General features: G+C 71.1%; 55 protein-coding genes and 1 rRNA gene (1 of these 56 only partly in view). 35 read left to right on the forward strand and 21 right to left on the reverse strand.

Annotated features, from left to right (window positions below; genetic code table 11):
• From rrf to ABT041_RS27205, 9 genes are all read left to right on the forward strand, one after another.
• Window positions 1–92 (forward strand): 5S ribosomal RNA (gene rrf / locus ABT041_RS27165); the annotation flags it as partial.
• Window positions 93–159: 67 nt separating this feature from the next.
• Window positions 160–807: an HAD family hydrolase gene (locus tag ABT041_RS27170; protein WP_351188909.1), complete on the forward strand. Its 648-nt coding sequence runs from the start codon at window positions 160–162 to the stop codon at window positions 805–807.
• A 43-nt stretch (window positions 808–850) separates the two neighbouring features.
• Window positions 851–2,047: an MFS transporter gene (locus ABT041_RS27175; RefSeq protein ID WP_351188911.1), complete on the forward strand. Its 1,197-nt coding sequence runs from the start codon at window positions 851–853 to the stop codon at window positions 2,045–2,047.
• Window positions 2,016–3,191, forward strand: coding sequence for an acetoin utilization protein AcuC (locus ABT041_RS27180; protein ID WP_351188914.1), 1,176 nt, complete (start codon window positions 2,016–2,018; stop codon window positions 3,189–3,191). The genes ABT041_RS27175 and ABT041_RS27180 overlap by 32 nt, the downstream gene beginning before the upstream one ends.
• Window positions 3,192–3,285: 94 nt before the next feature.
• Window positions 3,286–4,101, forward strand: a complete 816-nt coding sequence (locus ABT041_RS27185) for a phosphatase (RefSeq protein ID WP_351188916.1) — start codon at window positions 3,286–3,288, stop codon at window positions 4,099–4,101.
• Window positions 4,102–4,228: 127 nt separating this feature from the next.
• Window positions 4,229–4,438, forward strand: a complete 210-nt coding sequence (locus ABT041_RS27190; protein WP_015034391.1) for a helix-turn-helix domain-containing protein — start codon at window positions 4,229–4,231, stop codon at window positions 4,436–4,438.
• Between the two features lie 163 nt (window positions 4,439–4,601).
• The gene (locus ABT041_RS27195; protein WP_003948845.1) at window positions 4,602–4,700 is read left to right on the forward strand and encodes a 30S ribosomal protein bS22; all 99 of its coding nucleotides are present in this window, start codon (window positions 4,602–4,604) and stop codon (window positions 4,698–4,700) included.
• Window positions 4,701–4,838: 138 nt separating this feature from the next.
• Entirely contained in the window at window positions 4,839–5,897 is a 1,059-nt protein-coding gene (locus ABT041_RS27200) for an NAD-dependent epimerase/dehydratase family protein (protein WP_351188919.1), read from the forward strand.
• A 15-nt stretch (window positions 5,898–5,912) separates the two neighbouring features.
• Window positions 5,913–6,947, forward strand: a complete 1,035-nt coding sequence (locus tag ABT041_RS27205) for a lysophospholipid acyltransferase family protein (RefSeq protein ID WP_351188921.1) — start codon at window positions 5,913–5,915, stop codon at window positions 6,945–6,947.
• Window positions 6,948–7,002: 55 nt separating this feature from the next.
• Here ABT041_RS27205 and ABT041_RS27210 read toward each other — a convergent pair whose 3' ends face one another.
• The 3 genes from ABT041_RS27210 to ABT041_RS27220 form a co-directional block, all read right to left on the reverse strand.
• On the reverse strand, window positions 7,003–8,238 hold the full coding sequence (locus ABT041_RS27210; RefSeq protein WP_351188924.1) for a DUF5667 domain-containing protein: 1,236 nt from the start codon (window positions 8,236–8,238) through the stop codon (window positions 7,003–7,005).
• A 298-nt stretch (window positions 8,239–8,536) separates the two neighbouring features.
• Window positions 8,537–9,328: an ECF subfamily RNA polymerase sigma factor, BldN family gene (locus tag ABT041_RS27215; RefSeq protein ID WP_351188926.1), complete on the reverse strand. Its 792-nt coding sequence runs from the start codon at window positions 9,326–9,328 to the stop codon at window positions 8,537–8,539.
• A 438-nt stretch (window positions 9,329–9,766) separates the two neighbouring features.
• Window positions 9,767–10,714 carry an HAD family hydrolase gene (locus ABT041_RS27220; RefSeq protein WP_351188929.1) on the reverse strand — a complete coding sequence of 316 codons (948 nt, stop codon included), beginning with the start codon at window positions 10,712–10,714 and terminating at the stop codon, window positions 9,767–9,769.
• A gap of 94 nt (window positions 10,715–10,808) precedes the next feature.
• Here ABT041_RS27220 and ABT041_RS27225 point away from each other — a divergent pair, with 94 nt between their 5' ends.
• From ABT041_RS27225 to hemB, 6 genes are all read left to right on the forward strand, one after another.
• A complete protein-coding gene (locus tag ABT041_RS27225; protein ID WP_351188932.1) occupies window positions 10,809–11,105 on the forward strand; it encodes a glutaredoxin family protein in 297 nt (98 codons plus the stop codon).
• Window positions 11,106–11,377: 272 nt separating this feature from the next.
• Complete coding sequence (locus ABT041_RS27230) at window positions 11,378–12,190, forward strand: redox-sensing transcriptional repressor Rex (RefSeq protein WP_351188935.1); 813 nt, start codon at window positions 11,378–11,380, stop codon at window positions 12,188–12,190.
• Window positions 12,187–13,545 (forward strand): glutamyl-tRNA reductase, encoded by a 1,359-nt coding sequence (locus tag ABT041_RS27235; RefSeq protein WP_351188937.1) that lies wholly within the window; start codon window positions 12,187–12,189, stop codon window positions 13,543–13,545. Before ABT041_RS27230 ends, ABT041_RS27235 begins: the two co-directional genes overlap by 4 nt.
• Window positions 13,542–14,528: a hydroxymethylbilane synthase gene (gene hemC, locus ABT041_RS27240; RefSeq protein WP_351188940.1), complete on the forward strand. Its 987-nt coding sequence runs from the start codon at window positions 13,542–13,544 to the stop codon at window positions 14,526–14,528. The genes ABT041_RS27235 and hemC overlap by 4 nt, the downstream gene beginning before the upstream one ends.
• Window positions 14,525–16,195, forward strand: coding sequence for a bifunctional uroporphyrinogen-III C-methyltransferase/uroporphyrinogen-III synthase (locus tag ABT041_RS27245; RefSeq protein ID WP_351188942.1), 1,671 nt, complete (start codon window positions 14,525–14,527; stop codon window positions 16,193–16,195). The genes hemC and ABT041_RS27245 overlap by 4 nt, the downstream gene beginning before the upstream one ends.
• A 404-nt stretch (window positions 16,196–16,599) precedes the next feature.
• Window positions 16,600–17,601 (forward strand): porphobilinogen synthase, encoded by a 1,002-nt coding sequence (hemB, locus tag ABT041_RS27250; RefSeq protein WP_351188945.1) that lies wholly within the window; start codon window positions 16,600–16,602, stop codon window positions 17,599–17,601.
• On the opposite strand, the gene ABT041_RS27255 is transcribed toward hemB, so the two are convergent.
• A complete protein-coding gene (locus tag ABT041_RS27255; protein ID WP_351188948.1) occupies window positions 17,598–18,464 on the reverse strand; it encodes a DUF4253 domain-containing protein in 867 nt (288 codons plus the stop codon). The two genes, hemB and ABT041_RS27255, sit on opposite strands and share 4 nt — an antisense overlap.
• A gap of 110 nt (window positions 18,465–18,574) precedes the next feature.
• Here ABT041_RS27255 and ABT041_RS27260 point away from each other — a divergent pair, with 110 nt between their 5' ends.
• On the forward strand, window positions 18,575–18,844 hold the full coding sequence (locus ABT041_RS27260; protein WP_116165466.1) for a DUF1876 domain-containing protein: 270 nt from the start codon (window positions 18,575–18,577) through the stop codon (window positions 18,842–18,844).
• A 76-nt stretch (window positions 18,845–18,920) separates the two neighbouring features.
• Here ABT041_RS27260 and argS read toward each other — a convergent pair whose 3' ends face one another.
• A complete protein-coding gene (argS, locus tag ABT041_RS27265) occupies window positions 18,921–20,690 on the reverse strand; it encodes an arginine--tRNA ligase (protein WP_351188951.1) in 1,770 nt (589 codons plus the stop codon).
• A gap of 193 nt (window positions 20,691–20,883) precedes the next feature.
• On the opposite strand from argS, the gene lysS reads away from it, so the two are divergent.
• The gene (lysS, locus tag ABT041_RS27270; protein ID WP_351188954.1) at window positions 20,884–22,605 is read left to right on the forward strand and encodes a lysine--tRNA ligase; all 1,722 of its coding nucleotides are present in this window, start codon (window positions 20,884–20,886) and stop codon (window positions 22,603–22,605) included.
• A 62-nt stretch (window positions 22,606–22,667) separates the two neighbouring features.
• On the opposite strand, the gene ABT041_RS27275 is transcribed toward lysS, so the two are convergent.
• The 3 genes from ABT041_RS27275 to ABT041_RS27285 form a co-directional block, all read right to left on the reverse strand.
• Entirely contained in the window at window positions 22,668–23,954 is a 1,287-nt protein-coding gene (locus ABT041_RS27275) for a DUF2637 domain-containing protein (RefSeq protein WP_351188957.1), read from the reverse strand.
• 129 nt (window positions 23,955–24,083) lie between these two features.
• On the reverse strand, window positions 24,084–24,827 hold the full coding sequence (locus tag ABT041_RS27280; RefSeq protein ID WP_351188959.1) for a DUF3558 domain-containing protein: 744 nt from the start codon (window positions 24,825–24,827) through the stop codon (window positions 24,084–24,086).
• A gap of 79 nt (window positions 24,828–24,906) precedes the next feature.
• Entirely contained in the window at window positions 24,907–25,767 is an 861-nt protein-coding gene (locus ABT041_RS27285; protein ID WP_351188962.1) for a DUF3558 domain-containing protein, read from the reverse strand.
• 174 nt (window positions 25,768–25,941) lie between these two features.
• Here ABT041_RS27285 and ABT041_RS27290 point away from each other — a divergent pair, with 174 nt between their 5' ends.
• Complete coding sequence (locus tag ABT041_RS27290) at window positions 25,942–27,135, forward strand: RtcB family protein (RefSeq protein ID WP_351188964.1); 1,194 nt, start codon at window positions 25,942–25,944, stop codon at window positions 27,133–27,135.
• Between the two features lie 51 nt (window positions 27,136–27,186).
• On the opposite strand, the gene ABT041_RS27295 is transcribed toward ABT041_RS27290, so the two are convergent.
• The 3 genes from ABT041_RS27295 to ABT041_RS27305 form a co-directional block, all read right to left on the reverse strand.
• A complete protein-coding gene (locus tag ABT041_RS27295) occupies window positions 27,187–28,071 on the reverse strand; it encodes an LAGLIDADG family homing endonuclease (protein ID WP_351188966.1) in 885 nt (294 codons plus the stop codon).
• Between the two features lie 142 nt (window positions 28,072–28,213).
• On the reverse strand, window positions 28,214–28,978 hold the full coding sequence (locus ABT041_RS27300) for an SDR family NAD(P)-dependent oxidoreductase (RefSeq protein WP_351188969.1): 765 nt from the start codon (window positions 28,976–28,978) through the stop codon (window positions 28,214–28,216).
• A gap of 65 nt (window positions 28,979–29,043) precedes the next feature.
• Entirely contained in the window at window positions 29,044–29,379 is a 336-nt protein-coding gene (locus ABT041_RS27305; protein WP_351188972.1) for a YnfA family protein, read from the reverse strand.
• 96 nt (window positions 29,380–29,475) lie between these two features.
• On the opposite strand from ABT041_RS27305, the gene ABT041_RS27310 reads away from it, so the two are divergent.
• Window positions 29,476–29,937, forward strand: a complete 462-nt coding sequence (locus ABT041_RS27310; RefSeq protein ID WP_351188974.1) for a hypothetical protein — start codon at window positions 29,476–29,478, stop codon at window positions 29,935–29,937.
• A gap of 28 nt (window positions 29,938–29,965) precedes the next feature.
• Here ABT041_RS27310 and ABT041_RS27315 read toward each other — a convergent pair whose 3' ends face one another.
• Window positions 29,966–31,387, reverse strand: coding sequence for an FAD-dependent monooxygenase (locus tag ABT041_RS27315; RefSeq protein ID WP_351188977.1), 1,422 nt, complete (start codon window positions 31,385–31,387; stop codon window positions 29,966–29,968).
• Between the two features lie 129 nt (window positions 31,388–31,516).
• Here ABT041_RS27315 and ABT041_RS27320 point away from each other — a divergent pair, with 129 nt between their 5' ends.
• Complete coding sequence (locus ABT041_RS27320; RefSeq protein ID WP_351188979.1) at window positions 31,517–32,077, forward strand: TetR/AcrR family transcriptional regulator; 561 nt, start codon at window positions 31,517–31,519, stop codon at window positions 32,075–32,077.
• A gap of 80 nt (window positions 32,078–32,157) precedes the next feature.
• The gene (locus ABT041_RS27325) at window positions 32,158–32,643 is read left to right on the forward strand and encodes a MarR family winged helix-turn-helix transcriptional regulator (RefSeq protein WP_351188981.1); all 486 of its coding nucleotides are present in this window, start codon (window positions 32,158–32,160) and stop codon (window positions 32,641–32,643) included.
• 48 nt (window positions 32,644–32,691) lie between these two features.
• Here the strand turns inward: ABT041_RS27325 and ABT041_RS27330 are convergent, their stop codons facing one another.
• Window positions 32,692–33,432, reverse strand: coding sequence for a Mut7-C RNAse domain-containing protein (locus ABT041_RS27330; protein ID WP_351188983.1), 741 nt, complete (start codon window positions 33,430–33,432; stop codon window positions 32,692–32,694).
• A 214-nt stretch (window positions 33,433–33,646) separates the two neighbouring features.
• Window positions 33,647–34,573 (reverse strand): NmrA family NAD(P)-binding protein, encoded by a 927-nt coding sequence (locus ABT041_RS27335; RefSeq protein WP_351188986.1) that lies wholly within the window; start codon window positions 34,571–34,573, stop codon window positions 33,647–33,649.
• A gap of 113 nt (window positions 34,574–34,686) precedes the next feature.
• Between ABT041_RS27335 and ABT041_RS27340 the strand changes: the two genes are divergently transcribed.
• A complete protein-coding gene (locus ABT041_RS27340) occupies window positions 34,687–35,133 on the forward strand; it encodes a GNAT family N-acetyltransferase (RefSeq protein ID WP_351188989.1) in 447 nt (148 codons plus the stop codon).
• 85 nt (window positions 35,134–35,218) lie between these two features.
• On the opposite strand, the gene ABT041_RS27345 is transcribed toward ABT041_RS27340, so the two are convergent.
• Together ABT041_RS27345 and ABT041_RS27350 are read right to left on the reverse strand one after the other, a co-directional pair.
• Complete coding sequence (locus tag ABT041_RS27345) at window positions 35,219–35,734, reverse strand: GNAT family N-acetyltransferase (RefSeq protein WP_351188992.1); 516 nt, start codon at window positions 35,732–35,734, stop codon at window positions 35,219–35,221.
• 43 nt (window positions 35,735–35,777) lie between these two features.
• On the reverse strand, window positions 35,778–36,026 hold the full coding sequence (locus tag ABT041_RS27350) for a hypothetical protein (protein WP_351188995.1): 249 nt from the start codon (window positions 36,024–36,026) through the stop codon (window positions 35,778–35,780).
• 254 nt (window positions 36,027–36,280) lie between these two features.
• Here ABT041_RS27350 and ABT041_RS27355 point away from each other — a divergent pair, with 254 nt between their 5' ends.
• Entirely contained in the window at window positions 36,281–37,120 is an 840-nt protein-coding gene (locus tag ABT041_RS27355; RefSeq protein ID WP_351188998.1) for an ABC transporter substrate-binding protein, read from the forward strand.
• Window positions 37,121–37,366: 246 nt separating this feature from the next.
• Here ABT041_RS27355 and ABT041_RS27360 read toward each other — a convergent pair whose 3' ends face one another.
• Window positions 37,367–37,753, reverse strand: coding sequence for a MerR family transcriptional regulator (locus ABT041_RS27360; protein ID WP_351189218.1), 387 nt, complete (start codon window positions 37,751–37,753; stop codon window positions 37,367–37,369).
• A gap of 73 nt (window positions 37,754–37,826) precedes the next feature.
• On the opposite strand from ABT041_RS27360, the gene ABT041_RS39115 reads away from it, so the two are divergent.
• The gene (locus ABT041_RS39115) at window positions 37,827–38,228 is read left to right on the forward strand and encodes a hypothetical protein (RefSeq protein ID WP_502976602.1); all 402 of its coding nucleotides are present in this window, start codon (window positions 37,827–37,829) and stop codon (window positions 38,226–38,228) included.
• 11 nt (window positions 38,229–38,239) lie between these two features.
• On the opposite strand, the gene ABT041_RS27370 is transcribed toward ABT041_RS39115, so the two are convergent.
• Complete coding sequence (locus ABT041_RS27370) at window positions 38,240–38,842, reverse strand: hypothetical protein (protein ID WP_351189003.1); 603 nt, start codon at window positions 38,840–38,842, stop codon at window positions 38,240–38,242.
• A gap of 231 nt (window positions 38,843–39,073) precedes the next feature.
• Between ABT041_RS27370 and hemL the strand changes: the two genes are divergently transcribed.
• From hemL to ABT041_RS27410, 8 genes are all read left to right on the forward strand, one after another.
• Window positions 39,074–40,420, forward strand: coding sequence for a glutamate-1-semialdehyde 2,1-aminomutase (gene hemL / locus ABT041_RS27375; RefSeq protein ID WP_351189220.1), 1,347 nt, complete (start codon window positions 39,074–39,076; stop codon window positions 40,418–40,420).
• Window positions 40,417–41,109 carry a histidine phosphatase family protein gene (locus ABT041_RS27380; RefSeq protein ID WP_351189006.1) on the forward strand — a complete coding sequence of 231 codons (693 nt, stop codon included), beginning with the start codon at window positions 40,417–40,419 and terminating at the stop codon, window positions 41,107–41,109. The genes hemL and ABT041_RS27380 overlap by 4 nt, the downstream gene beginning before the upstream one ends.
• A gap of 308 nt (window positions 41,110–41,417) precedes the next feature.
• Window positions 41,418–42,698 carry a polysaccharide deacetylase family protein gene (locus ABT041_RS27385; RefSeq protein WP_351189223.1) on the forward strand — a complete coding sequence of 427 codons (1,281 nt, stop codon included), beginning with the start codon at window positions 41,418–41,420 and terminating at the stop codon, window positions 42,696–42,698.
• A 77-nt stretch (window positions 42,699–42,775) separates the two neighbouring features.
• Window positions 42,776–43,393 carry a TlpA family protein disulfide reductase gene (locus ABT041_RS27390; RefSeq protein ID WP_351189009.1) on the forward strand — a complete coding sequence of 206 codons (618 nt, stop codon included), beginning with the start codon at window positions 42,776–42,778 and terminating at the stop codon, window positions 43,391–43,393.
• A 4-nt stretch (window positions 43,394–43,397) separates the two neighbouring features.
• Window positions 43,398–44,135, forward strand: coding sequence for a cytochrome c biogenesis CcdA family protein (locus tag ABT041_RS27395; protein WP_351189010.1), 738 nt, complete (start codon window positions 43,398–43,400; stop codon window positions 44,133–44,135).
• Window positions 44,136–44,140: 5 nt separating this feature from the next.
• Complete coding sequence (resB, locus tag ABT041_RS27400; protein ID WP_351189013.1) at window positions 44,141–45,844, forward strand: cytochrome c biogenesis protein ResB; 1,704 nt, start codon at window positions 44,141–44,143, stop codon at window positions 45,842–45,844.
• The gene (gene ccsB / locus ABT041_RS27405; protein ID WP_502976603.1) at window positions 45,841–46,929 is read left to right on the forward strand and encodes a c-type cytochrome biogenesis protein CcsB; all 1,089 of its coding nucleotides are present in this window, start codon (window positions 45,841–45,843) and stop codon (window positions 46,927–46,929) included. The genes resB and ccsB overlap by 4 nt, the downstream gene beginning before the upstream one ends.
• 37 nt (window positions 46,930–46,966) lie before the next feature.
• Window positions 46,967–47,518, forward strand: a complete 552-nt coding sequence (locus ABT041_RS27410; protein ID WP_351189015.1) for an SRPBCC domain-containing protein — start codon at window positions 46,967–46,969, stop codon at window positions 47,516–47,518.
• Window positions 47,519–47,526: 8 nt separating this feature from the next.
• On the opposite strand, the gene ABT041_RS27415 is transcribed toward ABT041_RS27410, so the two are convergent.
• Window positions 47,527–49,074: an ABC transporter substrate-binding protein gene (locus tag ABT041_RS27415; RefSeq protein ID WP_351189018.1), complete on the reverse strand. Its 1,548-nt coding sequence runs from the start codon at window positions 49,072–49,074 to the stop codon at window positions 47,527–47,529.
• 4 nt (window positions 49,075–49,078) lie between these two features.
• Complete coding sequence (locus tag ABT041_RS27420; RefSeq protein WP_351189021.1) at window positions 49,079–51,142, reverse strand: amino acid adenylation domain-containing protein; 2,064 nt, start codon at window positions 51,140–51,142, stop codon at window positions 49,079–49,081.
• A 312-nt stretch (window positions 51,143–51,454) separates the two neighbouring features.
• Between ABT041_RS27420 and ABT041_RS27425 the strand changes: the two genes are divergently transcribed.
• From ABT041_RS27425 to ABT041_RS27435, 3 genes are all read left to right on the forward strand, one after another.
• Entirely contained in the window at window positions 51,455–52,324 is an 870-nt protein-coding gene (locus ABT041_RS27425) for a hypothetical protein (RefSeq protein ID WP_351189023.1), read from the forward strand.
• A gap of 46 nt (window positions 52,325–52,370) precedes the next feature.
• Complete coding sequence (locus ABT041_RS27430; protein ID WP_351189026.1) at window positions 52,371–53,660, forward strand: NlpC/P60 family protein; 1,290 nt, start codon at window positions 52,371–52,373, stop codon at window positions 53,658–53,660.
• Between the two features lie 106 nt (window positions 53,661–53,766).
• Window positions 53,767–54,846, forward strand: a complete 1,080-nt coding sequence (locus ABT041_RS27435) for a transglycosylase family protein (protein WP_351189028.1) — start codon at window positions 53,767–53,769, stop codon at window positions 54,844–54,846.
• 71 nt (window positions 54,847–54,917) lie between these two features.
• On the opposite strand, the gene ABT041_RS27440 is transcribed toward ABT041_RS27435, so the two are convergent.
• A protein-coding gene (locus ABT041_RS27440; protein WP_351189031.1) for a LuxR C-terminal-related transcriptional regulator crosses the window boundary here: on the reverse strand, window positions 54,918–55,164 show its 3' portion. It continues 740 nt past the right edge of the window; 247 of the gene's 987 nt are visible here — the last part of the coding sequence; its start codon lies beyond the right edge, outside the window; it ends in the stop codon at window positions 54,918–54,920.

The following is a 55,164-nucleotide window of genomic DNA, read 5'->3' on the forward strand; positions in this document are numbered from 1 at the left end:
CGCCCGGTTACATTCCGAACCCGGAAGCTAAGCCTTTCAGCGCCGATGGTACTGCAGGGGGGACCCTGTGGGAGAGTAGGACGCCGCCGAACAATTATTAGCCTCAACCCCCGGACTTTGTCCGGGGGTTGAGGCATTTTTGCGTTCTACGCTGTGGTCATGCGATACGACCTGGTCATCTTCGACAACGACGGTGTGCTCGTGGACAGTGAGCCCATCTCCAACGGCCTGCTGGCCGGCTATCTGACGGAGCTCGGGCATCCCACCACATACGAGGAGTCCGTGCGGGACTACATGGGGTCCGCCATGCACCGCATCCATGAGCTGGTCGAGGAGCGCAGTGGGCAGAGGCTGCCCGAGGAGTTCGACGACGTCTTCCACGCGCGCGTGTTCGCAGCGTTCCAGGCGGAGTTGAAGGCCGTGGCCGGGGCCGGGGGCGTGCTCAAGGGGCTGGCGGCGGCCGGTGTTCCGTACTGTGTGGCGTCCTCCGGGAGTCATGAGCGGATCCGGGTCGGTCACCGGAAGACCGGGCTCGATGTCCACTTCACGGACGAGACGATCTTCAGTGCCGAGGATGTGGGCCGGGGCAAGCCGTGGCCCGACCTGTTCCTGTACGCCGCCGAGCGGATGGGGGTGGCTCCCGAGCGGTGTGTGGTGGTCGAGGACAGCGGGCCAGGAGTGCAGGCGGCCCTGGCGGCCGGGATGGACGTGTACGGATTCACCGCCATGACGCCGGAGGCCAAGCTCAGCGGGGCCAAGGGGTTCTTCGACGAGATGGACGAGCTCCTCGCGATTTTGGGGCCCTGATCCATCTACCCAGCGGTAGGTTCCGGCCGTACGCTGTGCCGCCATGACGGATGCGCGGTTGAGGCGTGGGCGGGGATCCCTGGCGGTCAGTTTCTTCGTGCAGGGGGTCACCTTCGCCCTGCTCGTGACGCGAATACCGGCGATCCAGGACCAGTACGGGATCTCCGACGGGCTGCTGCCCGTGTTCCTGGCCGCTGTGCCGATCCTCGCGGGTGTGGCGAGTGTGTCGACCGAGAGGGTCGTCGCCCGGATGGGTCCCGCTGTGGTGCTGCGGTGGGCGCAGCCCTTCGTGCTGCTTGCCCTGCTCGCCGTGGGGCTGGGGTCCGAGCTCTGGCAGGCGGCGATCGCGCTCGGGCTGTTCGGTCTTGCCGTGGGGGCCCTGGACGCCTCGATGAACATGCTGGGGGTGAGTCTCCAGCGGGCGTACGGGCGGAGCATCATGCTCGGTTTCCACGCCTCGTACAGCCTCGGTGGGATCGCGGGGGCCTCGCTGGCCTGGGTGGGGGCGCACTGGCATCTGTCGCTGTTCGTGTCCTATCTGCCGGTGGTGGCCGTGCTGCTGCCCGCCGCGTTCGTCGGCAGCCGGTGGTACGTGGCCGGCGGGGAGCAGGCGGCGGGGGCGGAGGGCGTTAAGGGGAGCGGTGTCGTCTTCAAGGTGCTGCTGCCGCTCTGTCTCGTGATGACCTTCGCGTACATCGGGGACTCGACGGTCTCCAACTGGAGTGCCAAGTACCTCCAGGACGTGCTGCACAGCTCGGAGGAGCTGGCGACCGTGCCGTACAACGCGTACATGGTGACGACGCTGCTCGGGCGGGCCGTCGGGGACTTCGGGGTGCGGCGGCTCGGAGCCGTCGTGGTCGTGCGGGCGGGGGCGGTGCTCGCGGGGCTCGGGTTCGCGGTGGTCGCCGTGGCTCCGGGGGCCTGGGCGGGGATCGCCGGGTTCACGGTGCTCGGGTTCGGGCTGAGCGTGATCGTGCCGCAGACGTTCGCCGCGGCGGGGCGGTTGTTCCCCGGAGACAGTGACGCGGCGGTCGCGCGGCTCAACGTCTTCAACTACGTCGGGTTTCTCGTCGGGTCGCCGTTGGTGGGGGCGCTGGGGGACGCGTGGAGTTATCGGGCGGCGATGGTGGTGCCGATGGCGCTGGTCCTGGTGACGGTGGTGTATGCCACGTCGTTCGGTTCGCGGGAGGCCCGATACGGTGGCGGGCATGAGCGGCCGCGCACTGTTGATGTGGGATGAAGCTGTCACGCAGTACGACTTCGGGTCCGAGCATCCGATGGATCCGGTACGGCTCGCGCTGACGATGTCGCTGGTGCGGGCCTACGGGCTCGACCGGGCGGTCGACGTGGTGGCGGCGAAGCCGGCGGGGGACTCGACGCTGCGGCTCGTGCACCGCGAGGACTATGTGGCGGCGGTGCGGGCGGCCTCGGCGGATCCGCGCCACGCCGACCAGGCGTACGGGCTCGGCACGGTGGACGATCCGGCGTTCGCCGGGATGCACGAGGTGTCGGCGCTGATCGCCGGGCAGTCGGTGGGCGCGGCGGAGGCGATCTGGCGCGGGGAGGCCGCGCACGCGGTGAACTTCGCGGGCGGGCTGCACCACGCGATGCCGGGGTCGGCCTCCGGTTTCTGTATCTACAACGACGCCTCGCTCGCGATCGCCCGGCTGCTCGAGCTGGGCGCGGAGCGGGTGGCGTACGTGGATGTGGACGTGCACCACGGGGACGGGGTGCAGGCGGCGTTCTGGGAGGACCCGCGGGTTCTGACGGTGTCGTTGCACGAGCATCCGCGGACGCTGTTCCCGCAGACGGGGTGGCCCGAGGAGACGGGTGCGGCGGGGGCCGGTGAGGGCGGGGCCGTGAACGTGGCGCTGCCGGCGGGGACGGGGGACGCGGGGTGGGTGCGGGCCTTCCACGCGGTGGTGCCGGAGCTGCTCGCGGACTTCCGGCCGCAGGTGCTGGTGACGCAGCACGGGGCGGACACGCACTTCGAGGATCCGCTGGCGCATCTGGCGGTGTCGCTCGACGCGCAGCGGGCGGTGCAGGAGGCCTGTCACGAGCTGGCGCACGAGTACGCGGACGGGCGCTGGCTGGCGCTGGGCGGTGGTGGGTACGCCGTGGTGGACGTCGTACCGCGGTCGTGGACGCATCTGGTGGGGATCGCGGCGCATGCTCCGGTGGATCCGGAGTCGGTGATCCCGGCGTCCTGGCGGGACGAGGTGTACGCGCGGACGCGGCAGCTGGGGCCGGCGCGGATGACGGACGGGCGGTGGCCGGTGGGCTTCCGGGACTGGGCCGAGGGGTACGACCCGGCGGACCGGCTCGACCAGGCGGTGCTCGCGACGCGGAAGGCGGCTTTTCCGCTGCGGGGGCTGCTGGCCTAGGGGTCTTAGAACGTGCTCCTGGGCGTTACGCCGACTGTGGGGTGTCCGGGAGGTTTGGATCCCCGGTCGGCGGTGTTCGGGCAGCATCGGACGGGTGTTGAGTACCGGGGCGCTGCGGGCGCATCTGTTGGACGCGGGGTTGGCGGGCAGGGTGGCGACCTCGCGGGAGGAGAACCTGCGGAGCTATCGGCTCTTCGCGGCGCGTGATCCGCGGGTGCTGCTCGGGCTCGACCCGGCCTGGGGGTGGGACGAGGCCGGTCTGCTGCGGCTGATGGCGGACAAGTGCGGGGTGTCGGGGGATCCGGCGCACCGGTCGGGGCCGGACGTCATCGATCCGGAGCGTACGGTGCGGGGGCTCGACGCCTTCGCGGCGCGGCTGGGCGCGGCGGCCGCGCGGCGGGTTCCGGTGCTTCTCGGGACGGGGCATCCGCATCGTCTGCTCGGTTTCTACGTCGCTCTCGCAGACGCTTTGTCGGCGGCGGGATGTCTTGTCCTCACACCGGCGCAGGGGCGATGTGTCGACATAACGACCCGGTTCGGCGTACGCACGTACCTGTTGGACTACGTACGCGGGGTGGCTCTGGTACGGGAACCCGGACCGTCCGGGGACGGGCGCGCGCCGGGGGCGCACTCCCACTCGCCGCTGCCGGTTAGGGCCGCTCTGGAGAGCGCGGCGGAGTGCGGCGGGCCGCTGCCGGAGCTCGTGGTGGGAGACCACGGATGGGTCTGCGGGGCAGGTCAGCTGGGTATCGAGGCCATCGGTCTGGCCGATACGGATGATCCGGCGCTGTTCGTCGGTGAGGCGGAGGGGCAGGTGTCGGTGGCCGTTCCGCTTGATGACGGCGTGCGCTCCGCCTCGTACCTCCCGCTGACGCGCTATGTACTCAATCGAGCGTGTCTGTCACGGTAAACGGCCGATGGCAGCTCCTCTTCCCCACTCGTACCACCCGCCCCTAGTCTGGAGAGTGAGCGCTCGGCGACGAAGAGTCACCGGAGGGGAAGCCGGTGGGCGTCGCGGCGGAAGGTACAGGTGGGTCATGGCTGCTGGCGAACGACCTCTCAACGAGGTCAAGTTTCTGACCGTGGCGGAAGTCGCCTCGGTGATGCGCGTCTCGAAGATGACCGTGTACCGCTTGGTGCACAGCGGTCATCTGCCGGCGATCCGGGTGGGCAGGTCCTTCCGGGTGCCGGAACAGGCGGTTCACGAGTACCTGCGGGAGTCCTTCGTGGGGGTGGGGACCGCGTAGCGGGCGCGCCGGCGAAAAGCCGGAAAGCTCTGTATGGCCCTCGGATTACTTGCGCGGTGCTCGGGACGGTAGGCTAGGCCGACGTAGGTCGTGTGGGCCCAGACGCCCCGCACCGATCCCCGCCGGGAGGCGGGGATGTTCCGAGAAGTGAGCGAGGGTAGTCGTGGGCTCTGTTATCAAGAAGCGGCGCAAGCGGATGGCGAAGAAGAAGCACCGCAAGCTGCTCAAGCGCACGCGCGTTCAGCGTCGCAACAAGAAGTAAGGCGACAGCTGCTTCGCAGCGTTTGTGCGTCAGGCGTGGCCCTTCACCGTTCGCGGTGAAGGGCCACGCTTTTATCCCGTGGAAATGTCGAGGCGCTACGGTGTCGACCAAGGGGAGTGACGGACGGAAGGCGCTGCTTTGGGCAAGGTCGTGCTCGTCACCGGTGCCGCACGGCATCTGGGCGGCCGTTTCGTGCGGCGGATCCAGCGGGACCCGGAAGTCGAGCGGGTGATCGCCGTGGACGCGGTCGACCCCGCTCACCAGCTCGGCGCGGCCGAGTTCGTGCGGGCGGACATCCGCCGGCCCGAGATCGCCAAGGTCCTCGCCGAACACGACGTCGACACGGTGGTCCATCTGGACGTCACCGGAACGGCCCTCGGCGGCGGAGGCCGGACGTCGGTCAAGGAGACCAACGTCATCGGCACCATGCAGCTGCTCGGCGCCTGCCAGAAGTCGCCGCGGATCGGGCGCCTGGTGATCAAGTCCAGTACGAGCGTCTACGGCTCCGCGCCCCGGGACCCGGCCGTCTTCACCGAGACGACGCCCGCTAAGTCCCTGCCGAGCGGCGGCTTCGCGAAGGACGCCGTCGAGGTCGAGGGGTACGTACGGGGCTTCGCCCGGCGCCGGCCGGACGTGGCGGTGTGCGTGCTGCGGTTCGCGAACATCCTCGGGCCCCGGATCGACTCCCCGCTCGCCGAGTACCTGGCGCTGCCGGTGCTGCCGACCGTCCTCGGCTACGACCCGCGGCTGCAGTTCGTCCACGAGGACGACGTGATCGACGTCCTGCGCCTGGCGGCGCACGAGCCCCGCAGGGCGACCCAGAACAGCGGCACGTTCAACGTGGCCGGGGACGGGGTGCTGCTGCTCTCCCAGTGCGCGCGGCGGCTCGGGCGGCCGACGGTGCCGGTGCTGCTGCCCGCGGTCACCTGGGTGGGCACCGCGCTCCGTACGGTCGGGATCACCGACTTCGCGCCCGAGCAGATCCGGCTGCTCACCCACGGCCGGGTCGTCTCGACCGTCCAGACGCGGGAGGTCCTCGGCTTCTCGCCGCGCTACTCGACGGCGGAGGCGCTCGCCGACTTCGCGCGGGGGCGGGGACCGGGGCTGCTGCCGCCCGAGCTGCTCGCCGGGGCGGTGGACCGGCTCGCCGGGCGGCTCGCCCCCACTGACGCTTCCACCGTTCACCACGGCGCCTGAGGAGACCCGACTGCGATGGCGGACGCCAAGGTCATTCCGTTCGACGACGACCGCTCACGGGCCCGCCGGCGGCCCGTCAGGGCCGAGGGCGAGGCGGCGGCCGTACGGGCCCTGCCGGGGCCCAAGGAGGCGCCGGGGGAGCCGGAGGAGCCGGTCCCGGCCCCTGAGGGGGCGGAGGGGGCACGGGAGTCCGAGGCGCCCCCCGCCGCGAGCGGCTGGGAGCGGCGGCTCGCGGGCGGGCTCGCGTTCCTGCGGCGGCGGGTCACCGGCGAGTACGAGGTCGACGAGTTCGGCTACGACGAGGAGCTCACCGACCAGGTCCTGATGTCGCTTCTCCGCCCGCTGTACGAGAAGTACTTCCGGGTGGAGGTGAAGGGCGTCGAGAACATCCCGGCCGAGGGCGGGGCGCTGATCGTCGCCAACCACTCCGGGACCCTGCCGCTGGACGGGCTGATGATGCAGGTCGCCGTCCACGACCACCATCCGGCCGGGCGGCATCTGCGGCTGCTCGCGGCGGACCTGGTCTTCGTGCTGCCCGTCGTCAACGAGCTGGCCCGCAAGGCGGGTCACACGCTGGCCTGTGCGGAGGACGCGGAGCGGTTGCTGCGGGCCGGCGAGATCGTCGGGGTGATGCCGGAGGGCTTCAAGGGCATCGGGAAGCCGTTCGGCGAGCGGTACAAGCTCCAGCGGTTCGGGCGGGGCGGTTTCGTCTCGACGGCGCTGCGGGCCGGGGTGCCGATCGTGCCGTGCTCGATCGTGGGCGCGGAGGAGATATACCCGATGCTCGGGAACGCGAAGACCCTGGCGCGGCTGCTGGGCTTCCCGTACTTCCCGCTCACCCCGACCTTCCCGTGGCTGGGGCCGCTCGGGGCGCTGCCGTTGCCGACGAAGTGGACGATCCAGTTCGGTGAGCCGATCCCGACGGACTCGTTCGCGCCGGAGGCGGCGGAGGACCCGATGCTGATGTTCAACCTGACGGATCAGGTGCGGGAGCAGATCCAGCACACGCTCTACAAGCTGCTGGTGCAGCGGCGGTCGGTGTTCTTCTGAGCGGTGGTACGGAAGAAGGGGCGCCCCCCGTCCGTGGGGGCGCCCCTTCTTCTTGCTAGCGAGCGTCCTCGCTGTCGATGCCGAGGCCCGGAAGGAGGCCCGGCAGGAGTGGCGGAAGGGTCACGTCCGGCACGTCCGAGGTCGACTCGCCGCCCGTGGGGGCCGTCGGCGTGCCCGTCGGGGAGGGATTGAGCAGTCCACCGCTGCCGCCGAGGAGTCCGTCGTCCTCGGTCGAGCCGGCGCCGCTGGACGTGCTCGGGCTGGTGCCCGTGCTGGGCCCGGACGAGTGGGACGGGGCGGAGTGGCTGCCCGAGGGGGACGACTGGCCGGAGGGCGAACGCTGGGCGTCCGTGCCCTGGGTGTCCTTCGAGGCGCCGGGGCTGCTGCGGGGGCCCGTGGAGCCGACCGCGCCCCGCTCGGGGGTGCGGGGGAGCACCGACTGCAGCGGCTCGACGTCTTCGTCTATGGCGTCGAAGACGTCCGTGACCTCGCTGCCGACGTCCGCGAGTTGGACGGGGAGCCGGTCGCGGAGGCCGTTCCAGGTGTCGCGGTGGGCCTGGGCGAAGGAGTTGAGGCGGGCCATCGGGCCGATCTCGCCGTCCCGCTCGTACGCCTCGCGGAGCAGCCGGTGGCCCTCGGAGGCGTCGTGCTTCATGCCTCCCAGGACGCGGCGGATCTCGGCGAGGGACTCGTGGTCGAGTTCGCCGGCGCGGCCGCGCTCCATGAGCCGGCGGGCCTCGCTCAGGCGGGTGGAGGCCTGGTCGAGGTAGATGCCGCCGCGGTCCGCGTCGTCGTCCGCCATGCCCAGCTTGATGTCCTCCATGCCTCGCTTGAGTCCGTAGAGCGAGTCACCGGGGAGGGCGTCGGAACTGGCAGCGGCCACTCCGCCGAAGGCGCCCGCCGCCACACCGACCGTGAGGCCGCCTGCGGCGAGGCCCTTGGTCCAGCGGGACCGGGGGCGCAGTCTGCGGAGCGGGGACGCCCGGTGGGCTCCCTTGCCGCCGGCTGTCCGCTGCTCCGGGACCGTAGGGCCCGCGCCGGCGCTCCCCTCCATGAGCATCGCTTCCATGGCGGCGACGAGCTGGGCTCGCTGCACCACCTTGACCTCGGGGTCGAGCTGTGGCTTCGGCAGCTCGCCGAGGCCGTTCGCCAAGGCCAACAGCCGCCCCTGTTCGGCGGGTTCGGCCGGTTCCGCCGGGGCCTCGGGCTGCTCGGCCGCCGCGTCCTCGGACGCCCGGTCCTCCAGGGCCTGGGCGAAGGCGTTCGCCCGCCGGTGCACGTTCGCGATCACTGGCGGCACCTCCTCTCGTCATGACGGTCGACTCCCCGGGGTGTCCGGAAGGTTGCACACCTTGAGCACATCCACACGAAAGAGTGAGTGGCTGTGGACATGGCGTGACCACAGGGAGCCTGCATCCCGCACAACGAGCGGCGCGGCACTTGGGTTACGCGCGAAAGATGATCGGACCAGTGCGTCATCGGGGCGTCACCGACTGTGAGTTGGACGGGGGTAGTGGGGGCGTGGGGGGAGGGGCGGTCGTGGGGGCGCGGACCGGTGCGAAAGGGCGCGTGTGGGGGGCGCGGAGCGGTCAGCGGGCGTCGTCCGGGAGGAGGCGGGCCAGGGTGCGGACGGCCCGGTACTGGAGGGTCTTGATCGCGCCCTCGTTCTTGCCCATGACCCGGGCGGTCTCGGCGACCGAGAGGCCCTGCAGGAAGCGCAGGGTCACGCACTCCTGCTGCTGGGGGTTGAGGCGGCGGACGGCGTCGAGCAGCGCGGCGTTGGAGAGGGACTCCAGGACGGAGTCCTCGGGGCTGCGCTCGACCTCGTTGGCGTCGAGCATCTCGCCGGTGGTGACTTCCAGCCGGAAGCGGCTGGACTTGAAGTGGTCGGCGACCAGGTTCCGCGCGATGGTGACCAGCCAGGCGCCGAAGTCGCGGCCCTGCCAGGTGAAGGTGGAGATCCGGCGCAGGGCGCGCAGGAACGTCTCGCTCGTGAGGTCCTCCGCCGTCGCCTTCCCGCCGACCCGGTAGTAGATGTAGCGGTAGACCGTGTCGCTGTACTGGTCGTACAGGCGGCCGAAGGCCTCGGCCTCGCCCGCCTGGGCGCGCTCGACGAGGTCCATCATGCGGGCGCTGTCGCTGTCGGCGGTGGGGCGGCGGGCGGTGGTCGAGGTTCCGGAGCCGGAGCGTGCGCCCCGTCTGCTCACGGCGGCGCCGCCGTCGGCCAGGGCGTAGCAAGGGCCGGCGGGTGCCGGTGCGGCGAAGGCGAAGGCGGGGACAGGGCCGGCGTACGCGGTGGGGACGAAGCCGCGCAAGTGGTCGAGGACCGTTGCGCGCAGCGTAGCCAGGCCCGAGGTGTCAACCCCGACGTGTGGGTACACGGGACTCCCAGAGGCAGAGCTTCCATCACGTGCAGTGCGGGACCGTTCACCCGTCGTGGCGACGTGAGGGGTCCTTTGTGCGTCTGAGGAGAATAACGCTTCGTACAGGCAGCGCTACACCCAGTTGCTCAAATCACCGGTTACGTTGTTTCTGTTACTGCTTGTAGTCGCATCAGGGCGCAGTTCATGACCAGTTGTTGATCGAATTGCTTCCGAGTGTGACTGCGTGCGCGTTGCGTTGTGCTCAAGTGCGGGGCGCGTGAGTGAACGGGGCCGCTGCGGGGTAAGGAGGGCGGAATGCCCGGGAGTCGACCTGTGCGGTGCTGTTCGACCACGGACGGGTGAGCCCGCCTGGTCCCGGGTTGTCGCAGATGATCGCAGCCGAAACGTATCGGCAGGGCGGCAGCGCGCCGTAATACGTGATCTTCGTACGGCGCGTCAGTGCCGGCGGCGGTGCAGCGCGACCGCGGCGGCCGTGCCCCCGGCCAGCGCGCCCAGGCCCGCGGCCGCGGGGATGCCGACCTTCGCGGCCTTGCGGCCCGTCCGGTAGTCGCGCAGCCGCCAGTCCCGGGCCTTCGCGTGCCTGCGCAGCTTGGTGTCCGGGTTGATGGCGTACGGGTGTCCCACCAGCGACAGCATCGGGATGTCGTTGTGCGAGTCGCTGTAAGCGGCGCACCGGCCCAGGTCGAGGCCCTCGGCGGCGGCGAGAGCCCGTACCGCCTCGGCCTTCGCCGGTCCGTGCAGGGGCTCGCCGACCAGCTTGCCCGTGTAGACGCCGTCGACCGACTCGGCGACCGTGCCGAGCGCGCCGGTCAGACCGAGCCGGCGGGCGATGATCGTGGCCGTCTCGACCGGGGCCGCCGTGACCAGCCAGACCTTCTGGCCCGCGTCCAGGTGCGCCTGGGCGAGGCCGCGGGTCCCGGGCCAGATGCGGTCGGCCATGTACTCGTCGTAGATCTCCTCGCCGATCGACATCAGTTCGGAGACGCGGTGGCCCTTGACGATGGACAGGGCGCTGTCGCGGGCGTCCTGCATGTGCTCGGGGTCCTCGACGCCGGCGAGCCGGAACCAGGCCTGCTGCCAGGCGAAGCGCGCGAGTTCACGGCGCTGGAAGAACTTCCGCTTGTACAGGCCGCGGCCGAAGTGGAAGATCGCGGCGCCCTGCATCACGGTGTTGTCGAGATCGAAGAAGGCGGCCGCGCGCACGTCCCCGACGACCGGGAACTCGGGCTCGGCGGCCTCGGGTTCGGCGGCGGCGGACTCCTCGCGCTCCAGTTCCAGCTGGAGCGAGGACTTGCGCGCCGCCTCGGCGGCGGCCTCGCCTGCCAGGACGCTGCGCGCGGTGGCGGAGCGCCTACGGGGGGTGAGCCATCCCAGAGCGGCCATGCCGTTGAGCATAGCCAGTCTGTTCGGTACTTCCCGACTTGTGAGGATGCCGGGGTGTGAACAGTGGGGGACTCCCCTGTTACCCGGCGCCAGAATGGACGTCATGTTCGGACGTACGAAGAAGAAGGACGCCGGAGCGAAGCGCGATCCCGCGTCGCGCACCGTGACGTTGATCGGCAAGCCGGGATGCCATCTCTGCGACGACGCCCGGGCGGTGATCGAGGCCGTCTGCGCGGAGACCGGAGCATCCTGGGAGGAGAAGGACATCACCCTGGACGAGGAGCTCCACCGGGCCTACTGGGAGCAGATCCCCGTGGTTCTCGTCGACGGCGAGCAGCACACCTTCTGGCGCGTGGACGCCGGACGGCTCCGGCGCGAACTGGGTGCGTGACCGAAAGGCGGTTACCATCGTGGACGTTTTGTTGGGTTTCGGGGGCGGCATCGTGAGGAGAGTGTGCGGCTTTGCCCCCTTCGGGATCTCAACGCTCTGACACGCTCCGCGGTTCCGCGACGATACGAACCGGCCGCGTGACCCCGGTCACTTTGGGCAGACAAAACGGACACCATCTTTGTGCACGCGTTCACAAAGACATAGCCTGCATTCGACGGGGCGGTCTTGGGACATATGGCCGCCTGCAGCCCCGCTCATCCCGCAGGAGCACCGTGGCAACTGGCCGAACTCACCGACCGGCGACCCGTAGCCGAGGAATTCCCGAGGCCACCGTCGCCCGGCTTCCGCTGTATCTGCGCGCACTGACCGCGCTCTCGGAGCGCTCCGTACCCACGGTCTCCTCCGAGGAGCTCGCGGCCGCGGCGGGGGTCAACTCCGCGAAGCTGCGCAAGGACTTCAGCTACCTCGGCTCGTACGGCACCCGCGGTGTCGGCTACGACGTCGAGTACCTCGTCTACCAGATCTCCCGCGAGCTCGGGCTCACCCAGGACTGGCCCGTCGTCATCGTCGGCATCGGTAACCTCGGCGCCGCCCTCGCCGGCTACGGCGGCTTCGCCTCCCGCGGCTTCCGCGTCGCCGCGCTCATCGACGCCGACCCCGCCATGACCGGCAAGCCGGTCGCCGGGATCCCCGTCCAGCACAGCGACGACCTCGAGAAGATCATCAGCGAGGACGGCGTCTCCATCGGCGTCATCGCCACCCCGGCCGGCGTCGCCCAGCAGGTCTGCGACCGGCTCGTCGCCGCCGGAGTCACCTCCATCCTGAACTTTGCCCCGACCGTGCTCTCCGTGCCCGACGGCGTGGACGTGCGCAAGGTCGACCTCTCCATCGAGCTGCAGATCCTCGCCTTCCACGAGCAGCGCAAGGCCGGCGAGGAGCCGGGCGCCGAAGAGGGCCTCGCCGCCGAAGCCGCCGCCGAGCCCGAGGCCGCCACGGCCGTCGTGCCGCCGGCCCCCCGCGGCGCCACCGGCGGCACCGGCCGTAAGGGACCCGACGGGGACGTCCCCGCGGTGATGCCGGCATGAGCCTCCTCGTCGTCGGACTGAGCCACCGCAGCGCCCCGGTCTCCATCCTGGAGCGGGCCTCGCTGTCGGCGGACACCCAGGCCAAGCTCCTCCAGGACACCCTCGCCGCCGAACCGGCCGCCGAGGCCACCGTCCTGGCCACCTGCAACCGCATCGAGCTCTACGCCGACGTGGACAAGTTCCACGCCGGCGTCGCCGAGCTGTCCACGCTGCTCGCCCAGCACAGCGGCGTCGGCCTGGACGAGCTCACTCCTTATCTCTATGTGCACTACGAGGACCGGGCCGTCCACCACCTCTTCTCGGTGGCCTGCGGCCTCGACTCCATGGTCGTCGGCGAGGGCCAGATCCTCGGCCAGATCAAGGACACCCTCGCCCTCGGCCAGGACCTCCACACCGCGGGCCGGCTCCTCAACGACCTGTTCCAGCAGGCCCTGAGGGTCGGCAAGCGCGCCCACAGCGAGACCGGGATCGACCGCGCCGGGCAGTCGCTCGTCACCTTCGGCCTGGAGCAGCTCGCCCACGGCACCGACGTCGAGACCTGGGCCAAGGGCAAGAAGGCCCTCGTCATCGGCGCCGGCTCGATGTCCTCGCTCGCCGCCGCCACCCTCGCGCGCTCCGGCGTCTCCGAGATCGTCATCGCCAACCGCACCCTGGCCCGCGCCGAGCGGCTCGCGCAGATCCTCACCGAGCCCGGAGGAACGGGAGTGGCCGCACGAGCGGTCCAGATGGTTGCCGTCGGCGACGAACTGACACGTGCCGACGTCGTCGTCTCCTGCACCGGCGCCACCGGACTCGTCCTCACCGGCGAAGCCGTCGAGGACGCCGTCCAGGGCCGCCGCGGAGCCCCGCTCTTCCTGCTCGACCTCGCCATGCCCCGCGACATCGACGCCGCCGCCCACCGCATCCCCGGTGTCCGGCTCGTCGACATCGAGTCGCTCGCCGAGGCCTCCGCCGACGCGCCCATGGCCGCCGACGTCGACCAGGTCCGGGGCATCGTCTCCGACGAGGTCGCCGCCTTCGGCGCCGCCCAGCGCGCCGCCCACATCACCCCGACCGTCGTCGCCCTGCGCACGATGGCCGCCGAGGTGGTCGCGGGCGAGGTCGCCCGCCTCGAAGGCCGCCTCCCCGGCCTCGACGACAAGCAGCGCGCCGAGATCACCCAGACCGTGCGCCGCGTCGTCGACAAGCTCCTGCACGCGCCGACCGTGCGGGTCAAGCAGCTCGCCAGCGAGCCCGGCGGCGCCGGGTACGCGGACGCGCTGCGGACACTCTTCGACCTCGACCCGGAGACGGTGGCATCTGTCAGCCGGGCCGACCTGAATGACGCCGACGTCAAGAACCGAGGGCGAGTATGACCGAGAGGGCACTGAGGCTCGGGACCAGGCGCAGCAAGCTCGCCATGGCCCAGTCCGGGCATGTGGCCGACGCGGTCCGGCAGCTGACCGGCCGGCCCGTCGAGCTCGTGGAGATCACGACGTACGGGGACACCTCCCGGGAGCACCTGGCGCAGATCGGCGGCACCGGCGTCTTCGTCGCCGCGCTGCGCGACGCGCTGCTCGCCGGCGAGGTGGACTTCGCCGTGCACTCCCTGAAGGACCTGCCGACCGCACAACACCCCGACCTGGTGCTGGCCGCGATCCCGTCGCGCGAGGACACGCGCGACGTACTGATCGCGGGCGAGGGCGTCACGCTGGCCACGCTGCCCAAGGGCGCGCGCGTCGGCACCGGCTCCCCCCGGCGCATGGCGCAGCTCCACGCGTACGCACGCAACCACGGCCTGGACATCACCTGCGTCCCCATCCGCGGCAACGTCGACACCCGTGTCGGCTACGTCCGCAAGGGCGAGCTGGACGCGGTCGTCCTGGCCGCGGCCGGACTCAACCGCATCGGCGGGACCGACGAGCTCCTCGGCGGCCTGTCCGCCGAGCCGCTGGCCGTCGACACCGTCCTGCCCGCCCCCGGCCAGGGGGCCCTGGCCGTCGAATGCCTGGCGTCGAACACCGAACTCGTCGCCGCGCTCGCGCCGCTCGACGACCCGCACACGCGGGCCGCCGTGACCGCCGAGCGATCCCTGCTCGCCGCCCTGGAGGCCGGCTGCTCCGCACCCGTGGGTGCGCTGGCCGACCTGCTGGCCGACGACCCCGGTCACGGGCAGGTTGTCACCGAAATGCGCCTGCGCGGCGTCGTCGGCACCACCGACGGCTCGACGCTGGTGCAGCTGTCCACCACCGGACCCGTACCCACCTCGCACGACGAGGCCCTGGCGCTCGGACGCGAACTCGCGGACGAGATGCTCGCCAAGGGTGCGGCCGGTCTTATGGGGGAGCGAGCACTTTGAGCCCCACCAGCCCGACCACCAGCCCCCTGTCCCCGGCCTTCGCGGGCCATGGGCACGTCACGTTCCTCGGCGCAGGCCCGGGCGACCCCGGACTCCTGACCCTCAGGGCCGTCGAGGCCCTCGCGGGCGCGGACGTCCTGATCGCCGAGCCGGAGGTGCTCGAGGTCGTTCGCGGCCATGCGCGCGTGGGGGTGAGCACGCCTGAGCTGACGGTCGTTGACGAGGCGTCAACAACCGCCGGTGTCCCCGTGTTGAGGGATGCCGCCAATCTTGTCATGGAGGCCGCGCGGGGCGGCAGGCGGGTCGTCCGTGCGGTGACCGGCGACCCCGGCCTCGACGGGAACGCCGGAGCCGAGATGCTCGCCTGCGCCGCCGAAGGCATCCCCTTCGAGGTCGTCCCCGGCGTCGCCACCGCCGTCGGCGTGCCCGCCTACGCCGGTGTGCCGCTGCGCGACGCCCAGGGCACCGACGTGCGCTTCGTCGACGCGCGCACCGCCGACGAGCGGTGCTGGGCCGAGGTCGGTGCCTCGGACGGCACCGTCGTCGTCTCCACGTCCCTCGACTCGGTCGCCGCCGCGGCCGGTGAGCTGGTGGCGGCTGGCCGTAAGCCGGACACCCCGCTCACCGTCACCATCGCAGGCACGACGACCCGCCAGCGCACCTGGAACGCGACGCTCGGGACCATCGCCCAGGTCTTCAAGCAGGGCAAGGTCCTCCCCTCGCCCGAGGGCCACCGGCCGGTCATAGCCGTGGTCGGCGAGCGCAGCGCCCCGGCGCAGCGGGACCAGCTGTCGTGGTTCGAGTCGAAGCCGCTCTTCGGGTGGCGGGTCCTCGTGCCGCGCACCAAGGAGCAGGCCGCGTCGCTCTCCGACCAGCTGCGTTCGTACGGCGCCGTGCCGCACGAGGTGCCGACCATCGCCGTCGAGCCGCCGCGCACCCCGCAGCAGATGGAGCGGGCGGTCAAGGGGCTCGTCACCGGACGGTACGAGTGGATCGCCTTCACCTCGGTGAACGCGGTCAAGGCTGTACGGGAGAAGTTCGAGGAGTACGGGCTCGATGCCCGCGCCTTCGCCGGGATCAAGGTCGCGGCGGTCGGCGAGCAGACCGCGGCGGCGCTCGTGGACTTCGGTGTGAAGCCGGACCTCGTGCCGTCGGGCGAGCAGTCCGCGGCGGGGCTCCTCGAGGACTGGCCGCCGTACGACCCGGTCTTCGACCCGATCGACCGTGTCTTCCTGCCGCGCGCCGACATCGCCACCGAGACGCTGGTCGCGGGGCTCATCGAGCTCGGCTGGGAGGTCGACGACGTCACCGCCTACCGGACCGTGCGCGCGTCGCCGCCGCCGGCGGACACCCGGGAGGCGATCAAGGGCGGCGGGTTCGACGCGGTGCTCTTCACGTCCTCTTCCACTGTGCGGAACCTGGTCGGTATCGCCGGCAAGCCGCACAACGTGACCGTGATCGCCTGCATCGGGCCCGCCACGGCGAAGACGGCCGAGGAGCACGGGCTCCGGGTCGACGTGCTCTCGCCCGAGCCGTCCGTCCACAAGCTCGCCGAGGCGCTGGCGGACTTCGGGCTCCGGCGGCGGGAGTCCGCGCTGGAGGCCGGGGATCCGGTGACGCGGCCGAGTGAGCGGCGGCCGGGGGCGCGGAGGCGTCGGACGACGTAGGGGGTTGTGTGGGGCGCGGGTCCGTTTTTGCGGGCCCGCGCCCGTTTGCGTTGTGGGCGGTGCCCCGCTGCCCGTGTGGGCCCGCGCCCTGGCGGGCGTCGCCTACGCCCCGTGTGGGCAATCGTCCCGCAGGGCGGGACGGGTGGGCACACGGGACGGCGCCCTTTAGCGGCGCCTCCGCGTTCCGCGCCTGGGCCCGCACGTGTTGTACGGCACCCCGTGGTGCGGGTCAGGGCGCGGGAGCCTCTGGCGCCGGCAAGGGCGCCGTTCCGTTGTGCCCACCCGTTCCGCCCCTTGCGGAACGCCTGCCCACAACGGGGCGGAACGCCTGCCCACAACGGGGGGTGAGGTATGCCCACAACGTGTTGGTAAGGGCACTCCGTTCGCGGGCGTAGCCTCGGGTTATGAACTCGTACGGATCCTTTCCCGGGGCGCGGCCGCGGCGGCTGCGGACGACTCCTGCCCTGCGCCGGATGGTGGCCGAGACGCGGCTGCATCCCGCCGACCTGATCCTGCCCGCGTTCGTACGCGAGGGGATCACCGAGCCCGTTCCGATCCAGGCCATGCCCGGCGTCGTCCAGCACACCCGGGACACCCTGCGGAAGGCCGCCGTCGAGGCGCTGGAGGCCGGCGTCTCCGGGATCATGCTCTTCGGCGTGCCGGAAGACGCCAAGAAGGACGGCGCCGGCACCGCCGGGACCGACCCCGACGGGATCCTCCAGGTCGCCATCCGCGACGTGAAGGCCGAGGTCGGCGACGAGCTCGTCATCATGTCCGACCTCTGCCTCGACGAGTTCACCGACCACGGCCACTGCGGCGTCCTCGACGCCGACGGCCGCGTCGACAACGACGCCACGCTGGAACGTTACGCCGAGATGGCCCAGGTCCAGGCCGACGCCGGCGTCCACGTCGTCGGCCCCTCCGGGATGATGGACGGCCAGGTCGGCGTCATCCGCGACGCCCTGGACACCATCGGCAAGGAGGACGTGTCCATCCTCGCGTACACCGCGAAGTACTCCTCCGCCTTCTACGGTCCCTTCCGCGAGGCCGTCGGCTCCTCCCTCAAGGGCGACCGCAAGACCTACCAGCAGGACCCAGCCAACCTCCGCGAGTCCATGCGCGAGCTCGCGCTCGACCTGGAGGAGGGCGCCGACATGGTCATGGTCAAGCCCGCCGGGCCCTACCTCGACGTGCTCGCCAAGGTCGCGGCCTCTGTCGACGTGCCCGTCGCCGCCTACCAGATCAGCGGCGAGTACTCCATGGTCGAAGCCGCCGCCGAGAAGGGCTGGATCGACCGCGACAAGGCCATCCTGGAGACCCTCACCGGCATCCGCCGCGCCGGCGCCCAGATGATCCTCACCTATTGGGCGACCGAGGCGGCCCAGAAGCTGTCCGGCGGGCGCTAGTCCCACCAGAAGGTCCACACCGGAGCCTCCAGCACGGCCTTCCGGGCGTACTCACGCAGCGTGGGGGTGTCACAGTTCCCCTGCGTGATGTTGTCCGGGGAGAACGCGAAGTGCTCCGCCGCCACCGCCTCGGCCTCCTCCGGAGTCCGGGGCGGTGCCGCCACCGACACCACCAGCTGGTCGAAGGTCAGCGCGACGACCCGGACTCCGAAACGGTCCTCCCAGGAGCGCAGCACCGTACCCAGGCGGGCCACGTCGTTCTCGTGGTTCATCGGCCCGCCCCAGCCGATGACCGCCGGTATGTCGGCGCTCCGCCGTGCCGGGACCAGCGCCGGGCGCGCGCCCGCGAGCCAGGAGCCCGGCTTCGTCAGCGCCTCGGCGACGGAGGCTGCCGCCCGGTCGGGGTCCGTACGAAGCGGCAGCGCCGGAGCCAGGCCCGGCCAGCCGGCCGTGAAGGGGGCGATGATCTCCCCGTACCCCGGCTGCTTGCCGAACAGGTCCTCCACCGCCGCGGTCATCCCCGGGTCCCGCGCCTCCTCCGGTATCTCCGAGGCGGCGTAGTACTCCCAGTACTCGGCGAGGACCTCCTCGGCGTCATGATCCGCCGGGTCGCTCATCCGCTCCGGCTCCAGCTCCCAGCCGTCCAAGTCCCACGTGCCGCCCAGCAGCACCGGCAACAGCCCCGCCGTCCGCGCCGCCGGGCGCAGCGCGCTCCACGTGGCCGGGCCCGCCGGGCCGGCGCCCGACCAGAGGTACGGGTCGTCCGCCGGGCCCGTGAGGGTGCCCGGCGGCAGGTCGAGGCCGAGGGAACGGCCGGTCGGATCGGACGCGAGCCGGGGCAGCTGGTTCGGGATCATCGCCATGATCAGAACGTAGAGGGCACCACTGACAACGGGGCGAGTGGTGGGGCGGCACCGCTCGGCGCACCCTGGAGTGGTAGCCGACAGGTACCTCGGTGGAGGTGGTCCTCATGATGCACACGCTTGTCGGATGGCATGTGGAGATGGAGTTCAAGGAGGAGGGCGACCGGACGCGGGCCGCGGCCATGGTCCGGCTCACCGACGGCACCGAGTTCCGGGCCCACGGCACCGCGAACCGGCACCCCTCCGATCCGGACCAGCTGCGCGTGGGCGAGGAGATCGCCGGCGCCCGGGCCCTCATGGACCTCGCCTCGCAGCTGCTCCAGAAGGCCCACAAGGAGATCGACGAGGTGTCCGGCCGGACCTCGCACGCCATTCGTTGACGGAACGGTGACAGCGAAGCCCCCGGCACGGGGGTTCCCGTACCGGGGGCTTCGTCGTCGAGGCCTCGTCGAGGCCTCAGAGGCGCTCGGGCGTCCTGATGCCGAGCAGGGCCATGCCCTGGTGCAGCGTGCGGGCCGTCAGGTCGATCAGGAACAGCCGGTTCTCCCTCTGCTCCTGCGTGTCCGCCTTCACGACCGGGCACTGGTCGTAGAAGGCCGTCAGGTGCGAGGCCAGCCCGTAGAGGTACGCGGCCAGCTTGTGCGGCGCGTACTCCTCCGCCACCTCGGCGACCGCGGCGCCGAACTGGTCCAGGTGCAGACCGAGCGCGCGCTCCGCCGGGGCCAGCTCCAGCTCCCGGTGGGCCGTCGGCACGGCGTCCCCGGCGTTCCGCTTGATCGACTGGATACGCGCGTACGCGTACTGGATGTACACCGACGTGTCGCCGTTCAGCGACACCATCTGGTCCAGGTCGAACTTGTAGTCGCGCACGGCGGAGGTCGACAGGTCGGCGTACTTCACCGCGCCGATGCCGATCTGCGCGCCGTTCTCGACGATCTCCTGCTCGGTGAGAGCGATCTTCTCGTTGTTCTTCTCGCGCACGACCTCGGTCGCACGGTCGATCGCCTCGTCCAGCAGATCCACCAGCCGGACCGTCTCGCCCTCACGGGTCTTGAACGGCTTGCCGTCCTTGCCCAGGACCGTGCCGAAGGCCAGCTGGACGGCCTTCACCTCGTCGTTCAGCCAGCCGGCCCGGCGGGCCGTCTCGAAGACCATCTTGAAGTGCAGCGACTGACGGGCGTCCACCACGTACAGCAGGGAGGTCGCCTTCAGGTTCTGCACGCGGTCGCGGATCGCCGACAGGTCCGTCGCCGCGTACCCGAAGCCGCCGTCGGACTTCTGGACGATCAGCGGCACCGGGTTGCCGTCCGGGCCCTTCACGTCGTCGAAGAACACGCACAGCGCCCCCTCGGAGCGGACGGCGACGCCCGACTCCTCCAGGATGCGGCAGGTCTCCTGCAGCATGTCGTTGTAGCCGGACTCGCCGACGACGTCGCCGTCCCGGATGTCCATGTCCAGCTTGTCGAAGACCGAGTAGAAGTAGATCTTCGACTCGTCGACGAACCGCTGCCAGAGCGCCAGGGTCTCCTCGTCGCCCGCCTGGAGGTCCACGACCCGGGCACGCGCCCGCGTCTTGAACTCCTCGTCGGCGTCGAACAGGGCCCGCGAGGCCTTGTACAGCCGGTTCAGGTTCGACATGGCCTCCTCGCCGGAGACCTCCGCCTCCGACGAGTGGTCCAGCTCGTGCGGGTGCTCGATCAGGTACTGGATGAGCATGCCGAACTGGGTGCCCCAGTCGCCGATGTGGTGGCGCCGGACCACCGTCTCACCGGTGAACTCAAGGATCTCGACCATCGCCGCGCCGATCACCGCCGACCGCAGGTGGCCGACGTGCATCTCCTTCGCCACGTTCGGCTGGGCGTAGTCGATGACCGTCGTGCCCGCCGACTCGCTGAACGGCACGCCCAGACGCGCGTCCGCCGCACGGGCCGCGAGGGTGTCGATGATCGCCGCGTCCGTCACCGTGATGTTCAGGAAGCCGGGGCCCGAGACCTCGATCTCCTTCAGCACGTCGTTCGCCGGGATCGCCTCGACGACCTTCGTCGCCAGCTCACGCGGATTGCCCTTGAGCTGCTTGGCCAGCGCCAGGATGCCGTTGGCCTGGAAGTCGGCCCGGTCGCTTCGTCGCAGCAGCGGGTCGGCGGACGCGGCATCCGGCAGAGCCGCCGAGAGGCCGTCCGCGAGGCGCTGCTGCACGGTCGAAGCGAGGGAAGGGACCGAGGCCATGAGCTTCCGTTCCTGTTGAGTCCGTCAGGTCTATTTCGCTTGTCAAGTGTCCCATGGGAGAGCAACGTGATTTCCTCCCCCTGTGGACAGACCTCGGGCTGTGGACAACCTCCGAGTCCGTCGTTCCGTCTGGGACAATGGCAGGCGTAGAGCCGTAAGGCTTGAGGCTTCAAGAAAGAAGGACGTACCGACCGTGGCTCAGAGCAGCACCGAGACCGACTGGGTCTCCCGTTTCGCGGACGAGGTCATCGCCGAGTCGGAGCGACGTGCGCCTGGCAAACCGGTCGTCGTCGCCTCCGGCCTCTCCCCGTCCGGCCCGATCCACCTCGGCAACCTCCGCGAGGTCATGACCCCGCACCTGGTCGCCGACGAGATCCGCCGCCGTGGACACGAGGTCCGGCACCTCATCTCCTGGGACGACTACGACCGCTACCGCAAGGTGCCGAACGGCATCGAGGGCATCGACGCGTCCTGGGCCGAGCACATCGGCAAGCCGCTGACCTCCGTCCCGGCCCCCGCCGGCTCGCCCCACCCGAACTGGGCCGAGCACTTCAAGGCCGCCATGGTCGAGTCGCTCGCCGAGCTGGGCGTCGAGTACGACCCCATCAGCCAGACCGAGCAGTACACGGCCGGCGCGTACCGCGAGCAGATCCTGCACGCGATGAAGCACCGCGCCGACATCGACGCCATCCTCGACCAGTACCGGACGAAGAAGGCCCCGAAGAAGCAGTCCCAGAAGCCCGTCGACGAGGCCGAGCTGGAGGCCGAGGAGGGCTCCGGCGCCGCCGCCGAGGACGACGGCTCCGGCGGCGCCTCCGGCTACTTCCCGTACAAGCCCTACTGCGGGCAGTGCGAGAAGGACCTCACCACGGTCACCTCGTACGACGACGAGACCACCGAGCTCGCCTACACCTGCACCAGCTGCGGCTTCGCCGAGACCGTCAAGCTCAGCGAGTTCAACCGCGGCAAGCTGGTCTGGAAGGTCGACTGGCCCATGCGCTGGGCCTACGAGGGCGTCATCTTCGAGCCCTCCGGCGTCGACCACTCCTCGCCCGGCTCCTCCTTCCAGGTCGGCGGCCAGATCGTCCGCATCTTCGACGGCGTCCAGCCCATCGGCCCCATGTACGCCTTCGTCGGCATCAGCGGCATGGCCAAGATGTCCTCCTCGAAGGGCGGCGTGCCCACCGCGGCCGACGCGCTCAAGATCATGGAGCCCCAGCTCCTGCGCTGGCTCTACGCCCGCCGCAGGCCCAACCAGTCCTTCAAGATCGCCTTCGACCAGGAGATCCAGCGGCTGTACGACGAGTGGGACAAGCTCGAGGCCAAGGTCGCCGACGGCTCCGTCCTCCCGGCGGACGCGGCGGCGCACTCCCGTGCCGCCCGCACCGCCGCCGGCGAGCTGCCGCGCACCCCGCGCCCCCTCCCGTACCGCACGCTCGCCTCCGTCATGGACATCACGGCCGGACACGACGAGCAGACCCTCCGGATCCTGACGGAGCTCGACCCCGAGAACCCCGTCACCACCCTCGACGAGGTCCGGCCCCGCCTCGACCGCGCCGAGAACTGGATCACCAACCAGGTCCCGGCCGACCAGCGCACCATCGTCCGCGACGAGCCCGACACCGAGCTCCTCGGCTCCCTCGACGACGAGGGCCGCGAATCGCTCCGCCTCCTCCTGGACGGCCTCGACACCCACTGGTCGCTCGACGGGCTCACCACCCTCGTCTACGGCGTCCCGAAGGTCATGGCCGGCCTCGACCCCGAGGCGAAGCCCACGCCCGAGCTGAAGCTCGCCCAGCGCGCCTTCTTCGCCCTGCTCTACAAGCTCCTCGTCAGCCGCGAGACCGGCCCGCGTCTGCCGACGCTGCTGCTCGCGGTGGGCGCGGAGCGGGTCAGGAAGCTGCTCGGCGCCTGACGCCGTGAAAAAAGGGGCCGCCACCCGGATTCCTCCGGATGGCGGCCCCTTTCGCGTACGCCCTACGGGGTGTCCACGTCGGCCCTCGCCTGCTGGACCCGCTGCTGCGCCGCCGGCACCGCCTGCCGCAGCAGATCGATGTCCGACGCCGGGAACTCCGGCAGCCCGTACTGCTCGGCCACCAGCCGCGCCAGCTCGGCCTCGGCCGGGAACCGCTCGTGCTCGAGCACGTACGAACCCATGACCTTGTAGACGACGTCCTCGAACTCGTCGTTCCGCGGCTCCGGCTCCTCCACGTACTCCGGGTACTCCACGAACTCCTCCGGACCCGCCGGAGGGACATCCTCCGGCCCCTGCGGCACCGGCACCGGCATGGGCTCGAGGCCTTCCACGATCTGCGGGTTGTACGTGCCCTCGTACGACTCCGGGGAGACCTGCGAGGCGTCGAACCACGGACTCTCGTGATTCACCGGCCCCACCGGCACCGGGCCCTGCGCCTGCCCCGGCACCTGGGCCTGGCCCGGCACGGGCACCTGGCCCGGGACCTGGCCCGGCACCTGCACCTGGCCCGGGACCTGCGCCTGCGCCGGCAGCGCCGCCTGCTGGGGCAGCGCCGGCGCCACCGGCTGCGCCACGGACGACACCTGCGGATCCGCCGGAAGGACCGCCGGCTCGATCCCCGCCGCCGCCAGACCCGCCGGAGACGTCTCCGCCAGCGGCACCCCGTACCGGGCGAGACGCAGCGGCATCAGCGCCTCCACCGGCGCCTTCCGCCGCCACCCACGCCCGAAGCGCGCCTGCAGCCGGGCCTGGTAGATCAGCCGCTCCTGCTCCAGCTTGATCACCTGCTCGTACGAACGCAGCTCCCACAGCTTCATCCGCCGCCACAGCCGGAACGTCGGCACCGGCGACAACAGCCAGCGCGTGATCCGCACGCCCTCCATGTGCTTGTCGGCCGTGATGTCCGCGATCCGCCCCACGGCGTGCCGCGCGGCCTCCACCGCCACCACGAACAGCACCGGGATCACCGCGTGCATCCCCACACCCAGCGGGTCCGGCCACGCCGCGGCACCGTTGAACGCGATCGTCGCGGCCGTCAGCACCCACGCCGTCTGACGCAGCAGCGGGAAGGGGATCCGCAGCCAGGTCAACAGCAGGTCCAGAGCGAGCAGCACACAGATGCCCGCGTCGATGCCGATCGGGAAGAAGTACGAGAAGGTGCCGAAGCCCTTCTGCAGAGCGAGCTCGCGCACAGCGGCGTACGAACCCGCGAAACCGATCCCCGCGATGATCAGCGCACCGCCGATGACGAGGCCGATGAGTATTCGGTGTGTGCGTGTCAGCTGCATCGCGGCCACCCGCGATCCCCTCCCGTCAATCGACATCCGGCGCGCACAGACTGGCACATGTGCGCGAAGCCCGACCCTCGGGGGAGGGACGGGCTCCGCACGAACAGCTCCGTCTGTGCTGTTTTGTGACTACTTGTTGGCTGCCGCGACCGCGGCGACCGCCTCCTTGGCCGCCTTCGCCGCACCGTCCACGATCGTCCGCTCCGACGGCGTGTCGGCACCCGCGTAACCGGCACCGTTGTACGACAGCAGCACCAGCACGTTCCCCGTACGCGCCACGATCGACGCGTACACGAAGTCCTCGTTCGTCTTCCGCACCTGGTACGTGACCGTCTTCGCCTCGTCACCGATGCCCGACGCCGTGAACGTACGCAGCTTCTTCGCGCCCTCGGTCCCCTGCACCTTCGCGAGCTCCTTCGCGAGGTTCTCCTGCGCCCGCTCCTGCCCGCTGCCGAGCACCGCGTCGGAGTCGTAACGGTAGAAGGACACATCCAGCCAGCGGTACTGCGAACCCTTCACGCCCTTGTCGTCCAGACCGTTCCACGAGCAGCCACCACGGCTGGTCAGGTCACTCGACGGAGCCGGCGTGCCGTTCTTCGTCTTCGCCTTCGGCACGAGCGAACCGGTCGTCTTCGCCGAGATCGCCTTGCAGACCTCGGGCAGCTTCGCGAACTTCGCCGGCTCGACCGCCTTCGTCGACTGCGACGGCGAGGGCGCCACGGACGCCGACGCCGACGTCTTGTCCTGACCCCCGCCCTCCGCCTTGCCCGAGTCGCCGGAGTCCGAGGAGCACCCCGCGGCGACGAGCATCACCGGGACGGCGGCGCAGGCGAGTATGCGGGAGAGTCGCGTTCGCTGAGCTGATCGCTGCATGGTTCCTTCAGTCGCTTGTCGTACGGTCCGGCCGACACGTTACGTGGTCGCCCTCCGCTCACGGAGCGGATGCGAGCGGCTACTCCTCAAGCCGCTCCGCGAGCTGCCGGGCCAGATTCCGGGCCTTTTCCTGCAGTTCCGCGCTGTCCGGGGCCTCCGCCGAACCCGTCGTCTGCTCCTGGTAGGACACCGTCACGATCACGTTCGATGTGCGGAACACCACGCTGACAGCACGCTGATGGCTGCTCGCACCCACCGTGCTGAGCACGTCGTCGACGTACGCGACGTCCCCGAGGCCGTCGAGGACACGCGGCTCCAGACCGGTGGCGGCCGGGTCCGGGGAGCCCGTGGGCTGCTTGCCCGGCGGGGTCGTGGCGGCGGCGGGCCTGCCCGTGCCGGAAGGGGTTCCGCCGGGCGTACCCGTGGGGGTCCCCGTCGGGGTGGGCGCGGCCGTCGTCGGCACCGGGATGCCCGCCGCCAGCTGCTTGCGGACGTACACCTCCTGCGCCCGGTCGTCGTCGCTGACGGCCGCGTCGTACGACACCACCCGCTCGATGTCCAGCGAGAGCCGGTGCGAGGCGTCCGGGGTGTCGGCCTTCCACGTGCAGCCGACGCGCCGGTCCGTGTCGTACGTGACGGCAGCGACGCCCCGGTACGCCTGCTCGCGCTCGGGCTCCGGCAGCGCGGCGGCGCCGGGGAGCAGGTCCTTGAGGGTGGCCTGGGCGACGGCGCCGCAGGGCTCGAAGAGGGTGCGGTAGCGGCCGGGGGGTGCGACGGGGGTGGCGGCCGCGCCGGCCTTGGCGTCGACGGCGATGTCGTCGGCGGGGGTGCCGGCGGAGCAGGCGGTGAGGCCGGCGCCCAGGCCGAGGCCGAGGGCGAGGGCGACGGCGGTGCGTGCCGTGGACCCGGTGCGGCCGGGTGCGTACCTCTTTCGCTGCACGGTCCCAGGCTCCCTTCACCCGAAGTCTTTCCCGAAAACTGTTTGCCGCGCGAACCCGGCCGGTGGACACAATGTCTATCGCACACGCAGCTGTTGATGCCGGTCCGCTGTCACCTGTACGGGCTTTGGCTCCGGTTTTTGCGTTATCAGACTTTTCGGGGGAATCGAGGAAGTATGTCGTACGTAGAGGTACCGGGCGCGAAAGTCCCGATCAGGATGTGGGCCGACCCCGCTTCGGTGGAGGGCGGCGCCATGCAGCAGCTGCAGAACGTGGCGACGCTGCCGTGGATCAAGGGCCTCGCCGTGATGCCGGACGTGCACTACGGCAAGGGTGCGACCGTCGGTTCGGTGATCGCGATGCAGGGTGCGGTGTGTCCGGCGGCGGTCGGTGTGGACATCGGCTGCGGGATGTCGGCGGTGAAGACGTCCCTGACGGCGAACGACCTGCCGGGCGACCTGTCCCGCCTCCGCTCGAAGATCGAGCAGGCGATCCCGGTGGGCCGGGGCCTGCACCGCGAGGCGGTGGACCCGAAGAGGCTGTACCAGTTCCCGACGGCGGGGTGGGACGACTTCTGGTCGCGGTTCGACGACGTCGCCGAAGCGGTCAAATTCCGTCGTGAACGTGCAGGTCAGCAGATGGGAACGCTCGGAAGCGGAAATCACCTGATCGAGGTATGTCTCGATGAGTCGGGTTCGGTCTGGCTGATGCTGCACTCCGGCTCCCGCAACATCGGCAAGGAGCTGGCCGAGTACCACATCGGCGTGGCCCAGAAGCTGCCCCACAACCAGGGGCTGGTCGACCGCGACCTGGCGGTGTTCGTCTCGGACACCCCGCAGATGGCGGACTACCGGCACGACCTGTACTGGGCGCAGGAGTACGCGAAGTACAACCGCGCGATCATGATGGCGCTCCTGAAGGAAGTGATCCGCAGGGAGTTCCGGAAGGCGAAGGTGACCTTCGAGACCGAGATCTCCTGCCATCACAACTACGTGGCGGAGGAGCGGTACGAGGGCATGGACCTGCTGGTCACTCGTAAGGGGGCGATCCGCGCCGGCCGTGGCGACTTTGGGATCATCCCCGGCTCGATGGGCACCAGCTCGTACATCGTGAAGGGGCTTGGCAACGAGAAGGCCTTCAACTCCGCCTCGCACGGCGCGGGGCGCAGGATGAGCCGGAGCGCGGCGAAGCGGCGCTTCACGGTGCGGGACTTGGAGGAGCAGACGCGGGGCGTGGAGTGCCGTAAGGACTCCGGTGTCCTGGACGAGATCCCGGCCGCTTACAAGCCGATCGAGCAGGTGATGGCGCAGCAGCGGGACCTGGTCGAGGTGGTCGCGAAGCTCAAGCAGGTCGTGAACGTGAAGGGCTGAGCGCGGCACGACGTAGGCCCTGGCGCACACTCCAGGGCCTGCCGTCTGTGATCAGGGGATTTCGGGCGCCTCAGGCGGCATGGGGACGCGTCCCGTCTTCAGCCGCCACAGGCGCAGCGCGCAGCTCTGCTCGGTCCGGCCCAGCTCTCCGGCGGCCGATGCGGCACTGCCGTGAGCGAGGAGGATGCGGTCCTCCCGGGCCTGCCAGCGGCGTCCCGGCGGCCTGACACGCATAGCCTCAGGGCGCACCCATGACGACAGTGACGCGGCGGCGTCCATTTTTCGCTCCAAGGCGAGGCAGCCGGGGTAGTAGAGGTGTTCTGCCAGCGTGATGGCCGTTTCCTTCAGGTACACGATGTTGTAGACCCCATCCCGTGCGTTCCGGCTGATTCGGCGTTCCGTGCCGGTGACCTTCTTCGCGTAGTGGCAGAGGTAGGCACCGACAGCCGTGCTGGACGTGGTCAGTGAGACGAACGGGAAGCCCTGTCCCGTGTACCCGACCGAACCGTCCGCGTCGATCACGCCCCGCAGGTAGTCGCGGCGGGAGAACTCGAAACGGGGCGGCTTGATCCTCGTCGACTTCTTGCCGTAGGGCAGCCCGAGCTCGTTGAGCAGGGTGCGTGCTTCCAGTGCGCACAGAGACCAGATCGCCGAGTGGTGTTCCACGGAGATGTTCGTGGCCCTGACGCGTTCGGTGATGCTGCTGTTGTACGGGGTGAGTCGCTGGAACTCGCGGAGGATGGCGATATCCCGGATGTTGATCTCGACAGCCAGTCGTCCACGGTCCCGCGTGCCTTGGCTGAGGTGCCCGTCGGCCTGCAGGAAGCCGAACATGTAGGCGTACTCGGGGGCTTCCAGGTCCATGAAGGACGGCGCGGCGGGGGTGAGGGCACTGATGTCGAACAGTGCGGGCGCGCTAGGGTCTTGTTCAGCCATGGGAAGTGTTGCCTTCCTGCTGGTGAGGCCCTCGGCCGGGACTGCAATCCCTGCCGAGGGCCGTTCTGTATGGAGTTGTTTTCGACGTTAGGGCGCGTCTTCGGGTGGCGTGTGGGTGATCGAGGGGATTCACCCGCACGTGTCAGAGTTCTCGGTGGACCTTGGTGTTGGAGGCCTGGGCTCGGGGGCGGACGACCAGGAGGTCGATGTTGACGTGCGGGGGGCGGGTGCAGGCCCAGGTGATGGTGTCGGCCACGTCGTCCGCGGTCAGGGGTTCGGCGACGCCCGCGTAGACCTTGGCCGCCTTGTCCGTGTCGCCGCGGAAGCGGGTCGTGGCGAACTCGTCGGTCTTGACCATGCCGGGGGCGATCTCGATGACGCGGACCGGGGTGCCGACGATCTCCAGGCGGAGGGTCTCGGCGAGGACGCGGGCGCCGTTCTTGGCGGCGACGTAGCCCGCGCCGCCCTCGTAGGTGGAGTGGCCGGCGGTGGAGGAGAGGACGACCACCGTGCCGTCGCCGCTCGCGGTGAGGGCCGGGAGCAGGGCCTGGGTCATGTGGAGGGTGCCGAGGACGTTGACCTCGTACATCCGGCGCCAGTCCTCGGGGTCGCCGGTGGCGACGGGGTCGGCGCCGAGGGCGCCGCCGGCGTTGTTGACGAGGACGGCGAGGGTGCGGAAGGCGGTGGCGAAGTCGTCGACGGCGGCGCGGTCGGTGACGTCGAGGGCGTAGGCGGTGGCCTGGTGGCCCGCCTCGTTGATCTCGGCGGCGAGGGCCTCGATGCGGTCCTTGCGGCGGGCGGTGAGGACCACTCGGTAGCCGGCGGCGGCCAGCTGCCGGGCGGTGGCGGCGCCGATTCCGCTGCTCGCTCCGGTGATGACGGCGATGGGGGTACCGGGGCCGGTCATTGCGTGCTCCTCGCGCAGGTGGTCGATTATGTCGATCGCCCGGTCAGGATAGGTCGGGGCCGGGGTCAGCGGCCTCGTGGGGCGTACATGATCACGGCCATGCCGGCGAGGCAGACGAGCGCGCCGATGACGTCCCAGCGGTCGGGGCGGTAGCCGTCGGCGGCCATGCCCCAGGCGAGGGAGCCGGCGACGAAGACTCCGCCGTAGGCGGCGAGGACGCGGCCGAACTCGGCGTCCGGCTGGAGGGTGGCGACGAAGCCGTAGACGCCGAGGGCGATGACTCCCGCACCGATCCAGATCCAGCCCCGGTGCTCCCGGACGCCTTGCCAGACGAGCCAGGCGCCGCCGATCTCGAAGAGGGCGGCGAGGGCGAACAGGGCGATGGAGCGGGCGATCAGCATGGGGGCAGCGTGCCATGGGACACGCGGGCTGATGGGTTGTCAGGAGATCCTATTGACTGTCGGTATTTTGGGGTTATGTGTGGATTGAGGAAGGGTGTGCTCGGGGCCGTGCTCGCGGCCGTGATGGTGATGGGCGCCGGTGTGAGTGCCGGTGCTGTCGGGCCGGTGGCCCGGTCGGAGGCGGATCTGTCGCACCACGGTCAGATCTCCCTGTGGGACGGGCGGGTCGGTGTCTGGCTGGTCAGTGAGAACCACGGGCCCTCCGACGTCTCCCAGGCGACGGTCCGGCTCGCCTTCTCCGCGGCGATGGCGGGCGGCCAGGAGCTGCCGCCGGCCTGTCTGTGGAGCAGCGACCGGGTGGTGTCCTGCCGGACGGGTGCGCTGCGGGCCGCGGGGGGTATCGGTGAGCTGGCGCTCGACCTGCGGACCGCGGCCCTGACGGACGAGATGACGGTCGAGATCACCACGGCGTGGCGGGACGGGGTCGCCGACCGCAATCCGCGGAACGACCGGCATCGTGTGCTGGTGCTCGCCACCGGGGATCCTTACGTCTTCTGAGGAGTTCGCCGGCCTTCTGGGGCTTTCTTCAGTTGCTCGTCCAGTGGACGTAGCCGTCCGGGCGGATCAGGGCCACCGCGGTCTTCTCCGGGTTCGTCCAGGTGGCTCGTACCAGGTGCTTCGGGGTGACGGGGGCCGTCGTCGGCAGCGTCGGGGTCGCTCCCTCGGGGGCGATCAGGACGAACTCGCCCTGGCGGAGCAGCTCGTAGAGCCGTCCTTCGCGGAGCTGGGTGTCGGGGGCGCGGCGGCCCGAGGGGCGGCCTGCGCCGGGTGCGGGGGCGTAGGAGATGCCGAGGCCGCTGAGCATGCCCATGGCGCGGGCCGAGGCGGGCCGGACCGTGTTCAGGAAGCGGGCGGCGAGGGAGCGGGCGGCGCGGGTGAGGGGGGTGTGGGCCATGGCGAGGCGGACGATGGCGCCGCTGCTGCGGAGCACCATGGCGCCGACGGGGTGGCGCTCGGACTGGTAGCTGTCGAGGAGGGCTTCGGGGTCGGGTGCCTCGCCGCGGAGTGCGGCGGTGAGCTTCCAGGAGAGGTTGGCGGCGTCCTGGAGGCCGGTGTTCATGCCCTGGCCGCCGGCGGGGGAGTGGACGTGGGCGGCGTCTCCGGCGAGGAAGGCGCGGCCGACGCGGTAGGCGGGGGCCTGGCGCTCGTCGCTGTGGAAGCGGGAGATCCAGCGGGGGTCGTGCATGCCGTGGTCGGTGCCGAGGGCCTTGCGGGCGATCTCGCGGATCTCGTCGAGGTCGACGGGCTCGCTGTCGGCGACCTGGCGGGTGCGGGTCCAGCCCATGACGCGGTACCAGCCGTCGCCGAAGGGGGCGAGGAAGGCGAAGCTGTCGCCGGAGCCGCGGACGCTGAACGCACTCTCGGGCTCTTCGGCGAGGCGGACGTCGGCGAGGACGATGGAGCGGATCACGGAGTGCCCGGGGAAGGGCAGGCCGAGGGCGGTGCGGACGGCGCTGCGGTGGCCGTCCGTGCCGGCCAGGTACTGGGCGCGGACGGTGCACGGGGTGCCGTCGGGGTCGGTGAGCTCGGCGGTGACGCCGGTGGCGTCCTGGCGCAGTCCGCGCAGCTCCGTCCCGTACCGGAAGGTGACGCCCGCCGCGACCGCCCGGCGCTCCAGGAGGCGCTCCACCTCGTACTGCGGGGTGACGAGGAGGTGGTTGAAGCGGCTGGGGAGGCGGCTCAGGTCGAGGTCGAGGCGGCCGAACAGCCGGGCGGTGCCGAGGGTGGTGCCGGTGGCGAGGAGTTCGTCCGCGAGGCCGCGGGCGTCGAGCTGCTCCAGGGTGCGGGCGTGGACGCCGAAGGCCCGGGTCATGTTGCTCAGGCCGTGGGGGCGGCGCTCGACGAGGGTGACGTCGATGCCGGCGGTGGCGAGGTCTCCGGCGAGCAGGAGGCCGGTGGGGCCCGCGCCGATGACGAGTACGTCGGTGTCCGTGGTGCTGGTGCTCATGGCTGCCTCCGGGGTGCCCGCGATCGTTTGCCCACAGGTGTTGGTCAACGGTTGTTGGTCAACGCTTGTTGGCAACGTTAGGGGTGGCTCGAATGGTGTGTCAACACCTGTTGGCCTACAGTTGTTGATATGACGACCGTCCGCCGCTCCGACGCCACCCGGGCCGCCATCCTGGAGGCCGCCCGCGAGCGCTTCGCCTCCGACGGGTACGAGCGCGCCACCATCCGGGCCATCGCCCGTGACGCGGGGATCGATCCGTCGATGGTGATGCGCTACTACGGCAACAAGGAGGGACTCTTCGCCGCCGCCTCCGAGGTCGAGATCGGCCTGCCCGAGCTCGGTGCGCTGCCCGCGCAGCACATCGGGGCCGTGCTCGTCACGCACTTCCTGGAGCGCTGGGAGTCCGACGAGGTCCTCACCGCGATGCTGCGGGTCGGCGTCACCAACGAGGTCGGGGCGGCGCGCGTGCAGGAGATCTTCGCCCAGCAGGTGGGGCCGATCGTCCGGGGCGTCTGCCCCGACCCGGCCGACGCCCCGCGGCGTGCGGCGCTCGTCTCCTCCCAGATCCTCGGCATGGCGCTCGCCCGCTATGTGCTGCGGCTGCCGCCGGCCGTCGAGATGTCCACCGAGGACGTCGTCGCCTGGCTGGGGCCCACCGTGCAGCGCTATCTGACCGCCGAGGCGCCCTGAGCCCTCCGGGGACGTGCGGCGTCCGGGGCTGGGCGGTGCCGGGGTGTGACCGTGCGGTGCCTGAGTCGTACAATTTCTGCATGACGCAGAAGAGTTCCGTACGGCGCGACGCGCTCATGACCGAGCTGTACGGGGAGTCCCGCCGCTACATGGCCGCCTACGCCCTGTTCAACCAGGCCGTCGCCGACCACCTCGGACTCCACCCGACCGACGTGCAGTGCCTGAACCTCCTCAGCCTGGAGGAAGGGCCCGTCACCACCGGGCGGGTCGCCGAGCTGACCGGGCTCACCACCGGCTCCGCGACCCGGCTCGTCGACCGGCTCGAACGCTCCGGCTACGTGACCCGCGAGCGCTCCACCGAGGACCGGCGCCGGGTCCTCGTCGCGCTCGTCCCCGAGCGGATGGCGGAGCTCGGCGACCTCTGGCGGAAGCTCAACAGCACCTGGGGCACGATGTTCGACGTCTACAGCGACGCCGAGCTCGCGCTGCTCATCGCCCACATGCGGCGCACCGTCGAGATCAGCGCCGCGCAGATCGAGCGGCTGCGGGGCGGTGACCTGGACTGACCCCGGTGCGGGCGGTGGGGCGGGGTGGGATGCGGTGGGGCCGGGGGCCTAGCGGGCCGCCGGCTCGCCGAACTCCCGTACCGCGTCCGAGACGATCGCCTCCAGGCGCGCGTGGTGGGCACCGCGCCAGTAGACCCTGCCGCACTCCACGCACTGCGCGAACACGTCGTACGTCTTCTCCGTGCCCTGCTCCAGCTGCTCGCGCACCGCGTCCTTGTCGGCGTCGCTCAGCTCCCCGTTGCACGCGGTACAGCGCGTCCACGGCGCGAGCGGCGGCGCGAAGCGCTCCAGCACGTCCCGGAGCTGGTCCTCCGGCCGGTCGCTGTAGACGTAGGCGCCCGCCCACAGCTCCCGGCGGCGCAGCAGGCCGCGGTCCCTCGACAGCATCACGCGCCGCTCGCTCGCGGAGAGCGCGGCCAGGGCCGGGTCGCCGATGTCCTCGCTCTCGTACGCCGCGTCCACGCCGAGCAGGCGCAGTCGCCGGGCCAGCGTGCCGAGGTGCACGTCGAGCAGGAACCGGAGCGGTGCGCCGGGCGGTGTCTGCTGCGGGCGGACCACGCCCTCCACCTCCACGGTCTCGCCCGCGGCGGGCACGTGCGAGGGGTCCACGGGGCGTCCGTCGACCAGGATTCGGCCGGTCTCCGTGAGCGGCACTCCCAGTGACTCCACGACGTGGCCCAGCGAGGAGGTGCCGTCGGTGGTCAGGGGGGTGCGGCCTGCGCGGCGCTCCGCCGAGACGAAGAGGTGCAGGTCGGGGGCGAAGCTGATGTGGATCTCCGGTCCGTTCACGGGGACCAGGATGGCATCGGGGGCTGGGGGTCGCCAGGGAATTCGGGCGCCGGCCCCTTGCCGGTGCCTTCGCCCCGCGGGCCTGACCGGCACCGCCGGCCGTGCCGTGCCGTGCCGTGCCGTGCCGTGTGATGCGGGTTCAGGCGGGGGAACCTCTGGCGCTGGTAGGGGCGCCGTCCGTTGTGCCCGCCCTCCCCCAAGCTCTCGACAGCGCTCAAGCAGAGGGGACCCCCATCGCCCTGGGGGCACCTCCCGGACGAAGTCTGGGGGAGGGACGATTGCCCACAACGGGGTGGGCGAAGGCTTGTGCGTGGTCCTGGGCCCAGGTCGTGAACGTGCGGGCGGGGTGGCCCGTCAGGGTTTCGATCGTGGTGGTCAGGGGGGTCGGGTGGCCGTTGTGGGTGGACCAGTAGGCGAGGAGGGCGTCTGCGAACCGTTCCGGTATGAAGCCCGCGACCGATTCCTTCCACTCCTCCGGCGTGACCGTCGTGTACGGCGCCGGGTGGCCCGTCACCTCGGCCAGGATCGCCAGCTGCTCCGTGAAGTCCAGCGACTCCGGGCCCGTCAGCACGTACGAGGAGCCGCGCAGCCGGGGCTCGGTGAGCACCGCGAAAGCGGCCTCGGCGACGTCCCGCTCGTGGATCGGGTCGCTGTACGCGTGCGGGTACGGCAGGGCGGGCCCCCGGCCCTCCTTGAGTGCGCCCGCCCACTGCAGGGCGTTCGTGGCGAAGGCGCCCGGGCGGAGGTGCGTGGCCTCGAAGGCGCCGGATTCCGCGGCGGCCGACAGCGCGCGCTCGGCCGCGAGGTGCGAGGCCGCGATCGGGTTCTCGGCGGCGTCCTGGGCGAGGACGGAGCTGGAGGAGAGCAGCACGATGTGCTCGACGCCGGCCGCGCGGGCCCGGTCGGCGAACGTGCCGGCGTGTGCGGCCTCCGCGTACAGGAAGACGGAGTCGACGCCCTTCAGGGCGGTGTCGAAGGTCGCCGGGTCGGAGAGGTCGCAGCGCACGGTCTCCACGCCCGGTGATGGGGACAGGTCCGTGGGTTTCTTGGAGCCGGCCCTGGCCTTGACGCCCGCCGTGTCGAGGAGGCCGAGCAGGGTCGAAGCGACGCGGCCGCGGCTGCCTGTGACGAGAACGGTCATGAGGAGATCCTTTCGGAGCTTGCTGCGTTGCGCATTGTCTGTGTCTCGCAGATAAATATCCGTGACTCCGCCTTGCTCGTCAACCCTGAAAAAACCTGGGGTACCGTCCCCGCATGAAGATCAACGACCTTGAGCCCGGCGACCCGCGGCTGGAGAGCGATCTCCTACCGGTCCTCCTCGAACTCCGGCCCCACCTCACCCCGGAGCTCTTCCGTGAGGTCTACGAGGCCGGGCACCCCGAGGGCCTGCGGTTCAGTGCCGCCTACACCGACGACGGCCGCTGCGTCGGCGCGGCAGGCTGGCGGATCATCAACAACACCAGCTCCCTGCGCAAGCTCTACGTCGACGACCTGGTGACCGCCGCCGCCGAACGCTCCACCGGCGTCGGGCACGCCCTCGTCGCCCACCTGGAGGGTCACGCCCGCGCGGCCGGCTGCCACGAGCTCAACCTGGACTCCGGCACCCACCGCACCGGCGCCCACCGCTTCTACCTGCGCGAGCGCTTCGACATCGTGGCCTTCCACTTCACCCGGCCGCTCACCGCCCCGGACGCCGACTAGCCGCCCGGTCGACCGGAAGCCCAGCCGCCCCACCGACTGGCAGCCCAGCCGGCCAAGTCGCCCAGCCGACTGACCGTCCGGCCGACTAGAGCTCGTACCGCCAGTCGTTGCAGCTCATCGGGCGTCCCGGCGGGTACTCGAAGCCCCGCTCGCCGAGCAGTTCGAACCCCGCCTTGCGGCACACCGCGTTCGACGCGGCGTTGTCCGTCGACGGGAACGCGTGCAGCCGGCGGTGCAGCCCCGCTGCCCGGGCCTCGGCGATCACCGCGCGCGTGGCCGACGTCGCCGCCCCCCGGCCCTGGAAGCCCGGCAGCACCGCCCAGCCCGTTTCGTACACCTGCTCGTCGTTCCAGGTCCGCGACCAGAAGCCGATGCTGCCCACCACGGCCTCCTCCGGCAGCAGCACGATCCGGAACATGCGCCCCGCACCCGTGTCGTCGGCGCTCAGGTCCACATACCGCCGGTGCCGCCGGACGAGCTGTTCCTCGGTCTCCGGGCCGCCGAGGTGGTCCATCAGCTCCGGTGCGTTCAGTGCGCGCAGCAGGCCCGCGTCCTCCTCGGACCAGGCGTCGAGCCGTACCCGTGACGTGTCGTCGGTCATGTCCGTACGGTACGCGGGGGCACTGACAGCGCCCCGGGCCCCGTCAGCGCAGGCGGCCCGGCTGGCCCAGGGTGAGGCGGGAGACGACCTGGCCGAAGGCGTGTTCCTCCGCGGGTGTCAGCTCCACCGACTCCTGCGGGTGCCAGACCCGCTCCAGCGGGGTGCCCGCCTGTTCGCGGCGCGCGGCGGCCCGGGCGCGCAGGCTCACCGTCAGCCATGCCACCGTCGAGACGGCGAGCAGGCCGAAGAGCGTGATCACACGGGGGTCCGAGAACTGGCCGGGCAAGGACATGGCTCACTCCAGGGGCGTGAGGGCCGCCCGTACCCGGCGCGCCCCGGCAGGTGGCGCGCGCGTGCACGACGGCACTGGTGATTCCTACTGCTTCCTCCCGACCTGTTCAGTTAACACCACCCTGGGGGTCTTTCGGCAGGGGGGCCGGGACCAAAGTCCCGGACCGCGCTGCCTCGGAGGCGCTCTTGTGCGGGCCCGGAAACGCCTCCAAGGTGACGGGCGAGGGAGATTCCGGCCGGGGAGGGAGCAGCCGCATGTCCGGAACGCAGGCATGGGGATTCACGGACGACAGGGGTGCGGAGCCGGCGGCGGCCCGCGTGCCGCGGCGGGTGGTCGCGTACGCCCGGGCGGGTGCGGCCCTCCTCGACCTCGGAGTGAGGCCGGTCGCGGTGTACGGCTCCGGGCATGACGGTGAGAGGCTCGATCCGGCCAAGGCGGGCGGCCTCGCGGCGGCCGGTGTGCCGTACCTCGGGCCGGGGCGCGCCCTGGACGAGGGGCTGCTGCGGGAGCTGCGGCCCGAGGTGATCGTCGACGTGACCTACGACGGCAAGAGCCCCTACGCGCTCGACGAGGCCCTCGCCGAGCGGCTCGGGGTTCCGCTCGTCGCGCTGTCCGTGGGCAACGAGCTCGCGCTGCCGGCCATCCTCGGGCGCTTCGCCGCGCTCGCCGCCTCGCTCGAAGCGGACCCGGCGGCCGATCGGGAGGCCGTCCGTGAACTCGCCGCCGCCGAGGCCGCCCTCGGCGACGTCGCCGCCCGGTCCGGGCTCGCCGTCCTCGCGCTCTCCGGGGCCGGGCCCGAGCAGGTGCACCTGGCCCGCCCGCAGGCCTGGCCCGAGCTGGCGCACCTCGCCGGTCTCGGCCTCCGGTTCCTCGACCCCGGCCCCGGGCCCGGCGCCAACTGGCTCACCGGCGACTGGGCCAGGGCCGTCGAGCTCCGCCCCGGTCTGGTCCTCTTCGACGAGCGGGAGCACGCGACCCCGCCGTACGAGCTCCCGGCCGGGGTCCGTCTGACGCCCTGGAGCCCGGAGACCCCGCCCAGCCCCGCCGCCTACGCCCGCTTCTTCCGTGTCCTCGCGGAGGCGCTGGAGGCATAGGGCCTGCCCTGGGGCCTGTCTGACAGTTCCCGCCGGGTCCGGCCCGTCCGGCACGCACTCCCCCGTAGCCCTTCGGGCACGGGAGGTGCCCCCACGCCGCACGGCCGAAACGCCCAAGTAGCTCCTTCCCCGAGCTCTCGGCTTCGCTCGAGCAGGGGAGAACCCAATCGAGGGCGTCCCCGGCCGCACGCCGATCGCACGCACCGGACGACCCGGCCTGATCCGGCGCGCATTGTCGGACAGGCCCTAGCCGAGGCTGCTGCGGAGCGAGTCCGCGAACTCCTCCGCGCGGGCCAGCTGGGCGCGGAGTTCGGCGACCCGTTCCGCCGCCGCCGTCTCGTAGCGGCGGACGCGGGCCACCAGCGCCGCCCGCTCGTCCGGTTCGAGGTCGGCGTCCGTCAGCCGGTCCACGGCCGTGAGGAGTTCGCGGGTCTCGTCGAGGGTGAAGCCGAGCGGCTTCATCCGGCGGACCACCATCAGCCGGGACACGTCCGCGTCCGTGTAGAGGGGGAAGCCGCCCGGCGAGGCCGCGGACGGTACGACCAGGCCGCTGTCCTCGTACTGCCGGATGGTCCGCAGCGACAGCTCGGTCCGTGCGGCGACCTCGCCGATCTGCATCGGCCGGCCGGTCATGCGTACTCCGCTCACGCGTCAGGTCCTTCCTCGTCGGGGACTGGTAAGGCGATTCGTCGGGGATTGGTAGGCGATGTGCCGGGGACTGGTAGGCGATCGTCGGGGGACTCCCGTGGGGTGTACGGCCCCCACAGGGCGCGGCTTCCGCGCATTACATACCATTCGTCCTAACTTCAGCACTTATGAGAGCTGGAAGTGCGGCGAAACGCCTGCTGGTAGGTCGTCCGTTGGACACCGGACGGCTCGGGGAGACCCTCCTGCCGGCCGAGCCGGAGCTGCTCCGGGCGGGGTGATCTCGGTGGTCGTCCCCGAGTACGTGGCGGGGCGCTGGTGGGGGCGGCCGCTGCACAACCAGGGCGCGCTGCGCCTCAAGACCCGTCTGCTGTTCATGAAGAACGTCGTCGACGTCCCCTACCGGCTGGCCTCCGCCCGTGAGCCGGCCGCCGAGCAGGCCGCGGCCGCGGTCCGGCCGTGACCGTCAGAGGCTCACGGCCAGACCAGACAGTACGGCTGGTGTCCGGCCTCGTGGAGGCGGACGGAGAAGTCCTGCCACTCGTGGAGGAGCTGGTAGACGTCGAAGGCGTCGCGCGGGCCGCCGCGGTCCGGGACCGTCGACCAGATGAAGGCGGCCGCGCCGACCGACTCCTCGCCGATCCCGCGCAGCGGGTCGACGACGGTCATCGGCAGCTTCACCACCGCGTAGTCCGGGTGCAGCACCACCAGCTCGAGCGGCGGCACCTTGTGCAGGGGCATGCCCTGGATGCCGGTCAGGACCATGGCCGCTATCGTCTCGGGCTTGATCTTGGTGAACATGCCGCCCATGCCGAGCTCGTCCCCGCCGAGCTCCTCGGGGCGCATCGAGATCGGGACCTGGGCCGCCGTGGCGCTGTTGGGCGCGCCGAAGTACTTGTACGTCACCCCCAAGCTCCGGCCCCCGGTCGCAGGGGGCGGTTCCGCAGCGGGCTCCGGCTTCGGCCGGCCCTCCGCCGCGGTGGGTTCCTCCGCACGCCGGCGCCGGTGCCTCCCCCGCCGGGCAGACTCCGGACCCAGGTCGCCCGTCCCCTCGCCCGGTCCGCCACCGCGATGCATATCTCCACCCGACTGCTTTTTCTCGGCAACACGACCCCGCCGCGCAACCCGATCATCGTGTCAGTGACCTCCCCCGCGTTCGTACGGTGAAACACCTGTCCGCAAGAACGCCGTGGCCTCTGACACCATGGATTCCGTGAGCCATCCCTATGACGCCCCAGTTTCGCAGACGCGGAGGGGGAGCGCCCCGGCGTAATACAGAGGATGCTCACCACCGTCCCTCCGTTCCCGATGTCGTGCCCGAAGTCGTTCTCGCAGGTCAGGATCACAGTGCCGTATTCATACGAAGCCCCAGTCTCACAGACGCTTTTCGACCGCGCTTCCCTCGTGACGCCCGGCGGCGTGAACTCACCGGTGCGTGCCTTCCGGGCTGTGGGCGGAACGCCCCGGTTCATGGTGTCCGGTTCCGGTCCGTACCTCACCGACGCGGACGGTCGTGAGTACGTCGACCTGGTCTGCTCGTGGGGGCCGATGATTCTCGGCCACGCGCACCCCGAGGTCACCGCCGCCGTGCAGGCCGCGGTGGCCCGCGGCACCTCCTTCGGGACGCCCGGCGAGGGCGAGGTCGCGCTCGGCGAGGAGATCGTCGCGCGGATCGAGCCGGTCGAGCAGGTGCGCCTGGTCTCCTCGGGCACCGAGGCGACCATGTCCGCGATCCGGCTCGCCCGCGGGTTCACCGGGCGCGCGAAGGTCGTGAAGTTCGCGGGCTGCTACCACGGGCACGTGGACGCGCTGCTCGCCGCGGCCGGTTCCGGTCTGGCGACCTTCGGTCTTCCGGACACGCCCGGTGTGACCGGCGCGCAGGCCGGGGACACGATCGTGCTGCCGTACAACGACCTGGACGCGGTGCGGGCGGCGTTCGCCGCGCACCCGGGCGAGATCGCCTGTGTGATCACCGAGGCCTCGCCGGGCAACATGGGCGTCGTCCCGCCGGTGGACGGCTTCAACCAGGGGCTGGCGGACCTGTGCCGGGAGAACGGCGCGCTGTACATCTCCGACGAGGTGATGACCGGTTTCCGTACGAGCCGGGCCGGCTGGTACGGCGTCGACGGCGTGAAGCCCGACCTGATGACCTTCGGCAAGGTCATGGGCGGCGGCTTCCCCGCGGCCGCGTTCGGTGGCCGCGCGGACGTCATGGGGCACCTGGCCCCGGCGGGCCCGGTCTACCAGGCGGGCACCCTCTCCGGTAACCCGGTCGCGACCGCCGCCGGCCTCGCGCAGCTGCGGCTGCTCGACGAGGCCGCGTACGACAAGGTGAACGCGGTCTCGAAGGAGATCCAGGGCCTGGTCACGGGCGCGCTGGCCAAGGAGGGCGTGGCGCACCGGCTGCAGACCGCCTCCAACATGTTCTCGGTGTTCTTCACCGAGGACGAGGTGCGGAACTACGACGACGCGAAGAAGCAGGAGGCGTTCCGCTTCAACGCCTTCTTCCACTCGATGCTGGCCGACGGCGTGTACCTGCCGCCGTCCGCGTTCGAGTCCTGGTTCGTGTCGACCGCGCACGACGAGCGGGCGATCGAGCGGATCGCCGCCGCGCTGCCGGCCGCGGCCCGTGCCGCCGCGGAGGCCACGGCATGAGCGAGAACACCCGTGACCAGGACATCACCGTCGTCCACCTGATGCGCCACGGCGAGGTCCACAACCCCGACGGCGTGCTGTACGGGCGCCGCGCCGGCTACCACCTGTCCGAGCTGGGCCGGCAGATGGCGGACCGGGTGGCCGAGTCGCTGGCCGGCCGGGACATCACGTACGTCGTGGCCTCGCCGCTGGAGCGGGCGCAGGAGACGGCGCAGCCGATCGCCAAGACGCACGGTCTGGATCTGGCTACCGACGAGCGGCTGATCGAGGCGGAGAACGTCTTCGAGGGCAAGACCTTCGGCGTCGGTGACGGGGCGCTGCGCAAGCCGTCGAACTGGAAGCACCTCACGAACCCGTTCCAGCCGTCCTGGGGCGAGCCGTACGTCGAGCAGGTCGTGCGCATGATGGGCGCGCTGGACGCGGCGAAGGACGCGGCGCGGGGGCACGAGGCGGTCTGCGTCAGCCACCAGCTGCCGATCTGGATCGTGCGCAGCTTCGTGGAGAAGCGGCGGCTCTGGCACGACCCGCGGCGCCGGCAGTGCACGCTGGCCTCGCTGACCTCGTTCACGTACCGCGGCGACAAGATCGTCTCGGTCGGGTACAGCGAGCCGGCCCGGGACCTCGTCCCGGCGCACCTCCTCGCGGGCGCGAAGCCGGTGAAGGGGAAGTCGAAGGCCTTCGGCGCGTAGCCCGCTACCCCGCGGGCCGGACAGCGGGGTTCCGGAGTTCGCGTACGGGCGGCGGGGTTCCGGAGGGCCACGTCCGGACAGCGGGGTGACCTGCCGTCCGGACAGCGCGGCAACCCGCCATCTGGACAGCGGGGTTCCGGAGGGCCACAGTTCAGGGCGATCGGATGATGATGTTCATGTCATCCGATCGCCCTTAAATTTTTGTGCGATTTTCCGGAACCTCCGTGTTCCTCCCGGCATCTCACTCATTGTCGGTTTGGATGACGTTTCGGTCATACGTCAGCGCGAATGGGGATGTCATGCGCGGGATCAGCGGGATCAGTCGAAGGGGGCTTCTCGGGGCGGGCGTTGGGGCCGCCGCGGCGATGGGGCTCGCCGCATGCAGCACCCCAAACCAGGACAAGCCGGGACGATCCGGACCCGGCAAGGGGGGTGACGTCTCGGCGGACCCGAGCACGCCCACCCCGACCAAGGACGACGCACGGCTCATCGGTGACGGTTCCACCGCCGACACCGGCAAGCAGCCGCACCAGCCCGACGCCCCCGTCCCGCTCGAACCCGGCCAGACCCCGCCCCAGTTCGTGATCTTCTCCTGGGACGGCGCCGGCGAGGTCGGCAACGGCCTCTTCCCGCGCTTCCTCGAACTCGCCAAGAACAACGACGCGGCGATGACCTTCTTCCTCTCCGGGATCTACCTCCTCCCCGAATCCAAGAAGGACCTCTACCGCCCGCCGAACAACCGCGTCGGCGCCTCCGACATCGGCTACCTCACCGACGAGCACATCAAGGAGACCCTGAAGCACGTCCGGCAGGCCTGGCTCGACGGCCACGAGATCGGCACCCACTTCAACGGGCACTTCTGCGGCGGCTCCGGCTCCGTCGGCAACTGGACCCCCGCCCAGTGGCAGAGCGAGATCGACCAGGCGATGAAGTTCGTCACCGAGTGGAAGACCAACAGCGGCTGGACCGACCTCGACCCGCTGCCCTTCGACTACTCCAAGGAGCTCGTCGGCGGCCGCACCCCCTGCCTCCTCGGCCAGGACAACCTGCTCCCCACCGCCAAGCGCCTCGGCTGGCGTTACGACGCCAGCTCGCCCGGCGGCCGCCAGATGTGGCCCACCAAGCGCCAGGGCATCTGGGACCTGCCGCTCCAGGCCGTGCCCTTCCCCGGGCACTCCTTCGAGGTCCTCTCCATGGACTACAACATGCTCGCCAACCAGTCGAAGAACACCACCAAGGGCATGCCGTCGCGCTATCCCGGCTGGCGCAAGCAGGCGGCCGAGGCGTACCTTTCCGGCTTCACGCGCGCGTACGAGTCGAATCGCGCGCCTTTCTTCATCGGCAACCACTTCGAGCAGTGGAACGGCGGTATCTACATGGACGCCGTCGAAGAGGCGCTCAAGGGAATGGCAGGAAAGAAGGACGTACGGCTCGTCTCCTTCAAGCAGTTCGTGGACTGGCTCGACGTCCAGGACCCGAAGATCCTGGAGAAACTGCGCTCCCTGGAAGTCGGACAGAAGCCCGAGGGCGGCTGGAACGCCTTCCTCAGGCCGGCCCCCGCGACCCCTCCTGCCACCCCGACCGCTTAGGCGATCTTGACAAGGGGCTTTACGGGCACGTAGGGGGGTGCCCAAGATCCCCCAAACGCCCATGCGAAACTTTTCACATGAGCCTTAGCCGTGCCCCACGCCGCACCCGGCGCACCCTGGTCGCCGTCGGAATGCTGTCCGTCGCCGCCCTCACGCTCTCGGCCTGCGGCGGCGACGACAACGGCAAGTCCGGCGGCGGTGGCCAGACCAACTTCGTGACCAACACGGGTGGCATCTCCACCGTCGCCAAGGACGAGCGCAAGGCCCCCAACGACATCGCCGGCGAAACCCTCGAAGGCAAGCGGCTCGACGTCGCCGACCTCAAGGGCAAGGTCGTCGTCCTCAACGTCTGGGGCTCCTGGTGCAGCCCCTGCCGCGCCGAGGCCAAGCACTTCGCGAAGGTCGCCAAGGACCTGAAGGGGCAGGACGTCGAGTTCGTCGGCCTCAACACCCGCGACCCCAACAAGCAGCCGGCGATCGCCTTCGAAGAGGACTACGGGATCCCCTACCCCAGCCTCTACGACCCGCAGGGCAAGCTCATCCTCTTCGGTTTCCCCAAGGGCACGCTCAACCCGCAGGCGATCCCCTCCACCGTCGTCCTCGACAAGGAGGGGAAGATCGCCGCCCGTTCCCTCATGGCGCTCGACGAGAAGAAGCTCCGGTCGATGATCGAGCCCCTTCTCAAGGAGAAGTGAGCCCGTGAACGAGACGGTCACCAGCGGAGCCCTGCTGCTCGCCCTGCCCCTCGCGGTGCTCGGCGGCCTCGTCTCCTTCTTCTCGCCGTGCGTGCTCCCGCTCGTCCCCGGCTACCTCTCGTACGTGACGGGGGTCACCGGCACCGACCTCGCCGAGAGCCGCCGCGGCCGGATGACCGCCGGTGCCGTCCTGTTCGTCCTCGGCTTCACCGCCGTCTTCGTCTCCGGCGGCGCGCTCTTCGGCTACTTCGGGTCGACGCTCCAGGAGTACCGCGAGACGCTCACCACGGTGCTCGGCGTGCTCATGATCCTCATGGGCGTGTTCTTCATGGGCCTGATGCCCTGGTTCACCCAGCGGGAGTTCCGCTTCCACAAGAAGCCCGTCGCCGGACTCATCGGCGCCCCGCTCCTCGGCGCGCTCTTCGGCATCGGCTGGACACCGTGCATCGGCCCGACCCTCGCCTCCGTCAACGCCCTCGCCCTGGAGCAGGCCAGCGCCGGACGCGGGGCGGTCCTCGCCTTCGCGTACTGCCTCGGCCTCGGCGTACCGTTCGTGCTCGCCGCCATCGCCTTCCGCAAGGCGCTCGGCGCGTTCGGCTGGGTCAAGAAGCACTATGTGTGGGTCATGCGGATCGGTGGCGGCATGATGATCGTCACCGGTGTCCTGCTCCTGACGGGCGCGTGGGACAGCATGGTGGCCACGATGCAGGGCTGGTCCAGCGGCTTCACGGTGGGGATCTGAGTTCCATGAGCAAGACCGATACGACGGACACCGGGCGCACCGCCGACGAGGCGGCCGGCGCCCAGCTGTCGACCGCCCCCCAGGAGGACACCGTCGTCGGCGGCCCCACCCTGGGGGTCGTCGGCTGGATCCGCTGGTTCTGGCGGCAGCTGACCTCCATGCGGGTCGCGCTGATCCTGCTGTTCATGCTCTCCCTGGGCGCCGTCCCCGGCTCCCTCATCCCGCAGACCAGCGCGGACGAGCTGAAGGTGCAGACCTTCAAGGCCGCCCACGAGACGCTCACCCCGCTGTACGAGAAGCTCCAGTTCTTCGACGTCTACAGCTCGGTGTGGTTCTCCGCGATCTACATCCTGCTGTTCGTCTCCCTCATCGGCTGCATCCTGCCCCGCAGCTGGCAGTTCGTCGGCCAGCTCCGCAGCCGCCCGCCGGGCGCCCCCCGGCGCCTCGACCGGCTCCCCGCGTACACCACCTGGCGCACCGAGGCCGAGCCCGAGCAGGTCCGCGAGGCCGCGCTCGGCCTCCTCAAGGGCCGCCGCTTCCGCGCCCACACGGCGGGCGACGCGGTCGCCGCCGAGAAGGGCTACCTCCGTGAGGCCGGGAACCTGGCCTTCCACGTCGCCCTGATCGTCATGCTCGTCGCCTTTGCCTGGGGCCAGCTCTTCAAGTCCGAGGGCGGCAAGCTGATCGTCGAGGGCGACGGCTTCTCCAACACGCTCACGCAGTACGACGACTTCAAGTCCGGCTCCCAGTTCGGCGTCGACGAGCTGGAGCCGTTCAGCTTCAAGCTGGAGTCCTTCAACGGCACGTACGAGAAGAACGGCCCCCAGCGCGGCACCCCGCGCACCTTCGAGGCGGCCGTCAGCTACTCGCAGGGCGGCGCCGACAAGAAGGCGGTCATCAAGGTCAACGAGCCGCTGAAGGTCGGCGACTCCAAGGTCTATCTGATCGCCCACGGGTACGCGCCCGTGGTCACCGTCAAGGACGGCCGCGGCAAGACCGTCTTCCACGGCGCCGTGCCGCTGCTGCCGATCGACAACAACATCACGTCGACCGGCGCGATCAAGGTCATGGACGGCTACCGCGACAAGAACGGCAAGAAGGAGCAGCTGGGCTTCCAGGCCTTCTTCGTGCCGACGTTCGCGGGCGCCGGCAAGGGCACGATGTTCTCGCAGTTCCCCGCGCTCGACTTCCCCGTCATGGCGCTCACCGGCTTCCACGGCGACCTGCGCGTGAACTCCGGCCTGCCGCAGAACGTGTACCAGCTCGATTCCTCCAAGATGAAGCAGTTCGACGTCACGGGCGGCACCGGCAAGGCCAACCGCCTTCTGCCGGGCGAGACCATGACGCTGCCGGACGGCGCCGGCTCGATCACCTTCGAGAAGGACGTCAAGGAGTGGGCGAGCTTCCAGATCTCGCAGCAGCCCGGCAACGGGCTCGCCCTCACGGGTGCGATCGCCGCGATCGCCGGCCTGACCGGTTCGCTGTTCATCCAGCGGCGCCGGGTCTGGGTCCGGGCCGTGCGCGGTGAGGACGGCGTGACCGTCGTCGAGATGGCCGGGCTCGGCCGGAGCGAGTCCGCCAAGCTGCCGGAGGAGCTGGGCGACCTGGCCCTCGCTCTCACGGCACAGGCCCCGCCGACGGCCTCAGTACCGGAACCCGCGGAAGAACCCGCGGAAGACCCTGCCCCTTCTGGAGAGGCCGACAAGTGATCCTCGCCGCCACGACGACCAACGAGAGCCTGGCGCAACTGAGCGACCTGCTCATCTACTCCTCGATGGCCGTCTACACCCTGGCCTTCTTCGCCCACATCGCCGAGTGGGTGTTCGGCAGCCGCAGCAAGGTCGGCCGCACCGCCGCCGCCCTCACGCAGCAGGCCTCGGGCGCCCCGGCCGCCGCCGTGACCGTGCAGGTCAAGAAGGGCGGAGGCACCGCCGTCCTCGACAAGCCGAAGGTCGTCACGCGCTCCTCGGCCGGCAGCCGTGACGTGCCGGACGGTCCCGGCGCGGCCGGCGGCACGGTCAAGGGCGACCTGTACGGCCGTATCGCCGTCTCGCTCACCGTCCTCGCCTTCGCGATCGAGGCGGCGGGCGTGGTCTCGCGGGCGCTCTCCGTGCAGCGGGCCCCCTGGGGCAACATGTACGAGTTCTCCACCACCTTCTCGACGGTGGCGGTCGGCGCGTACCTCGGCTTCCTCGTCGCGAAGAAGAACGTCCGCTGGATCGGCCTCCCCCTGGTCACGACCGTCCTGCTCGACCTGGGCATGGCCGTCACCTGGCTGAAGACCCCCAGCGACCAGCTGGTCCCGGCGCTGGACTCGTACTGGCTGTGGATCCACGTCTCCACCGCGATCTTCTGCGGCGCGGTGTTCTACCTCGGCGCGGTCGCGACCCTGCTGTACCTCTTCCGCGACTCGTACGAGAACAAGCTCGCGACCGGCGGCAACCCGGGCTCCTTCGCCCGCTCCGTCCTGGAGCGGCTGCCCGCCGCGGCCTCGCTGGACAAGTTCGCCTACCGGGTGAACGCGGCCGTCTTCCCGCTCTGGACCTTCACGATCATCGCCGGTGCGATCTGGGCCGGCGACGCGTGGGGCCGGTACTGGGGCTGGGACGCCAAGGAGGTCTGGTCCTTCATCACGTGGGTCGGTTACGCGGCGTACCTGCACGCGCGCGCGACGGCCGGCTGGAAGGGGCGTAAGGCCGCGTACATCGCGCTCATCGCCTTCGCCTGCTTCCTCTTCAACTACTACGGCGTCAACATCTTCGTCAGCAGCAAGCACTCGTACGCGGGCGTCTGAGCTGGCACCGGGCCTGCCCCGGGGTGACGCTGGAGGTATGAGCGAGATCCCCCGGGGCAGGAGCGAGACCCACGACGGCGACCGGCATCTGCTGCATTTCGTCGTGGACCTCCCACAGCCGATGCCGATGGTCTGGGCGGCCGTCGCCTCGCCCGAGGGCCTGCCGGGCTGGCTCTGCGAGGCGGATCCGCTGGAGCCGCGGCTGGGCGGGAAGGTCACGCTCCGCTGGCTGACTGTGCCTGACCAGGGAGCTCCGCTCCCGGGTGACACCGAGGTCTCGGGGCAGGTGACGGCCTGGGACCCCGATTACGTGGCCGAGTACACGGTCGGCCCGACGCACGGGCGGATCCGGTTCCATCTGGAGCCGGGGTCCGACGGCGGCGGGTCGACCGTGCTGCGTTTCACGAACGAGTTCCGTGGGACGCGGGAGTACCGGCTGGACTGCCTGGCGGGGTGGCACGAGCACTTCGAGCGGCTGCGCGCCGCGCTTGCCGGTCACCCCACGGACTGGCGTGACTGGTCGCCGGAGCGGTGGCAGCACCTGCGGGACCTGTACGCCCGGGACGAAGAGCCCTGGCCCAAGTGGTAGCCGTAGGCTCACCCCCGCTTCGGGGGCAGGCAGGTGTCCGTCGGGGGGTGGCCCTCCGGCCAGGCCGTCTGGACGAAGCGTTGTGTGCCGTCCTGGGTCAGTTCCACGATCGGGACCGCCTTGTTGTACGGGTTTCCGTAGTTGTCCAGGCAGATCCAGCCGCTCGCGCCCTCCACCCGCAGTGAGCCCTTGACCTGCGGCCACTGCGTGCCGACGTCCTCCTTCGCCGGATAGGCCGCACCCTCGGGGGTGGCCTGGCGGATCGCGTGGACCGCCGTCGCCATGGCGTCGTACGCGATGATCGCCTGGCCGTCCGCGAGCGCCACCGGACCGTCCTTCGGGGCGGCCTTGGCGATGTCCGCCACGAAGTCCGCGTACGCCTGCTCGGAGCCGCCCGTCGCCGGGACCTTCCGCCCGGGCGCCGGTTTCCAGGCGTCGGGGTGGGCCAGGGACGCGTACCGCACGGTCAGCTTGCCCTTGAGGGCCTTGCGGTCGAGCTTCTTGTCCGCGCCCAGGTACGAGCCCTCGTCGCCGGTCAGGACGGTGAAGGCGCGGTCGACGCAGCCGCGGTCGCCGAGCGCGTTGATGAACTGGCGCAGCTGGGTGTGGCGGCCGGCGAAGAAGACGGTCTCGGCGCGGGTGTCGCAGATCAGGTGGGTGATGTTGGTGAAGGTGTTGGCGGTCGTGCCCTCCTGGGTGGGGTCCGGGGCGGAGGTGAACTCCTGGGGCTCCAGGGGCGCGTTCTTCAGGGACGCGGCGAACGCGGCCTTCAGGGTGTCGACGTAGTGGTCGCCGCTGCGGGTGTCCTGGACGAGGAGCGCCTTCGCGGCGTCGACCCGGCCGAAGTGGGCGAGCGCCTTGGCCTCGTCGCTGTTGGTGGGGGAGACGCGGGCGAGGCCGGGGTAGGGCTTGCCGCCGGGGCCGTTGGCGATGTCGTCGGCGGTGATGGTGGTGCCGACGACGGCGACCTTGGCGCGGGTGAGGGCGGTGACGGCCTCGCGCATCTCGGTGGAGGAGGTGGCGATGCCGGAGACGGCCCGCAGCCGTTCGGGGCCGTCGGCCATGGCGACGAGCTGGTCGACGGTGGTGCGCCAGTGGGCGTTGCCCTGGCCGGTGTTGGCGAGGACGAGGCGGATGGTGGGGCGCCGGCCGTTGGACTCCTGGTTGGCCCGGCGCTGGTAGGCGTACGCGCCCTGGACCTCGTGCAGGACCTTGATGCGCATGCCGGCGTCGGTGGAGGTGAGGGGGAGGAGGACGGCGACGGTGACGTACTCGCCGTCCTTCAGCGTGGCGTTCTCGGCGCGGATGGTCTCGGCGATGTCCTTGAGGTCGGCGAAGCCGAAGTCGTGGCCGGTGCCGTTGACGCCGACGCATTCGTCGCTGTCGGCGGGGCGGGCCACCCCGGCTGCGCAGGAACGGTTTTCCGGCTCGGTGAGCCGGGCGAAGCCGTAACCGCCGAGGCCGAGGACGACGGCGGCGGTGACGAGGGAGGCGACGAGCTTCTGGCGGGGGGTGCGGACGCGCCGGCGGAGCCGGGCGGTGAAGGGATCGGGCATGGCGTCAGACTCCGTTCTCACGGGCCGGCGGCAGCGACAGCTCCCGCCAGGCACGGATGTCGCGCGGCCACTGGCCCGCCGCGTCCCAGAGTGAACCGCTGCCCGTCAGATGGCGGCCGGAGAGCCTGCGCAGTTCGTGCGCGAGCAGGTCGGTGACCTCGTCGTCGGGCAGTGCGAGCGGATCGGTGAGCAGCCATACGGCGTGCAGCAGGCGCCGTACGGAGAGGTGGAGGGCGGTGGTGTCGGCGTCGAGGCCGTCGGGGAGGGCGGCGGCCGGCTCCTCGCCGAGGGCGACCGCGCGGCGCGGGTCGGGTCCGGGCCGGTCGCGCTCGCGCGGGTGGGGGGCGGCGGCGATGAACCGGAGCCGGCCGAGCCAGCCGAGGACGTCCTGCCGGGGGAAGGTCTCCCGCAGGTGGGTGACGGCCTCCTCGGCGCGGCCGAGGGCGAGGGCGTGGTGGAGGCGGTACGGGCCGGGGGCCGGGCCGTAGTGCCGGTAGAGGGTCTCGTGGACGGCGTGCCAGGCGGCGTACCGCGGATGGTCGTCGTCCTCGAAGCGGAGCCGGTACAGGAGCAGCGCGCGCAGCAGCGGGTCGGCGACGAAGTGGGCGGGGCCCTCGCCCCAGTCCTCGGAGCGCAGCTGGTCGCGGACCCGCAGGGCCACGTCCCCGTCCAGGGACTCGGCCTGGAGGCGGGCGTGGGCGAGCATCCGGGCGGACTCCTCGTCGTGGGTCGCGGCGAGGACGGCGTACGGCCCCGGCCGGCGCACCGGCAGGAGGTCGGCGAGGAGGGTGGGGGCGACGGGCACCGGCGGGGCGTCCTCGCGTAACTCGACGGTGAGGTCGAGGAGCCGGCCCGGGGTGAGGCCGGGCCGCCGCTCGGCGGGGGTCTGGCGGACGGCCTGGCCGAGCAGGGCCACGCCGAGGGGGCGGCCGCCGGTCAGCCGGTGGACGGCGCGGGCGAGTTCGGCGGGGGTGCGGCCCGCGGGGTCGTGGCGGTCGAAGGCGGACCGGGTCTGGGCGGGGGAGAGCGGGGTCAGTTCGACGGCGAGGATGCCGGAGCCGACGCTCGTGCCGCGCGGGCAGGGCGCCCGGTGCGCGGTCTCCGGCAGTCGGGTGCGGACGGCCTGGCGCAGGCCCTCGTGGTCGCGGATCCGGGAGCCGGCGAGGACGACGACCTTGTCGCGGCGGCCCTCGGCGGCGCGGGCGCGCAGGATGGGCTCGACGAGCTGCCGTCCGAGCGGCTCGTGGGCGTTGTCGAGGAGGAGCAGGGGCCTGCCGACGCGGCTGCCGCGGCGCAGCCCGGTGTAGGCGGTCAGCAGGTCCTCGGTGAGCGCGCCGACGAGGAAGGCCTCGGCCTCGCTGCGGCGCCGGCCGCCCTGCTCGAAGTCGACGGCGAGCTGCTGGAGTCCGGCCTTGCCGCGTCCGCCGGCGTTGCGGTAGCTGCCGTACCAGCTCTCGGAGGCGCGCTGGAGCCGGCCGAACACCTCCTCCAGGACGGTCTCCACGGTCGCCTCGGCGAGCAGTCCGGCGAGCGGGACGGCGGCGTCGGCGAAGGTGGCGGCGAGCTTGGCGAGGACCTTGCCGACCCAGTTGGCGGCGGCGCCGCGGGTCGCGTCGACGGTCGCGAGGAGCGGCCCGAGCCGCTGGAGGTCGCGCCGGGCCCGCTCGTCGTCCTCCTGGGACCAGCCGAGCGCGGCGACCGCGACCAGGCCGAGGGAGAGCCGGGGGAACCGCACGGGCCGGGCACCGAGGACCTTCGGCGACAGCTGCACGGCCAGTTCGGCGAGCGCGCCGGTGACCGGGGTCCAGCCGGGGCCGTGGTCGGCGGGCGGTTCGATGTGGGCGCAGTCGAGGAACGCGAGCGGGGTGTAGCCCTTGTAGCGGTTGCGGACCTCCTTGAGCAGGGCGGTCTTCCCCATGCCGCGCCCGCCGGTGAAGACGGTGACCGGCGGGTCGTCGCCGTGCTCGTACGCGACGCGCGCGGCCCCCTTGGCGGTGAGCCCGACGAGCCGCGCGACGAGCCCGCCGTCGTCCAGGACCGCCTCGCGGCCGTACAGCTCTCTGTCCACCCGCAACCCCCCTGCTTCCCCACGAGATGTGCCCCGTCACATCGTCAAGTCCAGGATATCGACAGGGTGTTGGGAAGTAGCCAGGCTTTTCGTTCTTCTCTTCGACGCGTGCTTCGCGGGTGCTTCACCGGGTGCTTCGGAGGTGGCGCCGGGACAGAAGGGGCCATGGCCCGTTGGGGCCAGCCGGAAGGTGTTCCGCGGCTGGCAGGGGCCGCGCAGGATAGTGATCGCCGCCGGGGAAGCCCGGCGGAGCGAGAGGCTCCAGCCTCCCGCCGGAACCCGCTCGCGCATCCTTCTCACCGGAGATCTGTCATGTCTATGTCACGGAAGCGTCGGTCCCGCCACGCCGTTCTCGCCGGCGCCGGCCTCCTCGCCGCGGCCGCCGTCTACGGCGTGAGCCAGCAGGCCATCGCCTCCGCGACCGACGCCCCGACCGCCTCCGCCGCGGCCCCGGCCACCACCGGAGCGGCGACGCCGGGGGCCACGACGGCGGCCCCGTCCGCCACCACCACCGACCCCGTACGAACGACCGCTCCCGTACGGACGAAGGCGCCGGCCGCCACTCCCCCCAGCACCCCGCCGACGGTCGCGCAGAGCACCCCGCCCCGCACCCCCGCGAGCAACCGGAAGCCCGCCCCGGCTCTCGACCCGGTCCAACTCCCGGACAACGACCGCCAGCAGTGGAAGCCCATGGGAGAGGTCAAGTCCCTCCCGCTCGTCGGGGAGTTCCAGCTCAACGAGTGCGTCACCCTGGACCGCGCCACCGCGTGGCACCAGCAGGGCTTCCTCGGCACCACCCGCGACATCATCGCCGTCCAGGACACCCTCACCTTCCCCGACGAGGCCACCGCGAAGGCCGCGTACCGCGCCACCGTCGACGCGATGAACACCTGCGAGGCCACCAGCCGCGCACTCCAGAAGCAGAACGCCCTGCCCCAGGACGCCGCCGTGCGCCAGACGGCGACGACCGCCGACGGCACGGCCTGGCAGCGCCGCTGGACCGGCGTCCAGGGCCTCTCGTCCCCCGGCGACCAGGCCAACCACGTCTACGCCGTCCAGCAGGGCCGGGAGCTCGCGCTCCTGCACTTCGACGAGGTGGCCTCCGAAGCCGCCGCGCCCTCCTACGACTTCCGAGGGGACACCGCCGTCCTGCGGACCCTCGGCGCACAGCTCGACAAGTGATCCCGAGCGGATCAGCCCCTTTCCCACCTCTTTCCAGGAGACACCTGTGTCCATCGACCGTTCCGTCGTCCGCGCCGCCGCCACCCTCGCCCTCGCGGGCCTCGCCGGCGCCGCCCTCACCGCCGCCCCCGCCCAGGCCGCCGCGCCCGCCATGACCACGACCCTCGCGGCCGCCACGGTCTCCTCGTCGACGGTCGGTGGCTACATCACCAGAAGCGAGATCATCGAGCGTGCCAAGTACTGGCTCGGCAAGAACCTCACGTACAACCAGGGCGGCTCGTACCCCGACTCCGACGGCAAGTACTACCGCACGGACTGCTCCGGCTACGTGTCGATGGCCTGGCACCTGTCCGACAGCCTCAACACCGTCGGCATCGCGAACAGCACCGACACGTACGAGATCTCCCGCAGCCAGCTGAAGGCGGGTGACGTCCTCAACAGCTACTACGACCACGTCATCCTCTTCGACAAGTGGGACGACGCCGCGCACACCACGTTCTCGTACTACAGCTTCGGCTCGACCCCGGTGAAGCACATCACCGGCATGTCCATCAACGCCTCCACCATCGACGGCCACCCGAACGGCGACTACAAGGCCCTCCGCTACAAGAAGGCCATCGACGGCGGCAGCGACGGCATCGGCATGTGGGACCCGTCGAACCACTACTTCCACCTGCGCAACACCGCGAACGCGGGCGGCAACGACGCGGGCGACTTCGTCTTCGGCGCCACGGGCATGGTCCCGCTCACCGGCGACTGGGACGGCGTCGGCACCGACGGCGTCGGCATGTACGACCCGTCGAACCACATGTTCTACCTGCGCAACTCGGCCAACGCCGGCGGCAACAGCTACGAGGTCAACTTCGGCAGCATCGGCGACATCCCGGTCATGGGCGACTGGGACGGCAACGGCACGGTCACCGTCGGCGTGTGGCGTCCGTCGAACCACACCTTCTACCTGAAGAACTCCAACACCAGCGGTGTGGCGGACAAGTCCTTCGTCTACGGCGGCGACGGCATGATCCCGCTGGCCGGTGACTGGGACGGCGTCGGCGCGGACGGCATCGGCATGTACGACCCGGCCACCCGCATGGTCTACCTGCGCAACGCCACCAACGCGGGCGGCAACGACTTCGAGTTCCAGTACGGCACCGTCGGCCACAAGCCGGTCGTGGGCGACTTCGACGGCGACGGCAAGGACACGGTCGCGGTGTGGATGCCGAACACCCACGTCTTCTCCATCAACAACCAGAACACGAACAACGTCGCCGACTACGAGTTCAACTTCGGCGGAGACGGCATGATCCCGGTCGCCGGCGACTGGGACGGCAAGTAGGACCCGCAGGGCCTGCCCGACAGGCCCTCACGGCGGCGCCGGGCCCCCCGTCCCGGCGCCGCCGCCCCCTGCCTCCTCCCTCTCTCCCACGCACCGAGGTCCCGCCATGAACTCCCTTTCCTCCCGTCTGTCCACGCTCGCCCTCGCCGCGGGCACCCTCCTCGCCTCCCTGGCGCTCGGCACCGGGCAGGCCACCGCGGCCTCCGTCGCCACCTGGGACAAGCTCGCCCAGTGCGAGAGCGGCGGCGACTGGTCCCTCAACACCGGCAACGGCTACTACGGCGGCATCCAGTTCAGCCTGAGCACCTGGCAGTCCATGGGCGGCACCCAGTACGCCGCGTACCCCCACCAGGCGACCCGCGAGGAGCAGATCCTCGTCGGCGAGAAGCTCCTCGACACGTACGGCGAGAACCAGTGGCCCAACTGCGGCCCCCAGGTCGGCCTCGGCTCCGACCCCGCCGACCCGGTCTTCGCCCGCCAGGACGGCATCGGCATGTGGGACCCGTCGAACCACTACTTCCACCTGCGCAACACCGCGAACGCGGGCGGCAACGACGCGGGCGACTTCGTCTTCGGCGCCACGGGCATGAAGCCGCTCACGGGCAACTGGGACGGTGTCGGCGGCGACGGCGTCGGCATGTTCGACCCGGCCACGCACACCTTCTACCTGCGCAACTCGCCCAACGCCGGCGGCAACAGCTACGAGGTCAGCTTCGGCAGCCTCGGCGACATCCCGGTCGTCGGCGACTGGGACGGCAACGGCACCGACACCATCGGCGTCTGGCGCCCCTCGAACCACACCTTCTACCTGCGCAACTCGAACACCGCCGGCGCGGCCGAGAAGGTCTTCGTCTACGGCGACGACGGCATGATCCCGCTGGCCGGCGACTGGGACGGCATCGGCGGAAGCGGAATCGGCATGTACGACCCCGCCACCCGCAAGGTCCACCTCCGCAACGCGCCGAACGCCGGCGGCAACGACTACGAGTTCGTGTACGGCACCGTCGGCCACAAGCCGGTCGTGGGCGACTTCGACCGGGACGGCAAGGACACGGTCGCGGTCTGGCTGCCGAGCACCCACGTCTTCTCGATCAACAACCAGAACACGAACAACGTCGCCGACTACGAGTTCAACTTCGGCGGGGACGGCATGATCCCGGTCGCCGGCGACTGGGACGGCAAGTAGGACCCCGGAGAGGTGCGGGGCGGGGCGGGAGACGACTCCCGCCCCGCCCCCTCCGTCTTCCCGGCCGGTTCCTAGCGGAGCCAGCCCCGCTGGACCGCGCGCACGCCCGCCTCGAAGCGGCTGCGCGCGCCCAGGCGCTCCATGAGCTGGGTCGCCGTCCGGCGGGCGGTCCGGTGGGAGACGCCGAGACGCTTGGCGATCGCCTCGTCCGTCAGGCCGCTCGCGAGCAGCCGCAGCGTGGTGGCCTCGGTGTCGGTGAGCTCGCCGTCCTCCTCGGTCACCGGCTCGCCCAGCGGCTTCGCGCCCTCCCACACCGTC

This window comes from Streptomyces sp. NPDC002825, assembly GCF_040295385.1.
In the GTDB taxonomy this organism is placed as follows: Bacteria; Actinomycetota; Actinomycetes; order Streptomycetales; family Streptomycetaceae; genus Streptomyces.

What these genes read in the sequence shown, in the direction of transcription:
- ABT041_RS27225 (WP_351188932.1), top strand. Translation starts at nt 10,809, where the DNA reads ATGGACGTCATGTTCGGACGTACGAAGAAGAAGGACGCCGGAGCGAAG.
- ABT041_RS27290 (WP_351188964.1), top strand. Translation starts at nt 25,942, where the DNA reads ATGTCGTACGTAGAGGTACCGGGCGCGAAAGTCCCGATCAGGATGTGG.
- ABT041_RS27305 (WP_351188972.1), bottom strand. Translation starts at nt 29,379, where the DNA reads ATGCTGATCGCCCGCTCCATCGCCCTGTTCGCCCTCGCCGCCCTCTTC.
- ABT041_RS27300 (WP_351188969.1), bottom strand. Translation starts at nt 28,978, where the DNA reads ATGACCGGCCCCGGTACCCCCATCGCCGTCATCACCGGAGCGAGCAGC.
- ABT041_RS27295 (WP_351188966.1), bottom strand. Translation starts at nt 28,071, where the DNA reads ATGGCTGAACAAGACCCTAGCGCGCCCGCACTGTTCGACATCAGTGCC.
- ABT041_RS27220 (WP_351188929.1), bottom strand. Translation starts at nt 10,714, where the DNA reads ATGGCCGCTCTGGGATGGCTCACCCCCCGTAGGCGCTCCGCCACCGCG.
- hemC (WP_351188940.1), top strand. Translation starts at nt 13,542, where the DNA reads ATGACCGAGAGGGCACTGAGGCTCGGGACCAGGCGCAGCAAGCTCGCC.
- ABT041_RS27390 (WP_351189009.1), top strand. Translation starts at nt 42,776, where the DNA reads ATGAGCCTTAGCCGTGCCCCACGCCGCACCCGGCGCACCCTGGTCGCC.
- ABT041_RS27175 (WP_351188911.1), top strand. Translation starts at nt 851, where the DNA reads ATGACGGATGCGCGGTTGAGGCGTGGGCGGGGATCCCTGGCGGTCAGT.
- ABT041_RS27370 (WP_351189003.1), bottom strand. Translation starts at nt 38,842, where the DNA reads ATGCATCGCGGTGGCGGACCGGGCGAGGGGACGGGCGACCTGGGTCCG.
- hemL (WP_351189220.1), top strand. Translation starts at nt 39,074, where the DNA reads ATGTCGTGCCCGAAGTCGTTCTCGCAGGTCAGGATCACAGTGCCGTAT.
- ABT041_RS27380 (WP_351189006.1), top strand. Translation starts at nt 40,417, where the DNA reads ATGAGCGAGAACACCCGTGACCAGGACATCACCGTCGTCCACCTGATG.
- ABT041_RS27180 (WP_351188914.1), top strand. Translation starts at nt 2,016, where the DNA reads ATGAGCGGCCGCGCACTGTTGATGTGGGATGAAGCTGTCACGCAGTAC.
- ABT041_RS27435 (WP_351189028.1), top strand. Translation starts at nt 53,767, where the DNA reads ATGAACTCCCTTTCCTCCCGTCTGTCCACGCTCGCCCTCGCCGCGGGC.
- ABT041_RS27415 (WP_351189018.1), bottom strand. Translation starts at nt 49,074, where the DNA reads ATGCCCGATCCCTTCACCGCCCGGCTCCGCCGGCGCGTCCGCACCCCC.
- ABT041_RS27280 (WP_351188959.1), bottom strand. Translation starts at nt 24,827, where the DNA reads ATGCAGCGATCAGCTCAGCGAACGCGACTCTCCCGCATACTCGCCTGC.
- ABT041_RS27275 (WP_351188957.1), bottom strand. Translation starts at nt 23,954, where the DNA reads ATGCAGCTGACACGCACACACCGAATACTCATCGGCCTCGTCATCGGC.
- ABT041_RS27315 (WP_351188977.1), bottom strand. Translation starts at nt 31,387, where the DNA reads ATGAGCACCAGCACCACGGACACCGACGTACTCGTCATCGGCGCGGGC.
- resB (WP_351189013.1), top strand. Translation starts at nt 44,141, where the DNA reads ATGAGCAAGACCGATACGACGGACACCGGGCGCACCGCCGACGAGGCG.
- ABT041_RS27355 (WP_351188998.1), top strand. Translation starts at nt 36,281, where the DNA reads ATGTCCGGAACGCAGGCATGGGGATTCACGGACGACAGGGGTGCGGAG.
- ABT041_RS27255 (WP_351188948.1), bottom strand. Translation starts at nt 18,464, where the DNA reads ATGGCGATGATCCCGAACCAGCTGCCCCGGCTCGCGTCCGATCCGACC.
- ABT041_RS27260 (WP_116165466.1), top strand. Translation starts at nt 18,575, where the DNA reads ATGCACACGCTTGTCGGATGGCATGTGGAGATGGAGTTCAAGGAGGAG.
- ABT041_RS27190 (WP_015034391.1), top strand. Translation starts at nt 4,229, where the DNA reads ATGGCTGCTGGCGAACGACCTCTCAACGAGGTCAAGTTTCTGACCGTG.
- ABT041_RS27360 (WP_351189218.1), bottom strand. Translation starts at nt 37,753, where the DNA reads ATGACCGGCCGGCCGATGCAGATCGGCGAGGTCGCCGCACGGACCGAG.
- ABT041_RS27320 (WP_351188979.1), top strand. Translation starts at nt 31,517, where the DNA reads ATGACGACCGTCCGCCGCTCCGACGCCACCCGGGCCGCCATCCTGGAG.
- ABT041_RS27350 (WP_351188995.1), bottom strand. Translation starts at nt 36,026, where the DNA reads ATGTCCTTGCCCGGCCAGTTCTCGGACCCCCGTGTGATCACGCTCTTC.
- ABT041_RS27335 (WP_351188986.1), bottom strand. Translation starts at nt 34,573, where the DNA reads ATGACCGTTCTCGTCACAGGCAGCCGCGGCCGCGTCGCTTCGACCCTG.
- ABT041_RS27170 (WP_351188909.1), top strand. Translation starts at nt 160, where the DNA reads ATGCGATACGACCTGGTCATCTTCGACAACGACGGTGTGCTCGTGGAC.
- ABT041_RS39115 (WP_502976602.1), top strand. Translation starts at nt 37,827, where the DNA reads ATGTGCCGGGGACTGGTAGGCGATCGTCGGGGGACTCCCGTGGGGTGT.
- ABT041_RS27340 (WP_351188989.1), top strand. Translation starts at nt 34,687, where the DNA reads ATGAAGATCAACGACCTTGAGCCCGGCGACCCGCGGCTGGAGAGCGAT.
- hemB (WP_351188945.1), top strand. Translation starts at nt 16,600, where the DNA reads ATGAACTCGTACGGATCCTTTCCCGGGGCGCGGCCGCGGCGGCTGCGG.
- ABT041_RS27235 (WP_351188937.1), top strand. Translation starts at nt 12,187, where the DNA reads ATGAGCCTCCTCGTCGTCGGACTGAGCCACCGCAGCGCCCCGGTCTCC.
- ABT041_RS27410 (WP_351189015.1), top strand. Translation starts at nt 46,967, where the DNA reads ATGAGCGAGATCCCCCGGGGCAGGAGCGAGACCCACGACGGCGACCGG.
- ABT041_RS27425 (WP_351189023.1), top strand. Translation starts at nt 51,455, where the DNA reads ATGTCTATGTCACGGAAGCGTCGGTCCCGCCACGCCGTTCTCGCCGGC.
- ABT041_RS27325 (WP_351188981.1), top strand. Translation starts at nt 32,158, where the DNA reads ATGACGCAGAAGAGTTCCGTACGGCGCGACGCGCTCATGACCGAGCTG.
- ABT041_RS27345 (WP_351188992.1), bottom strand. Translation starts at nt 35,734, where the DNA reads ATGACCGACGACACGTCACGGGTACGGCTCGACGCCTGGTCCGAGGAG.
- argS (WP_351188951.1), bottom strand. Translation starts at nt 20,690, where the DNA reads ATGGCCTCGGTCCCTTCCCTCGCTTCGACCGTGCAGCAGCGCCTCGCG.
- ABT041_RS27205 (WP_351188921.1), top strand. Translation starts at nt 5,913, where the DNA reads ATGGCGGACGCCAAGGTCATTCCGTTCGACGACGACCGCTCACGGGCC.